Origin of the sequence: Terrabacter sp. 2TAF16 (genome assembly GCF_052115065.1) — a bacterium.
Taxonomy (GTDB): Bacteria; Actinomycetota; Actinomycetes; order Actinomycetales; family Dermatophilaceae; genus Terrabacter.
Genome location: NZ_JBFRFZ010000005.1, coordinates 111,414 through 167,205 on the forward strand (window position 1 = coordinate 111,414; position 55,792 = coordinate 167,205).

A 55,792-nucleotide genomic window follows, 5' to 3' on the forward strand; every position below is an offset into this window, starting at 1 on the left:
AGCCAGACGACGTCGAGCTCGCGCTCCTCGAGGATCCGCTCGGCGTTCTCGTGGATCTCGTCGACGGCGGCGCGGGCCACCTGGCGGGCGCCGTCGGCCTCCTGCCCGGGCGGTGGCTTGAGGTCGCTCTGGACGGTGCGGGCCGTGTCACGCACCCGGGCGAGCGCGAGGCCGACGGAGTCGGGGATGCCGAGCATCCGCCCCTCCTCGATCGGCTCGAGCGCCTGGGCGAGCATCTCCCCCGCCTCGTCCATGGCGGCGGTGTTCTCGGACATGCGGCCGGCCTTCTTCGCAGCCGTCATGACCATGGTGCCGGTCAGCTCGTCGGTGATCGTCGCGGTGACGCGGTCGACGAGCTCGTGGGCCTCGTCGACGACGAGCACGTCGTGCTCGGGCAGCATCTGTCGGCCCTCGAAGGAGTCGATGGCCATGAAGGAGTGGTTGGTGACGATGACGTCGACGTCCTTGGCGGCCTCGCGGGCGCGCTCGACGAAGCACTCGGCGACGAGCGGGCACTTGCCGCCCATGCACTCGTGCGCCGACACCGAGACCTGCCGCCACGCGCGCTCCGAGACGCCGGGCACGAGCTCGTCGCGGTCACCGGAGTCGGTCGTGCTCGCCCACTCGCGCAGCCGGACGACCTCCTGGCCGAGACGGCCGACGGCGGCGTCGACCTGCCCGACCGACAGCAGTCCGTCCTCGTCGTCGGGGAAGCCCCCCTCGAGCTTGTTGAGGCACACGTAGTTGCGCCGCCCCTTGACGAGGGCGTAGGTCGGTCGTCGCCCGAGCACGGGCGCGAGCGCATCGGCGACCCGCGGCATGTCGCGGTCGACGATCTGTGCCTGCAGCGCCAGGGTCGCGGTCGCGACGACCGCCGGTTTGCCCGCCTCGAAGGCGTGCGCGACGGCGGGCACGAGATAGGCGAGCGACTTGCCGGTGCCGGTCCCGGCCTGCACGAGCAGGTGCTCGCCGCCGTCGATGGCGTGGGCGACGGCCTTGGCCATCTCGACCTGACCGGGGCGCTCGACACCGCCGACCCCCGACACCGCGGCGTGGAGGAGGTCGTCGAGCGCGGGTCGCTGAGGCATTGGCTCAGCGTATGCCGCAGGGCCGACTCGCCGTGCCACCCGTCCCCCGCGTCGCGTGACCCGCGGTCGGGTCGCGCGCAGTGGCTGTGGCGCGGAGGCTCGGAGGCTCGGAGGCTCGGAGGCTCAGTGACTCCGTGCCCAGCGTTCGCCGAGCTCGGTGCCCGTCGGCGCGGTGGCGTCGAGCGTCGAGGGCTCCGGCGTGCACAACGCGTCGAGCTGCAGGCGGAGGTAGCGGCGCCGGAGGGCGACGGTCCGCGCGGGGTCGTCGACGCGTACGGCGGTCAGCTGCTCGAGCAGCATGGGGACGTCTGCCGCCTCGACGTCGCGGCGCAGCCGACCGGTGGACTGCGCCCGCCGCACGAGGGCGTCGACGAGGTCGCCGCCGCGGACGGCGAGGTCGCGCAGCTCGACCGTCGACCGGAACGTGCCGGCCAGCCGGACGGTCAGGGCGTGGACGTCGGCCTCGACCACGTCGGCGAGGAAGTCCTCGAAGGCTGACCACGCGTCACGGTCGTCGGCGAGCGCCCGCTCGGCCAGCTCGGCGAAACGGCGTAGCCCGTCGCCGCACACCCGCCGCAGCAGCTCGTCCCGGCCGGCATAGCGACGATAGAGACCACCGACACCGACTCCGGCCGCCTGCGCGACCGCGGCCATCGAGGCCTCCGGGTCGCGCAGCAGCACCTCCCGCGCCGCCTCGACGATGGCAGCGTCGTTGCGCGCCGCCTCCGCCTGGCGACCGCGCCGCGGTCGGTCCCGTGCGTCGTCGGCGGCGGGCTCCCCTGGCGTGCGGCTCGGCATGGACCGACCGTACCACTTGAACGGAACGCATCATTCCGTTAATGTCTATACGGAACGAACCATTCCGATAGAGAGGCACCCCGATGGACACGACGCAGACCGCTTGGACGATCCTCGACGCGGCGCACACCGCCCTGCGCGACACCGTGACCGCGGTGCGCACGGACGAGTGGGACGGCCCCACGCCGTGCTCCGACTGGACCGTGGCGCAGGTGCTCCAGCACGCGGCCGGCGACCAGCAGGCCTACGCGGCGATGCTCGGCGAGGGCGACTTCCCGGCATACGACCCCTTCTCCCCCACGGGCACCCTGGAGACGAGCGCGCTCGAGCTGCTCGACCCGCCGCTCAGGGCATCCCGCCTTGCCTTCTCGCGCGTCGGCGCGGACGACCCCGCGGTCGCCGTGCCGCTCCCGCAGGCACGGCTGGTCGCTCCGGTCGCCGTGGGCGCGGCCGCGCTGGACGCAGCGGTGCACGCCTGGGACATCGCGGTCGCGACCGGCCAGCCGTCCCCCATGGACGCCGGGCTCGCCGCGCAGCTGTACGCCGTGGCTGTCGAGATCGTCGAGCCCCTGCGCGGATTCGCCTATGCCGCAGCACTGCCCGGCGTCCAGGGTGATGCCGTCGACCGGCTGCTGCGCTACCTCGGACGAGACCCCAGCTGGTCCCCGACGCGCTGAGCCGCAGCCGTCCGTCTCCGACCGTCCGTCCGGACGTGCCGGCCTGGGACGGACGTCACGCCACCGACTGCGCCGATCTCGTTGTGCCGAGGCAGGTCCGGGGGTTGTATCGAGGTATGAGCGCACCCCTGCCCACCGACCTCGACATCGCGAACGCGGCGACCCTGCGTCCGCTCGCCGACGTCGCCGCCGACCTCGGCGTCACGTCCGACCACCTCGAGCCGTGGGGGCGTGACGTCGCGAAGATCGACCTCGCCGTCCTCGACGCGCCACCCCACCAGCCCGACGCGAAGTACGTCGTCGTCACCGCGATCACGCCGACGCCGCTCGGCGAGGGCAAGACGACGACCTCCGTCGGGCTCGCCCAGGCGCTGCAGCGGCTCGACAAGCGTGCCGTCGTCGCGCTGCGCCAGCCCTCGATGGGTCCGACGTTCGGGATCAAGGGCGGTGCGGCCGGCGGCGGCTACAGCCAGGTCGTCCCGATGGAGCGGCTCAACCTGCACCTGACGGGTGACTTCCACGCCGTCACGTCGGCCCACAACCTGCTCGCCGCGATGATCGACAACCACCTGCACCACGGCAACGCGCTCGGCCTCGACGTCCGCAACATCACGTGGCGCCGGGTGCTCGACGTCAACGACCGGGCCCTGCGCAACGTCGTCATCGGGCTCGGTGCACGTCAGGACGGCGTGGCCCGCGAGACGGGGTTCGACATCACGGCCGCGAGCGAGGTCATGGTGCTGCTCACCCTCGCGACCTCGCTGCGCGACCTGCGCGAGCGCCTCGGCCGGGTCGTCGTCGGCTACACGACCGAGGGGAAGGGCGTCAGCGCCGAGGACCTGCACGCCGCCGGGGCGATGACGGCGATCCTCGCGGACGCCCTCAAACCCAACCTGCTCCAGACGCTCGAGGGCGGGCCGGCCATCATCCACTGCGGGCCGTTCGGCAACATCGCGACGGGCACGTCGTCCGTCACGGCCGACCTCATCGCCATGCGCGGCAGCGACTACGCCATCACCGAGGCCGGCTTCGGGGCCGACATGGGAGCCGAGCGCTTCTTCGACGTCAAGTGCCGGGTCAGCGGGCTCAGGCCCGACGTCGCCGTGATCGTGGCGACGGTCCGCGCGCTCAAGACCCATTCGGGGAGGTATGCCGTCAAGGCCGGAAAGCCCCTGCCCGCGGGCCTGCTCAAGGAGAGTCCCAAGGACGTCGAGGCCGGGTTGGCCAACCTTCGCAAGCACGTCGAGATCGTGCGTCGCTTCGGCGTGCAGCCCGTCATCGCGATCAACGCCTTCCCCGACGACCACGACTCCGAGCACGCCGTCATCCGCCGCTTCTGCAACAGCCTCGGGGTCCGCTCAGCGGTGACCCGTCACGTCGCCGAGGGCGGGGCGGGAGCGCTGGAGCTCGCCCAGGTCGTCATCGAGGCCGCGCACGAGCCGACGAGCTTCGAGTTCCTCTATCCCCTCGACCTGCCGCTCGAGCAGAAGATCGAGGCCATCGCCACACAGATCTACGGCGCCGACGGGATCGACGTCAGCCCGGCGGCGGCCAGGGCGCTCAAGGACTACGAACGGCTCGGCTACGGCGGGCTGCCCGTGGTCATCGCCAAGACGCACCTGTCGATCTCGTCCGACCCCTCGCTGCGCGGAGCCCCGCGCGGGTGGCGGATGCCGGTGCGCGAGGTCCGGGCGGCGGTCGGGGCCGGCTACGTCTACGCGATCTGCGGAGACATGCGGACCATGCCGGGCCTGCCGACCTCCCCCAACGCCGAACGCATCGACATCGACGAGAACGGCTCCGTCACCGGCCTGTCCTGACGGTCGTCGCACCACGAACCGCCGGGCTGTAAGTGTGAGCGTGGATTCGCCCCGAATGCCGTGTGCGGCCACTAGCCTCAGCGTGGCCGGTGCCGGACCGGATCGATCACAGGGGAGCTCATATGACTGCAGCGGCGCGCGGCGCCCGGTCCTCGACCCGTCGCCGACGGCTCGTGGCCCTCGGCGCGGCACTGGCACTGTTGCCTGCGGCGCTCGCGGGCTCTCCCACGGCTAGCGCCGACGAGGTGCCTGACCTGCTCCATCCCACCGCAGAGGTCTTCGGGTCCTCCGAGTTGCTCTGGGTGCAGGCGCACTCACAGCTGTCCTGCGAGGCCTGGAGCGGGCCCGGATGGGTGCCCGGCACCACGATCGCGCGGCGGTGGCTCGACGACAACGGGACCGAGATCGTCACGTCGAGGTACCTGACCGTGTCGATCTCCGATCTCGGCACCTCCTTCACCTGCGAGGCGACGGCAACCACGCCAGCCGGAGACACCCAGACGGTTCGCAGCCTGCCGAAGCGGGTCACCCTCGGGTCCGGTACGGCCTACGTCGGCTACAGCGCCGACCGCACCTACTCTCCCGGCGGACCCGCTTTCCTGCTGTACGACGACCAGCGCCTCGCGACGTCCGTGGCGGCCAGGGCCGGGGAGATCCGCACGACGTACACGTGGCTGCGCGACGGCGTGGCCATCGCCGGCGGCGGTGGCGAGACGACCCGTCCATGGTCTCACCGCCTCACGGACGGCGACGCCGGACACCACCTGTCGCTGCGCATGTCGGTCGGCCAGGCCGCCACCGGGATCTCCGCGACCTACACGTCGGACCCGACACCCACCGTCGGCACGTGGTCCCTGACCGCGACCATCCCCGCGACCCCTCTGAAGGTCGACAACGCGCTCGCCGTCGAGGTTCGCCCCACCCAGGCCTACCCCGACGCCTTCTCGGACGACCTGTTCGGCCGGTTCACCACCACGCAGCAGTGGCTGCGCAACGGTGTCCCCATCTACGGCGCGACCCGGGACGCCTACACCCTCACCCGACTCGATGTCGGCAAGCGCCTGTCTGTTCGGGTGACCGTCCGCTCGCCCGGATATGTGACGCGCACGCTCACCACGGCCCAGACGGCCGTCATGCCGGGCACCTACCAGCCCGTGTCGCTCTCCGGTGACCGGTACCGCGACATCGCCGTGCGGGAACAGGGCTACCTGCTGACGCGCGACGGGTTCAACGGCGGCATCGACTGGGGCGGCGCACAGTCGGCCAAGGCCTCGTGGGGCAGCTGGGTCACGGCGTTGGCGGTGGGAGACATGTCCGGCGACGGGCAGGAGGACTTCGTCGTCCGTGACGCCCAGGGCTACCTCTGGGCCTACCGCACCGACCCGATCGAGTACTCCGCCAACCTCGGCCGCTTCCGTATCGGCAGCGGCTGGAACGGCATGGACCGCGTCCTGGCGGGCGCGGACTTCGACGGCGACCGCTACGGCGACGTCATGGCACGGCGCCGGTCGGACGGCGCGCTCCTCTTCTACGCCGGTCGCGGTCCCCTCGGTCTCGCCCCCGGCAAGGTCGTCGGCACGGGTTTCGGCAACCGCCGCATCGTCACGGTCGCAGGCGACATGAACCGGGACGGACGAGCGGACCTCTACTCGATGACGACCGCCGGGAACCTCTATTTCCACGCAGGGCTCGGCAACGGCCGGGTCGCGGCCGGAGTCCTCGTCGAACGCGGATGGCAGGGCTACACCGCGGTCCTGCGCGCCGGTGACCTCACCGGCGACGGTCGCGCCGACCTCCTCGCCCGTGACGCGTCCGGGTGGCTGTGGCTCTACCCCGGCGAGGGCAACGGGCACGTCGGTACCCAGAAGATCTCCAACCGCGTCCTCGACAACAACCGCGTCGCCTTCAAGGTCCCGAGCGCCATCTACTGACCGTGTCACGGGCACGGGCCGCTGCCCCCCACGCGCTCCTGAGCGGGAGACTGCGACAGCCCGTGGCGTCGCGGCCCTCCTGAAGGACCCTCCGCCCCCCGACTCCGAAACCAGCGGCGGAGCCCTGCCCCTCAGCCCTGGACCGATGCCGTGACCGCAGCGGCGAGCACGACGACGGCCATGGCGCAGCGCCAGTGGTCGACGCGGGACAGGCCGGCCGCGACACCGGCGTCGTAGCCGCGTCCGAGCCGTCCGTGCCGTGGCGCTGCGCCCACGGCGGTCAGCACGAGGATGACACCGAACCCCCCCTGCGGCGACCCCCACGCTGAGCGATGCCGGACCGCTGGACAGCACCCAGACCACTGACAGCAGCACGGCTCCGTAGGTGACGACGACGAGCGGCACGATCCGGCGGCCGTGCGCGGCGTGGCGCCGGGCCCAGTCATGGTCGTCGCCGAGCAGCGCCGGGTAGACGAGCGCCGTGACGGTGACCTGGAACCCGGCGTGGAGCGCAGCGGCAGCGGTGAGAGCGACGAGCGGGGCGCCGACGCTCACGACAGCGGAGTCCCGTCGACGCGCCGCGCCATCGTGACGTCGTCGCGGTAGTCGCTCGCGCTGAGGCGAAGGCCGCGTGGCACCCGACCGACCTCGGTCCAGCCCGCGCGGACGTAGAACTCCCCCAGACCGAGACCGTCGCGGTAGTCGAGGCGCAGCAGCTCGACCCAAGGCAGCTCGCGTCGGGCGATGCCGACCATGCCGCCGAGGAAGATGCGGCCGAGGTTGCGCCCCTGGGCGGCCGGGTCGACCATGAGCCGCTTCAGCCCGGCGACGTGGTCGTAGGGGAAGCCTCTCGAGTGCTCCCAGAAGCCGATGCCGAGCAAGGAACCGCCGGGCTCCCTGAGCACACAGAGCAGCGAGCGCCGCGCACGGACGTCGTCGAGGTGCCCGTCGAGCGCGGCCGCCACGTCGTGCCGGGTCGCCCCGGGCAGGAAGCCGACGGAGCCACCGGCGTCGTTGACGCGCACCCAGAGGTCCACGACGGCCTCCCGGAGCCCGGCGCCGACCGCCTCTCGAGGCACGGACGCGACCTTCGGCGCCTCGAAGTAGGGCATCGGCTCGCTCTCCGGCTCGCCCTTCATCCGCCGGGTGCCTACCTGGACGAGTCCCGCCGACACCGCCGTGCGCATCGACGCCGCGTTGACGGCGTCGACCATCGCCGTCACGAGCGCGTCCGGGCGGTGCTCGACGCCCCACGCGACGACCGCGCGCGCGATCTCCCTCCCGAGACCTGCACCCAGGCGGTCGTGCGCGAGTCGGTAGTAGAGGTTGAGGCTCGAGGCGTCGGAGTCCTTGTGCCGCAAGCCCGCCCACCCGACGACCTCACCGGTCGCGCGGTCGACGACGGCGGCATACCCCAGCTCGTCCCGCTCCCAGTCGGCGAGGTCGGCCTCGAGCCTCTCGCGGCACCGCTCGAGGCTGGGCATGCTCGAGGGCGAGTGGGCATACGTGCGCGGGTCGCTGTGGAGGCGCACGTAGTCGTCGAGGTCGTCGGCCCGCGGACGCCGCAGGACGAGCCGTTCGGTCGTCAGCCACACGGCCCCGCCGTCGGCGGGAGCGGTCACGGCGCCTGTCGCTCGGGCGCGCGCGTCTCACAGGCGGCCAGCGGCGCGCCGTCGCAGCAGGGCTCGATGTAGAGGCACTTCGGGCAGCGGTTGTGCGCCTGCTCGGCATACATCTGGGTGCCGCAGTAGGGGCACGGGATCTCGAGGGCCATGCTCCTCATCCTCCCCGACACCCCCGACGGCCGGGCACCGACATGCCGAAGGGCCCGGTGAGGGGCCCTTCGGCGGTGTCCGTCAGCTGGCGACGACGGCGTATGCCGCGAGGTCGGGCTCCATGCTCGGCGTGACCTTGGCGCGCAGCCGGGTCCCCTCGGCCACGTGCTCGCTCTGGAGGATCTCACCCTCCTCGTGGAGGCGCGAGATGAGATCACCGCGCTCGTAGGGCACGAGCACGTCCACCTCGATGTCGGGCTTCGGCAGCTCCTCGTCGATGAGGGCACGCAGCTCGTCGAGGCCGGCGCCGGTGCGCGCTGACACGGTGATGCAGTGCTTCTCGTGGCGGCGGAGCCGGTCGAGCACCTCCGGGTCGGCGATGTCGGCCTTGTTGACGACGATGATCTCCTTGATCTGGTCGCCACCGACCTCTGCGAGCACCTCGCGCACGGCCGAGATCTGGCCCTCGGGGTCGGGGTGCGATCCGTCGACGACGTGCAGGAGCAGGTCGGAGTCGCCCACCTCCTCGAGCGTCGAGCGGAACGCCTCGACGAGCTGGTGCGGAAGGCTGCGCACGAAGCCGACGGTGTCGGCGAGCGTGTAGACGCGGCCGTCCTCGGTCTCGGTGCGACGCACGGTCGGGTCAAGGGTCGCGAAGAGCTGGTTCTCGACGAGGACGCCGGCGCCGGTGAGGCGGTTGAGCAGCGAGCTCTTGCCGGCATTGGTGTAGCCGGCGATGGCCACCGACGGGACGCCGCCGGCCCGGCGCGAGTGGCGACGGGTGTCGCGGCTCGTCTTCATTCCCTTGATGTCGCGGCGCAGCTTGGCGATCTTCGTGTTGATGCGGCGACGGTCGAGCTCGATCTTCGTCTCACCGGGTCCACGCGAGCCGATGCCCTCACCGCCGGCGACCCGGCCACCGGCCTGACGGGACATCGACTCGCCCCAGCCACGCAGGCGCGGCAGGAGGTACTGGAGCTGGGCCAGCTCGACCTGAGCGCGGCCCTCACGGCTCTTGGCGTGCTGGGCGAAGATATCGAGGATGAGCGCGGTGCGGTCGATGACCTTGACCTTGACGACGTCCTCGAGCGCTCGGCGCTGGCTGGGGGCCAGCTCACCGTCGCAGATGACGGTGTCGGCGCCCTCCTCGACGACGATGTCGCGCAGCTCGATCGCCTTGCCCTTGCCGAGCCAGGTCGCCGGGTCGGGCTTCTGGCGGCGCTGGACGACGCCCTCGAGCACGGTCGAGCCGGCGGTCTCGGCGAGCGCCGCTAGCTCGCGGATGGAGTTCTCGGCGTCGTCGGCGGTGCCCTCGGTCCAGACACCGGCCAGCACGACGCGCTCGAGGCGCAGCTGGCGGTACTCGACCTCGGTGATGTCCTCGAGCTCGGTCGACAGGCCCTGGACGCGGCGGAGCGCGGCGCGCTCCTCGCGGTCGAGCTGGTCGCCGTCGTAGAGCGGGTATGCCGTCTCGTCGGTCTCGTGGAGCTCCTCGGCCAGCGCGTCGGCGCGGGTGGCGAAGAGGGTGCGCTCGCGCTGCACGGCGCGGTCGGTGTCGCTGGGGTGGTTCGTGTGGTTGCTCGTCATGTTCTCCCTATGGTCCCACCCGTAGAACGCCACGAGCCACTCGTTTGTGCCCGAACCGGCGTGCAGGGCACGGCGGGTAGGGTGCCGCGGTCGACGGGCCGGGGCCGATACGGTGACCGTGATGAGCGAGCCGACCGACCACTACTTCACCGCCGAGCCGGCCACCCCGGAGGAGCGACGCACCATCGAGGTCGTCCTCGACGGGCACCGGTACACGCTGACGACGGCCCGCGGCGTCTACTCCCCCGACCGCCTCGACCCGGGCACGGCCGTGCTGCTCCAGGGCGCTCCCGACCCGAGCCCGACCGGGGACCTGCTCGACATCGGCTGCGGCTGGGGCCCGATCTCGCTGACCCTCGCGCTCCGCTCCCCCGGCGCCAAGGTCTGGGGTGTCGACGTCAACCGCCGGTCGCTCGACCTGGCGCGGACCAACGCCGCGGCGGTGGGGGTCGACAACACGACCTTCTGCGAGCCGGACGAGGTGCCCGACGACGTGCGCTTCACGACGATCTGGTCCAACCCGCCGATCCACGTCGGCAAGCCCGCCCTCCACGCCCTGCTCGAGCGGTGGCTCCCACGCCTGGCCGACGACGGCGTCGCGCACCTCGTCGTCCAGAAGCACCTCGGCTCCGACTCGCTCCAGCGGTGGATCACCGAGCAGGACTGGGGGCTCAGGTGCACCCGCCTCTCGTCCGCCAAGGCGTTCCGCATCCTCGAGGTGCGCCGTGCCTGACATGGACGGGGCCGTCGACGACGCGCGGGCCCTCGTGGCCCGCTGGTTCCCCGAGGCGGGGGCTGCGTGGCTCGGCGGTAGCGTCGTCCTCGGCTCCGCCACCCCGGGCTCCGACCTCGACGTGACCGTGCTCCTGCCCGGGCCACCAGCGCCGTACCGCGATGCGCGGCGCTTCCGCGACTGGCCGGTCGAGCTCTTCGTGCACACCGAGACGTCGCTCGGCCACTACGTGCGGCGCGACGTCGCCGGCGGGCGGCCCACCATGGTGCGGCTCCTCGGACGCTCGGTCGTCCTCCTCGACAACGACGGGTCCGGTGCCCAGTGGCAGCGGACGGCGCAGCAGCTGCTCGCCGCGGGACCTCCCCGGCTCACCGGCGACGACCTCGCCACGATGAGGTATGCCGTCACCGACCTGCTCGACGACGTGACCCACGCGCACGACGCCCACGAGCGGCTCGTCTGCGCCGTGCTGCTCGCCGACGAGGCCGCTCACCTGCTCCTGCACGGATCGGGTCACTGGTGGGGCCGCGGCAAGTGGGTGGCGCGCGAGCTCGCCGACTTCGACGAGCGCGAGAACACCTCTTGGCGGGAGAGGCACGAGAAGGCACTCGTCACGGCGGCTGCCGGCGACGTGTCACTGCTGCTCGCCTTCGCCGACGACGTGCTGGCCCGCCATGGCGGTCCGCTGTTCGAGGGCTTCAGGCTCGCGGGCACCGACCCTGCTGCGCCACCGGATCCCGGTTCGGCCTGATCCCGAGCCCCGGGTGGCTGCCTCCACCACCCGAACGGGGCCGACGGTCGTCAGAGCGGGAAGTCCCCGTCGGCGACGAGGACCGCGGGTCCTGCGAGCTCGACCCGCTGGCCGGCCAGGGGCGTGACGGTGAGGCGCCCACCCGGCACGTCGACCGTCCACGGGCTGAGGTCCTCCACCCCGGACCAGAAGCGCGTCGCGAGGGCGGCCGCAGCAGCGCCCGTGCCGCACGACCGGGTCTCGCCGACCCCACGCTCGTGGACGCGCATGGCGATGTGACCGGGTCCGACTGCTCGGACGAACTCGACGTTGGACCCGTCGGCCGGCTCCGGATGCAGTTCGGGCGCCTCACCGAGGTCGAGGTTCTCGAGGGCGATGCCCTCGGGCAGCATGACGACCGCGTGCGGGTTGCCGAGGTCGAGGGTCAGTGCCGGCACGGGCTTGCCGTGGCGCGGCTTGACCATGACGTCGAAACCGTCGCGGCGGGCACCCTCCTCGTCGCCGAGACGCCACGGACCGAGGTCGACGGCATACCCCTGCTCGACGACGCGCACCGTCTTGACGCCGGCGCGGGTGGCGATGCTGAAGGTCGAGCCGAACGCCAGGCCCTCACGGCGGAGGTACTCGGCGAAGACGCGCGTGCCGTTGCCGCACATCTCGGCGAGCGAGCCGTCGGCGTTGCGGTAGTCCATGAACCACTCGGCCTCGCGCGACTGCGCTCGCACGTCCTCGTCGGTCGAGAGCGCCGCGCGCACGACCCTGATGACGCCGTCGGCCCCGAGTCCGGCGTGCCGGTCGGCGATGCGTTGCACCTGGGCGGGGGTGAGCTCGAGCGAGCCCTCGAGGTCGGGGACGAGGACGAAGTCGTTCTCGGTGCCGTGGCCCTTGGTGAAGCGCGTCATGTCAGTCATTCTCCGGTATGCCGTCGCGCACCCGCGCATCCGCCTCACGAACTGCCGTGAGGGCCCGGTCGAGCAGGTCCGGGCTCGTGGCGTCGAGCCACTCGATGCGGGGGTCGGGCCTGAACCACGACTCCTGCCGGCGGGCGTAGCGGCGAGTCGCCTGAGCCGTGTCGCTGCGCGCCGTGGCCTCGTCGAGGGCGCCGTCGACGACGGCGATGGCCTGGCTGTAGCCGATGGCCCGACTCGCGGTGACACCGTCGCGCAGACCTACGGCGAGGAGGGCCTCGGTCTCGCCACGCAGCCCCGCCTCCCACATGCGCTCGACACGCCGCTCGATGCGTTCCACGAGGACGTCACGGTCGACGCGGAGGCCCAGGACAACTGCCGGAGAGACGAACTCACGCGTGGGCATCGACGCACTGAACGGGCGGCCGGTGAGCTCGATGACCTCGAGGGCCCGGATCACCCGTCGGCGGTTGCCGGGCAGGATCGCGGCGGCAGCCCGTGGGTCGAGAGCGAGCAGCCGCGCGTGCATCGCGTCACCACCGACCACCTCGGCCTCGGCCTCGAGGCGCCCGCGCACGGCGGCGTCGGTGGGCGGGATCTCGAGCCGGTCGAGGGCGGCTCGGACGTAGAGGCCCGACCCGCCGACGAGGAGCGGCCGGTGGCCTCGCCCGCGGATCGCGGCGATGTCGGCGCGGGCTGCCGCCTGGTAGCCGGCGACGCTGGCCTCCTCGGTCACGTCGAAGACGTCGAGCTGGTGGTGGGCGATGCCGCGCCGCTCGGCGGCGGGCAGCTTGGCCGTGCCGATGTCCATGCCGCGGTAGAACTGCATGGCGTCGGCGTTGACGATCTCACCACCGAGCCGCGCGGCGAGGTCGAGGGCCAGGTCGGACTTGCCCGTCGCCGTCGGCCCGACGACGGCGACCACCGGAGCGGCGACCGTCGGCGCGCTGTCAGGCGTCACGACGGTCCGGACGCGAGCAGGTCGTGGCTGTCACGAGGCGAGGGCTCAGCCGATGAGGTCGTCGGCGTACTCGTCAACCTCGTCCTCGTCGTGACCGAACGGGTCCTTGTCGACGCCTGGATGCCACGAGCTGCCGGGCTTGCCCCAGCCGTTGCGCTTGACGGCCTTGCGGGCCTTCTTGGACTGGCGGTCGTCGAGACGGTCGACGTAGAGGGTGCCGTTGAGGTGGTCGTACTCGTGCTGCATGCACCGCGCGAACCATCCGGTCGCGTCGAACTCGACGCGGTTGCCGTCGACGTCGAAGCCGATGACGTGGGCGCGGTCGGCCCGCTTGAGGGGGAAGGCCTCACCGGGCACCGAGAGGCAGCCCTCGGTCTCCTCGTCGGGGTTCGGGCGCTCCTGCGGGATCTTCGAGGTGGTGACCGTCGGGTTGATGACGTGCCCCTGCTCGGGCACGCCGTCCTCGTTGGCCATCTTCCAGATGAACACCCGCAGCCCGACCCCGATCTGGGGTGCCGCGAGCCCGACGCCGTTGGCCGCGACGTTCGTCTCGTACATGTCCTCGACGAGGGTGCGGAGCTCGTCGTCGAAGTCCGTGACGAGGGCGGCGGCCCGGTGCAGGACGGGCTCACCGGTGATGACGATGGGGCGCACACTCATGCACCAAGTCAAGCACGTGGGGACGCGCTGACCCGAATCGGCTCAGACGACAGAGCAGCCCGACGCCACCGGGGTGATGGCCGGTCGACCGATGGACGGCATGCCGAGGCTCACGGCCGGCTTGCCGGTGCCTTGAGGCGCGTCCTGGAGCGCCGCCCAGGCGTCACCCCCGGGGGTGCGCCGGACGGCATACGTCCCGCCCTCGAGGCCCGAGTCGGCCACGAGGTGGTGCGGCGCGCCGTACGTGACCTTCACGGTGACCATGTCGCCGGGGCGGGGCACCTCCGCGCCCTCGGGAACGGCGAAGTGGACGAGCCGGTTGTCGCGGGCCCGCCCTGACAGCCGCTTCGTCTCGACGTCCTTGCGACCCTCCGACGGCGCGACGAGCACCTCGACCTCACGGCCCTCGACGGCGCGGTTGCCGGCCCAGCTGACCTCCTCCTGCACGGCGATGAGTCGCTCGAAGCGCTCCTGCACGACGGCCTTGGGGACCTGGTCGTCCATCGTCGCAGCGGGGGTGCCGGGCCGGATGGAGTACTGGAAGGTGAAGGCGCTGGAGAAGCGCGACTCGCGGACGACGTCGAGCGTGCCCTGGAAGTCCTCCTCGGTCTCGCCGGGGAAGCCGACGATGATGTCGGTCGTGATCGCCGCGTCCGGGATGTGCCGGCGGACGTTCTCGATGATCCGGAGGAACTTCGTGCTCCGGTAGGAGCGGCGCATGTCCTTGAGCACCTTGTCCGAGCCGGACTGGAGGGGCATGTGCAGGCTGGGCATCACGTTGGGAGTCTCGGCCATCGCGAGGATGACGTCCTCGGTGAAGGCGGCCGGGTGCGGGCTCGTGAAGCGGACGCGCTCGAGGCCCTCGATCTCGCCGCAGGCGCGCAGCAGCTTGCCGAAGGCGAGGCGGTCGCCGAACTCCACGCCGTAGGTGTTGACGTTCTGGCCGAGCAGGGTCACCTCGACGACGCCCTGGGCCACGAGCGCCTCGATCTCGGCGAGGATCTCGCCGGGACGACGGTCCTGCTCCTTGCCGCGCAGGCTCGGCACGATGCAGAAGGTGCACGTGTTGTTGCAGCCGACCGAGATGGAGACCCAGGCGCTGTAGGCCGAGTCGCGACGGGTCGGCAGGGTCGAGGGGAAGACCTCGAGGCTCTCGAGGATCTCGACCTCGGCGCGCTTGTTGTGGGCCGCCCGGTCGAGCAGGGCGGGCAACGAGCCGATGTTGTGGGTGCCGAAGACGACGTCGACCCACGGCGCGCGTTGGACGATGGTGCCGCGGTCCTTCTGGGCCATGCAGCCGCCGACGGCGATCTGCATGTCGGGGTTCTTCTGCTTCGCCGGGCGCAGCTGTCCGAGGTTGCCGTACAGCTTGTTGTCGGCGTTCTCTCGCACGGCGCACGTGTTGAACACGACGACGTCGGCGACCTCCGGCCGCTCCCCGGTCGGCAGGCTCGCGAGGTCGACGTAGCCCGCCGTCTCGAGCAGCCCGGCGAGTCGCTCGCTGTCGTGGACGTTCATCTGGCACCCATGGGTGCGGACGTCGTAGGTGCGGGGCGAGCCGGCGGGCGCGGTGGTGGCGGCCTCGGGCGTGGGCGCGAAGTTCTGCGTTGTCATGGCACCGACAAGGGTACGTCGTGCAGCGCGCTCCCACGGCCGGGCGCGGTCGATGCTCCGGTCCGGCCTCGATCCCAGCGCGCGAGACGAAGGAATAGGGGTGATGGTGGACCTGTTGACCCCATTGCTTGACAGTTCAACGACTTGAGTGCATCATAGTTGTTGAAGATTCAATAACCTACTCCGAAGGACACATCATGGGCCTGTTCACCCGCACCAAGGACGAGACCGTCTCCGAGACCCCCTCGGTCGCTGTCGAGAACATCTCCGGCGACTACACCATCGACCCGAGCCACACGCGCATCGGCTTCTCCGCACGCCACGCGATGGTCACGAAGGTCCGCGGCCACTTCGACGAGTTCGAGGGCTCGGCCCACGTCGACACCGTGACGCCGGCGAACTCCTCGGTGACCGTGACGATCCAGGCCGCCAGCGTCACCACGGGCAACGAGCAGCGCGACGGTCACCTCAAGACCCCCGACTTCTTCGACATCGCCACCTACCCGCAGATCACGTTCGTCTCGACGAACGTCGAGCGCGACGGCGCCGAGTGGGACATCACCGGCGACCTGACCATCAACGGTGTCACCAAGTCCGTCACGATCCCCTTCGAGGAGACCGGCTCGGCCAAGGACCCGTTCGGCAACACGCGCGTCGGCTTCGAGGGTGACGTCACCATCGACCGCACCGAGTGGAACCTCTCTTTCAACGCGGCCCTCGAGACCGGTGGCGTCCTCGTCAGCGAGAAGGTCAAGCTCGAGTTCGACGTCTCCGCGATCGCCAACGTGCCCGCCGAGGTCTGAGCAGCACCGCACCACAGCACACCCAAGGGGGTGGGGACCACACGGTCCTCACCCCCTCGTGGTGTCCGGAGGGCATGCCGTGAGCACCGCGACGCTCCTCAGTCACGACCGTGTTCGGGCAGCCCGTCGACCGCGTCGCGGATGATCGGCCACGCGACCTCCCCCGAGTAGCCCTTGCGAGCGAGCAGCCCGGCCAGACGTCGGGTCTGGACCTCGGGAGCCAACCCGCGCATCGAGCGCAGCTTCTTGGCCACCAGCTGCTCAGCCCGGAGCCTCTCGTCCCCGGCACCCACCTGACCGAGCGCCTCGTCGGCGATCTCCTGGTCGATGCCCTGCTTGCGCAGCTCGTGCGCGAGCGCGCGCCGGGCCAGGCCCTTGTCCGACTGCTTCGAGCGGACGAGCATCTGGGCGTACGCCTCGTCGTCGATGAGACCGACCTCGGTCATCCGGTCGAGGACCTTCGCCGCCACGTCGTCCTCGCAGCCGCGCTGGCGCAGCTTCTTCTCGAGCTGGGCACGGCTGCGCGGCGCCATGCTCAGCTGTCGCAGGACGATCGCGCGTGCCACCGACTCGGCATCGGCCTCGGGCACGGCCGTCTCGACGTCCTCCGGCGGGGGCGCCCAGTCGGGTCGCTCCCCCACCTCATCGGAACCCCAGCCCGAGCGCGGCTTGGCAGACCGGCGCCCCCGACGGCCGGAGCCGCCGGCACCGCCCGACCGGCCCGGACGCCCGCCGCCGCGGGACCCTCCCGACGAGCCCGACGGGCTCGACCCGTCGGACCGGGTCATGCGTGTGCTCGCGGGCCGCCCGCTCTCATGCCCGGTCGGCTCGGCGCGGACGGGCACGGACCACGGCAGTCCGGACCGGCTCGCACCGGCCTCGGACGCCGACTCCCCCCAACCTGCATCCGAGCCTTCACCCGACGCACCGCCGGCTCGCACCCCGGCCACCCCCTCGGCCTCAGCCAGGGCGGCCGCGGCGCGAGCCAGACGGTCCCGTGCGGTCTCCTCTTCGGAGAGACCCATGGTCAGAAGTCGACAGGCACGTCCGACACCTCGGCGGGCTGGTCGACGCGCGGCCCGACGCCGAGCTTCTCCTTGACCTTCTTCTCGATCTCGTCGGCGAGGTCGGGGTTGTCCTTGAGGAAGTTGCGAGCGTTCTCCTTGCCCTGGCCGAGCTGGTCGCCGTCGTAGGTGTACCAGGCACCGGCCTTGCGGACGAAGCCGTGCTCGACGCCCATGTCGATGAGGCCGCCCTCACGCGAGATGCCGTGGCCGTAGAGGATGTCGAACTCGGCCTGCTTGAACGGCGGGGAGACCTTGTTCTTGACGACCTTGACGCGGGTGCGGTTGCCGACCGGCTCGGTGCCGTCCTTGAGGGTCTCGATGCGACGCACGTCGAGGCGGACCGAGGCGTAGAACTTCAGCGCCTTGCCACCGGTCGTCGTCTCGGGCGAGCCGAACATGACGCCGATCTTCTCGCGGAGCTGGTTGATGAAGATCGCCGTGGTGCCGGTGTTGTTGAGGGCGCCGGTGAGCTTGCGCAGCGCCTGGCTCATGAGTCGTGCCTGCAGGCCCACGTGGCTGTCGCCCATCTCACCCTCGATCTCGGCGCGCGGCACGAGGGCCGCCACGGAGTCGATGACGATGATGTCGATGGCACCCGAGCGGATCAGCATGTCGGCGATCTCGAGCGCCTGCTCGCCCGTGTCGGGCTGCGACACGAGCAGGGCGTCGGTGTCGACACCGAGCTTCTTCGCGTAGTCCGGGTCGAGCGCGTGCTCGGCGTCGATGAACGCCGCGATGCCACCGGCCTTCTGCGCGTTGGCGACCGCGTGGAGCGCGACGGTCGTCTTGCCCGAGGACTCCGGGCCGTAGATCTCGACGACGCGTCCGCGCGGCAGACCGCCGATGCCGAGAGCGACGTCGAGGGCGATCGATCCGGTGGGGATCACCTCGATGGGCGGACGGATGTCGTCGCCGAGGCGCATCACCGCACCCTTGCCGTAGCTCTTCTCGATCTGGCCCATCACCGAGGAGAGGGCCTTGTCCTTGTCCTTTTCCTGCACCGAAGCCATGTCGGTCACCTATCTGCCGTCTGCGTTGCGGTCGTCTACCTTCGACCCGGGCCACGGCCTCGTGCTGCGAGGTCCGCTGTCGGGTCAGACGCTAGGTGCCGGCGCCGACATCGGGAGGATCCACGAGACGGCCTGTGGACGATGCGGGTGGTGGCGCAGGACCTGTGGAGAACACTACCGAACAGGTGTTCGAAGTCCGCACGACACGCCGATCCCGGGTCAGCGTGTCGCTCTCAGCCGCGTCAGCGCCCGGTCGAACGCGGCGTACGCCGGGTCGGAGAAGAGCCAGAACCGCGCCTCGCGCACCCCGACGTGCACCGTGAGCGCTGCCGCCAGCGCCTCGAGCGACACCCCCGCCGCCGCGTCGAGCGGGTAGCCGTAGACCCCGCACGAGACGGCGGGGAAGGCGAGCACCGCGCAGCCGGCGGCGTCGGCGACCTCGACCGACCGCACGTAGCAGCTCGCCAGGAGCTCCGGCTCACCGTCACCTCCCCCTCGCCAGACCGGGCCGACCGTGTGGATGACGTGCCGCACGGGCAGCCGACCGGCGCCGGTGATCTTCGCGTCGCCGGTGTCGCACCCGCCGAGCAGCCGGCACTCGGCGAGCAGAGCCGGCCCCGCTGCCCGGTGGATCGCCCCGTCGACACCGCCGCCGCCCAGCAGGGACCGGTTCGCGGCATTGACGATGGCGTCGGCCGAGGCGTCGCTCGTGATGTCGCCGTGCCGCAGCGTGATCCGCGACAGACCGGGGTCGAGCGACGCCGGCATCAGCGACCAGCCTGACCGCCCTGGGCCCCCCGAGCGACACGGGTGTCACGTCCGAGACGTCGCTCCGGTGGCACGTCCATGTCGACGCACAGCGCTTCCCACACCGCACGCGGCGCCTCGCCGTCGGCGAGGGCCTGAACGACGGTGCGGTTGCCGAGCGCACCCAGCACGTGGTCACGGGCGAGCGACCCGGCATACGCCGCGCCGAACTCGTCGTCCATCAAGGTCCAGAAGTGGCTGATCCGCACCACTGCAGTGTGCCACCCGTGGCACCGGAACCGTTCCACGCGAATCCGTCGTCGGAGCGTTATCGCAACCGGCCGCGGACGTCCGGCGCTGCCGGTATCGTCCTCTCGTCCCGCGCGCAACCGCAGGACGCACCGAACTCTTCAGGGGAGCACACCATGACCGAGCCCACCGAGCCCACCGGGCCCACCGAGCCCACCGAGCCCACCGAGCCCACGCACGGGGCGAGCCAGCCCTACACCTACCCGACGCCCGCCGGAGCGGCCGAGACCGTTCCCGGCGAGGTCACGCTCTCCGACGACCCGCAGCCGCCCACGTCCGGGGGCCGCAAGCGCACGGGTCTGCTCGTCGGTGGCGTCGTCACCGCCCTCATCCTCGGTGGCGCCGGCGCCTTCGCCTTCCAGACGCTGAGCGGCGGCGGTTCGCAGCCCGCCGACGTGCTGCCCGGCGACGCCTACGCCTACCTCCGTCTCGACATCGACCCGTCCGCCGGCCAGAAGATCGCCGCCGTGCGCTTCCTGGGCAAGCTGCCCCAGGTCAAGGACACGCTCGGCGCCGACGACCCCCGCAAGCAGCTGTGGCAGCTCGCCTCGAAGGACGCGAGCAACGACTGCGTCGCCAGGTTCAGCTACGACACGGACATCGCGCCCTGGCTCGGTGACCGGGTCGGCGCCGCGATCCGTCCCGGTGGCACCGCGGACGCGCCCAACGTCGCCATCGCGATCCAGGTCAAGGACGAGTCCGCGGCCAAGGACACCCTGACCAAGCTGTTCGCCTGCGACAAGGGCGGGTCCGACACCGAGCTGCGGATGAAGGACGGCTACGCCATCGTCACGCCGCCCGGCGTGGGCGACGCCACCCTCGCGGCTGCCGCCAAGGGCACGCTCGCGCAGAACGCCGACTTCACCTCCGACATGGCGGCCCTCGGCGAGCAGGGCATCCTGTCGGCCTGGTTCGACATGGGCGCGGGCCTGAAGGAGATCCAGAAGTTCAGCGGCACGACCGGCATGGACGCGACGGCCCTGGCCTCGGCGAAGGGACGCTTCGCGACGGCGGTCCGCTTCGACGCAGACTACGTCGAGATGGCCGGCGTCGTGCGCGGCGCCGACGCGACGAAGTCCGTCAAGGGCGACGGCAGCGAGGTGGCCTCGCTGCCGGCCAACACGATGGCTGCCGTCAACGTCTCCGGCGCCGACCAGATGCTCGACTCGGCGTGGCCCCAGCTGAAGAAGCAGATCGAGAGCCTCGCCGCCGCCGACGGTGAGTCCGACCCGATCGGCATGGTCGAGCAGCAGCTCGGCATCAAGCTGCCCGACGACCTCAAGGTGCTGCTCGGCCGCTCCTTCACCCTGGCCATGCCCGAGCAGGACCTCAAGAGCGACGTGCCGGTCCTCGGGGCCAAGGTCGTCTCGAGCGACGCCAAGCGCGCCGACGAGCTCGTGGGTCGACTCATGGAGTCGGCCGGCGTCGGCGGCGACGTGCTGACCCACAAGGTCGAGGGCGACAAGGTCTTCGTGGCGACGACGCCCGACTACGCCGACGACCTCAAGTCGGGCGGCAAGCTCGGCGACAGCGACACCTTCAAGGTCGCGGTCGGTGACGTCAGCAACGCGACGGCGACGCTCTTTGTCGACCTCGACAAGGTCGACGCCCTCGTCAAGGGCGACGTCCACGGCGAGGCCAAGTCCTTCCTCGAGTCGCTGCGTGCCGTGGGCTTCACCGCCACCAACACCGGCAACGGTGAAGGCTCGTTCACGTTGCGCGTCCTGGGCGACTGACACCACCTGCAACGCTCGAAGGGCCCCGCTCCGGCGGGGCCCTTCGTGCGTGCGGTGGGTCAGTCGTGGTGGACGAACCCGCTGATCCCGAGACCGTCGGTCATCGGCACACGGATCTGGTTGCCCGAGTAGGCGATTCCACCCACGACGGGTGACGTGACCGACCACCATGCGGCGTCGAGGTCACTCACCTCGGTCGTGGGTTCGGCAGCCACGAGCGCTGCCGCGGCCCCGACCCCGACGTGGCTCTCCATCATCGAGCCCACGATGGTGCGCAGGCCGGCGTCGTGGGCGCGGCGCAGCATGTCGCGGCCCACGGTGAGCGATCCGCACTTGGCGAGCTTGACGTTGACGAGGTCCGCCGCGCCGAGCCGGATGATCCGTTCGAGGTCGTAGGGCCCGTAGCACGACTCGTCGGCCATGACCGGCAGCCCGACCCGCTCCCGCACCCAGGCCAGGCCCTCGACGTCGTCGGCCACGACCGGCTGCTCGACGAACTCGACCCCGAGGTCGGCGACCTCGAGTGCGCGGATGACCTGGACGGCCTCCTCGCGCGTCCACCCCTGGTTGGCGTCGAGCCGGATGCCGACGTCGGGTCCGACGGCGTCGCGCACCGCCGCGACACGCTGCACATCGGTGCTCGCGTCGGTGCCCACCTTCATCTTCAGGGTGCGGAAGCCGTCGGAGACGCGCGCACGCGCCGTGTCGGCGAGGGCGTCAGCCGCACCTGCCGACAGGGTGACGTCGGTCGTGAGCACCTCGCGTATGCCGTCCGGCCGGGTCGCGAGCAGCGCCGCCACCGACGTGCCCTCCGCCTGGGCGACGAGGTCGTGCAGGGCCGCGTCGACCGCTGCCTTGGCACCGAAGTTGCGGGCGACGGCCCGCTGGACGACGGCAGCAGCAGCGGCGAGGTCGCTGCGGTCGTCGAGCCGGTGGCCCGTGACGGCAGGCGCGAGCATCTGCTCGATGCACGCCGTGGCGCTCGCGAGCGACTCCCCCGTCACCTGCCACACCTGGGGCGCCTCTCCCCAACCCGTGCGGCCGTCGCTGTCGGTGACCGTCACGACGACGGTGTCGGTGGTCTCGGTGCGGCGCAGGGCCGTGACGAACGGCGTGTGGAGCCGCACGGACGAGGTCGTCGTCGTGACCCGCGCGACGGTCGTCATGCCCGCTCCCCCTCGGCCCCCGGCTGGGCCGCGAGGTCGGTCAGGGGCTCGGTCAGGGGCTCGGTCAGGGGCTCGGTCACGGTCCCCGGGTCGTCGGTCGGGTCGTCGGTCGGGTGCTCGGCACGCCAGACGTCCCGGGCGATGCCGGCGACGAAGACGGCGGCCTCCGTCTCGTCGAGGTCGATCGTCGTGCAGACGGCGATGACGAACGGCTCCTCGCCCACCGGCCGCACGAGCGCGACGTCGTGGGAGACGCCCGGGATCCAGCCCGACTTGCTCGCGGTCGGGGTGCCCGGCGGCAGGCCCGCCGGCACCTGGTCGACGTGCTCCTGCCGGGCCAGCATCTCCTCGACGGGCGCCAGCACCTCGTCGCCACCGAGGGCGGGCTCGCGGCGCCCGACCGCGGCCATGACGAGCCCGAGATCGGCGGCGGTCACCGTGTTGGTGATGCCGGCTCGACGGGCCACGGCGTCCTCGATGCCGCGCCCGACCACGGTGGCCGGCGAGCAGCCGACGATGCGGAGCACCTCGGCCACCTCGTCGAGGCCGACGACGTCGACGAGCAGGTTGGTCGCGATGTTGCTCGAGTGGGTGATGGCCTGCTCCGCCAGCTCTCCCAGCGTGCGGGTGCCGCCGAGCGCCGCCCAGGTCTGCGGGTCCTGGTCCTCGGCCTCGTCGAGGTCGAACGGGGATCCGTCGAGCACGGAGGCGAAGGTGCCGGTCACCGCGACCGGCGCGTCGAGGTCGAGTTCGCCGCGCACGACGCGGCGGAAGGCCGCGATGACGAGCGGGAGCTTCATCGTGGACGCGGCGTAGTGCGGCGCGAACGCGTCGTGCTCGTAGCGGGGCCGGCCGTCGAGGTCTCCCAGCCACACCGACACCGCCGCGTCAGGGTCCGAGGGGTCCGAGGCCGAGACGGCCCGGTCCAGGCGTGAGTCGAGGTCCGAGAAGGGGCTGGGCACCCCAGCACGGTAGACGATCAGGCAGCGGAGGCGGACACCACGTCGCCCGACGGGACGGGCAGCGAGACGGTCGGGGCGAGGCCTTCGCTCTCGGCCATCCGGTTGGACACGTCGATGAGGACCTGCGACAACGGCAGGGCCAGCGCCCCGCAGATTGAGGCGAGCAGCTCGGACGAGGCTTCCTTCTCGCCGCGCTCGACCTCGCTGAGGTAGCCGAGGGAGACAGAGGCCGTCGCAGAGACCTCACGGAGGGTGCGGCCCTGGGCGCGCCGGCGCTCACGGAGGACGTCGCCGAGCTCGCGCCGCAGCAGTGTCGTCATGTCGTCCTCCTTCAGGTCGCTGGTGTCGTGCGTTCGGGTGCCGTGCCGTCGTCGGGGTGACCCGACAGCCCTACCGTACCCCGAGGGTCCCACGGCGGCGCAGGTGTTTGGCGCGTGGCGCCCGTCTCCTCCACCGCGAGCCGGAGCACCGCGTCCACGGTGGCCGACCGGATCTCGGCCCTGGTCCCGTTCAACTCCAGGGCACGCGTCACTGTTCCCGACGGACCGGAGACAGCCACGTGGACGGTGCCCGCCGGCTTGCCCTCCGACGGTCCCGGACCGGCCACACCGGTCGTGGCGAGGCCCCACGTGGAGCCGAGCCGACGGCGTACGCCCTCGGCCATGAGCGCGGCCACCTCGGGGTCGACGGTGCCCACCCGTGCGATGAGCTCGTCGGGCACGTCGAGCAGCGCCGTCTTCACCTCGGCGGCATACGCGACGACCCCACCGAGCAGCACCACGGACGCGCCAGGGGTGTCGGCCACGGTGGCGGCGACGAGCCCCGCGGTCAGCGACTCGGCACAGGCCACGGTCTGGCGTGCCTCGGTCAGCCGGGCCACGAGACATGACCCCGGCGCCTCGGACACGTCTTCCACGTCAGTCCCGCTTCGCGGTCCGGGGTGGCGCCGGGTCGCCGGTGGACCCGTCCGGCGTCTCGGACCTCGCCTCCCGGGCGGCGGCGCGGGCGGCCCGCCGGGCCAGCGTGCGCTCACTCGTCTCGCGCAGCCGTGCCGCCTTGAAGACGTAGTCGATGCCGCTGACCACGGTCATGACGAGCGCCGCGCCGAGCACGACGTAGGCCACGAGCAACCATGCGCTGCCGAACGGGAGCACCCAGAGCGGGAAGGTCAGGGCCCCGAGCGACAGCGTCTGGAGCATCGTCTTGAGCTTGCCGCCACGGCCGGCCGGCATGACGCCGTGCCGGATGACGACGAAGCGCAGCACGGTGATGCCGATCTCGCGGACGAGGATGACGACGGTCACCCACCACCACACGACCCCGAGCAGCGACAGCCCGATGAAGGCCGTGCCGGTCAGCGCCTTGTCGGCGATGGGGTCGGCGACCTTGCCGAAGTTGGTGATCTCACCGCGCTGCCGCGCGATCTTGCCGTCGATGCCGTCAGTGACCGCGGCGAGGACGAAGACCGCCCACGCCCAGAAGCGCCACCACGGCTCGTTGCCGCCGTCCTGGAAGAGCAGCGCGGCGTAGACCGGGACGAGCAGGAAGCGCAGGACCGTCAGGGCGTTGGGCAGGTTCCAGTCGGTCGGTCGGGGCGCCGGCCCCTCCCCCCGGTGGAAGGTCTGTGGCGTCATCGCGGCTCCGCGACGAGGTCGATCCCCTCGGTGCCGACGACGACAGCCGGCACGAGGTCGCCGACCTGTGGGGCCGGGGCACCCTGGGGGACGTGCACGATGGTGACGCCGTCGACGTCGGGCCCCTGGAAGTCGGCGCGCCCGACGACGGTGCCCTCCTCGTCGTCGATCTCCTCGACGAGGACGAGGACCCGCTCGCCGACGCGCTCCTCGGCCCGCTGGGCGTTCAGCTCCTCGACGAGGCGGGTGAAGCGGTCGAGACGCTCGGCGACGACCTCGGGAGCCAGCTTGCCGGCGTAACCCTCGGCCTCGGTGCCGTCCTCGTCGGAGTAGCCGAAGACGCCGACGACGTCGAGACGGGCCTCCGTGAGGAAGGCCTCGAGCTCGTCGAGGTCGGCCTCGGTCTCGCCCGGGAAGCCGACGATGACGTTGCAGCGGATGCCGGCCTCGGGAGCGTCGGCACGCACCCGCCCGAGGAGCTCGAGGAAGGCCTCGCGCGAGCCGAACCGGCGCATCGAGCGCAGGAGCGGCTCGGACGCGTGCTGGAAGGAGATGTCGTAGTAGGGCACGACGCCGGGGGTGTCGGCCATGGCGCGCAGCAGGCCGGGCCGGATCTCGGCCGGTTGGAGGTAGGAGACGCGGACGCGCTCGATGCCCTCGATCGCGGTCAGCTCGGGCAGCAGCTTCTCGAGCAGGGCGAGGTCGCCGAGGTCCTTGCCGTAGCTCGTGGAGTTCTCGGAGACGAGGAAGAGCTCCTTGACGCCCTGCTCGGCGAGCCAGCGGCCCTCGGCGACGACGTCGGCGGGACGGCGCGACAGGAACGCGCCACGGAACATCGGGATGGCGCAGAACGAGCAGCGACGGTCACAGCCCGAGGCGATCTTGAGCGGCGCCCACGGACGACCGTCGAGGCGCGCGCGGATGACCCGGGGACCGGAGGCGGGGGTCGGCACGTCGTCGTCGGCGAGGTCTGGGCGTGGGTCACCGTGGCCCGGCAGCGCGACGGACGCGGAGCCCTGCTGGCGCTCGACCGGGGTCAGCGGGAGCAACGTGCGACGGTCGCCCGGCGTGTGGCTCTCGACGTGGCCGCCCGCGAGGATCGTCTGCAGGTGCGTGCTCATGTCGCGGTAGGAGTCGAAGCCGAGCACGGCGTCGGCCTCGGGCAGCTGGTCGGCGAGCTCCTTGCCGTAGCGCTCGGCGAGGCAGCCGACGGCGACGACCTTCTGCGTGCGGCTGCCCTCGCCCTTGAGGTCGGAGGCCTCGAGCAGCGCGTCGATGGAGTCCTTCTTGGCCTGCTCGACGAAGCCGCACGTGTTGACGACGGCGACATCGGCCTCGGACGCGTCGTCGACGAGACGCCATCCCTCCGCGAGCAGCCGACCGGCCAGCTCCTCCGAGTCGACCTCGTTGCGCGTGCACCCGAGGGTGACGAGTGCGACGCTCTTGTCGGCGCTCGGGTGGGGAGGGGTCATGCGTCCACTCTAGATGCCGGGGTGTTCAATGGCCGACATGCTCGGAACCGCCGCCCACGGCCACGACGACCTGCTCACGAGGGCCCGCGACCTGCTGCGGGCGCACCCCCTCGTCGACGGCCACAACGACCTCCCGTGGGAGGCCCGCGAGCAGACCGGCTACGACTTCGAGGCCCTCGACATCTCCGGCCGCCTCACGACGACGCAGACCGACCTGCCCCGCCTCACCGAGGGCGGGGTCGGCGCGCAGTTCTGGTCGGTCTTCGTGCCGAGCACCCTCCAGGGCGACTCGGCCGTCACGGCGACGCTCGAGCAGGTCGACGGCGTGCACCGGATGATCGGGTCGTATGCCGACCGGCTGGCGCTCGCCCGCACCGCGGACGAGGTGGAGGCTGCCACCGCGACGGGCCGCGTCGCGTCGCTCCTCGGCGCCGAGGGCGGTCACTCCATCGACTGCTCGCTCGGGACCCTGCGGATGCTCCACGTCCTCGGCGTGCGCTACCTGACGCTGACGCACAACGACAACACGCCCTGGGCCGACTCGGCCACCGACGTGCCCGTCGTCGGCGGCCTCAGCGAGTTCGGCCGCGAGGTCGTGCGCGAGATGAACCGCCTCGGGATGATGGTCGACCTCAGCCACGTCGCCGGGACGACGATGCGGGACGCGCTCGGGACCACCGACGCACCGGTCATCTTCAGCCACTCCTCGGCGCTGGCCCTGTGCGACACCCCCCGCAACGTGCCCGACGACGTGCTCGGCGCGCTGCCCGCCAACGGCGGCGTGTGCATGGTGACCTTCGTCCCCGAGTTCGTCTCGCCCGCGACCGCCGCCTGGCGCGTCGAGGCCGCCGCCGCCGCGGCGGAGGTGGGCGTGGAGGCGCGCGACTGGGAGGCGTTCGGCCGGTTTACCGCCGGGTGGCAGCGTGATCGCCCCAAGCCGGACGCGACGATCGAGCAGGTCGTCGCCCACCTCGAGCACGTGCGCGAGGTGGCCGGCATCGACCACATCGGGATCGGCGGCGACTACGACGGCACCGACACCTTCCCGGTCGGGCTCGAGGACGTCAGCGGCTACCCGCGGCTCGTCGCCGCCCTGCTCGAGCGGTCGTGGTCCGAGGCCGACGTCGCGCAGCTCGTCCGCGGCAACACGCTCCGCGTCATGCGCGACGTCGAAGCCGTGGCCCGCGACCTCCAGACGACCCGCACCCCGAGCCTCAGGACCTTCGCCGAGCTCGACGGCACCCGCTGAGCGCTGCCTGCCCGACCCGGGCACACGGCATACGCCCTCGGTGGGCGCAGCCCGCTACTGACGGAAACGAGCGATGGTGAGCCCGACGAGGCGGGCGACGACGAGCGCGACGTAGAGCATGCCGGCGATCTGCTGGAGCAGCACGAACGAGCGGGCGTGCGGGGTCACGGCGTAGATGTCGGAGAGGCCGGTCGAGGTCATCGTCGTGATCGAGAGGTAGAGCAGCTCGTACCAGGTGCGTACCCCCGGCAGGGTCTCGCCGTAGATGGTGAACGAGTTCGGCCAGATGAACTGCACGGCGACGTAGAGGTAGGCGAAGCCCCAGGCGACGACGGTGAACGTCGCGCCCGTGGCGTAGAGCTCGTCACGGGTCACCCAGTTGTCGGCGAACATGTACCGCAGCAGGCCGTAGCCCGTGTAGAAGTAGAAGAGCGCGTGCAGCAGGGCGCTCCAGAAGGCGATCGGGCTGTTGTCGGGCCACACGGCCTCGGCCACGGTGAGCAGGACCACCGGCCCGCCCAGCACGACGGCGACCCACGTCAGCGCCGGGGTCGCCCGCACCGCGCGCACGGCGAGGAAGAGCACGAGCAGGCCGATGAGGCCGAAGACCGCGCGTCCCGCCTCGCGGTAGTCACCGAGGGTCGCGGTCTCGACGAAGGGGTAGGCCAACAGCGCACCCAGCTGGACGAAGAGGAGCAGGGCGCATGGCAGCTCGTTGACCTTGCGCCGCAGCTGGTCGAGCCGTGACGGCGGCCCGGCGCGACGGGGCGATGACGGCCAGAGCTCCAGCGACGCACTCACGACTCGGACTCTAGTGGCGGGCCCGTCAAGAACGCGTCAAGAGCCGTCAGCGCGCGGTCAACGGCTGCAGGGCGCCCGGCGGGCGACCCTAGGAAGGAGTCATGTTCACCTCCATCCTCCTCCTCGTGGTCGGCGTCGCCGTGCTGGTGTACCTCGTCCACGTCCTGCTCCACGCGGACCGGTTCTGATGAGCGACACCGTCAGCGGGCTGCTCACGATCGCCGTCCTCGTCGCCGCGCTCGCCGCCGTCCACGTGCCACTCGGGTCGTGGATGGCACGCGTCTTCACCGACACCCGGGACTGGCGCGTGGAGCGCCTCGTCTACCGCCTGTGCCGCGTCGACCCCGCGTCCGAGCAGCGCTGGAGCACGTATGCCGTCGCTGTCCTCGGCTTCTCCGTCGTCGGCGTCGTCCTGCTCTTCGCGCTCATCGCCCTGCAGGGCTTCCTGCCGTTCGCCCGCGGTGCGTCGATGAACCTCGACACCGCTCTCAACACGGCCGTCTCGTTCGTGACGAACACCAACTGGCAGTCGTATGCCGGGGAGTCCGGCACGTCGCCGCTCGTCCAGACGCTCGGGCTGACCGTCCAGAACTTCGTCTCGCCGGCGGTGGGGCTGGCGGTGGCCGTGGCGCTCGTGCGCGGCCTCGCCCGTTCGAGCGGGGCCGAGATCGGCAACTTCTGGGTCGACCTCGTGCGTGGGTCGCTGCGTGTCCTGCTGCCCCTCGCCGTCGTCGGGGCCGTCGTCCTGCTGCTCGGCGGCGTCATCCAGAACCTCACGGCGCCGACGGAGGTCACGACGCTCTCCGGCGGGTCGCAGGTCGTCCAGGGCGGCCTCGTCGCGTCGCAGGAGGCGATCAAGGAGCTCGGCACGAACGGCGGCGGCTACTTCAACGCCAACTCCGCCCACCCCTTCGAGAACCCGAACGCCATCACGAACCTCGTCGAGATCTTCCTGCTGCTCGTCATCCCGTTCTCCCTGCCGCGGACCTACGGCATCCTCGTCGGCGACCGGCGGCAGGGCTGGGCAGTGCTCGGCTTCATGGCGACGCTCTGGGGCCTCATGGTCGCGGCCGTGACGTGGGCCGAGGTGAGCGCGGCGAGCGGCCCGCTCGGCGGCCTCGAGGGCAAGGAGGTGCGTTTCGGCGTCTGGCCGTCCGCCCTCTTCGCGGCGAGCACCACCGGCACCTCGACCGGCGCCGTCAACTCGATGCACGAGAGCTACAGCCCTCTCGGTGGAGGCGGTGCGCTCGTCCACATGCTCCTCGGCGAGGTCTCCCCCGGCGGTGTCGGGTCGGGACTCTACGGCGCCTTGCTCCTCGCGATGCTGACCGTCTTCATCTCCGGGCTCATGGTCGGGCGCACGCCCGAGCTGCTCGGCAAGCAGATCGGTCGGCGCGAGATCACGCTGGTCGCGCTGGCCCTGCTCGTCATGCCGGCCCTCGTGCTCGTCTTCACGGGGATCGGCATGGTGGCGCCCCTGGTGTCGTCGCAGATGCTCGCGAGCGGCCCGCACGGGCTCACTGAGGTGATGTACGCCTACGCCTCGGCCGCCAACAACAACGGCAGCGCGTTCGCCGGCTTCTCGGCCGACACGCCGTACACGAACCTCACCCTCGCCCTGTGCATGTTCCTCGGCCGCTTCGTGCCGATCGTCCTCGTGCTGGCCCTTGCCGGTTCCCTGGTGGCGCAACGACGTCGGCCAGCCAACGCTGGCACCCTTCCCACCCACACACCCACGTTCGCGGGCCTCTTCGTCGGGGTGGCGATCATCGTCACCGGACTCACGTTCTTCCCTGCCCTGGCCCTCGGTCCCCTCGCGGAGGCACTGTCATGACCCCGTCCCCGACGACGACCCCGTCGTCCCCCGACACCACCGACCCGCGCGGCCCCGGCGCCCACGGCGGCTCGGCCCACCGGCGCGGCGGCTCCGGCAGCGAGATGCCTCTCATCAGGGCGGGGAAGGCCCCGCTGTCGCTCGGCACGCTCGCGCGCCAGCTGGTCGCGACCTTCCCCGAGGCCGTGCGCAAGCTCGACCCGCGTCACGTGTGGCACAGTCCCGTCGTCTTCGTCGTGTGGATCGGCTCGCTCCTGACCACCGTCGTCGCCATCGTCGACCCCTCGTGGTTCGCGTGGAGCATCACCCTGTGGCTGTGGGCCACCGTCCTCTTCGCCAACATGGCCGAGGCCGTCGCCGAGGGCCGCGGCAAGGCGCAGGCGGCCACGCTGCGCGCCACCCGGACCACGACGACGGCGCAGCGCCGGAGCGCCGACGGCTCCGTCGAGACCGTGGCTGCCTCCGACCTCACGATCGGCGACGTCGTCGTCGTGCGTCCCGGCCAGGTCATCCCCGGTGACGGGGACGTCGTCGAGGGCATGGCCACCGTGGACGAGTCGGCGATCACCGGCGAGTCCGCTCCCGTCATCCGTGAGTCCGGTGGTGACCGGTGCGCCGTCACGGGCGGCACGACCGTGCTCTCCGACGGCATCACGGTGCGCATCACGACCAAGCCCGGTGAGACCTTCATCGACCGGATGATCGCCCTCGTCGAGGGCGCGGCACGGCAGAAGACGCCCAACGAGATCGCGCTGACCATCCTGCTCACCACGCTGACGATCATCTTCGTCCTCGCCGTCATGGCGATCCAGCCGCTCGCCGTCTACTCCGGCCAGGAGCAGTCTGTCGTCGTGCTCGTGGCCCTGCTCGTCTGCCTCATCCCCACGACGATCGGGGCGCTGCTCTCCGCGATCGGCATCGCCGGCATGGACCGGCTCGTGCAGCACAACGTCCTCGCGATGTCGGGCCGTGCCGTCGAGGCAGCGGGCGACGTGTCGACGCTGCTGCTCGACAAGACCGGCACCATCACGTTCGGCAACCGCCGAGCAACCGAGCTGCTCGCGGCCCCCGGCCTTCCGGACGTGGAGGTCACCGAGGCGGCCTACCTCTCCTCACTGGCCGACGAGACGCCCGAGGGGCGCTCGATCGTCGAGCTGTCCGCGCGGGGCCTCGCCGACGAGACGCGTACGCGCTTCGACGGAGTCCGGCGCGAGGGTGCCACGTTCGTGGAGTTCACCGCGCAGACCCGCATGTCGGGGATCGACCTGCCCGACGGCACGGCCGTGCGCAAGGGCGCGTCCGATGCCGTGTGCCGCTGGGCTTCCGACCACGGAGGTGGCGTTCCGTCCGGGGTGCTCACCGAGGTCGCCGGGATCGCCAGCTCCGGCGGGACCCCTCTGGTCGTCGCGTCGAAGCAGCCGGGCGGGCCGGCCCGGGTGCTCGGCGTCATCCACCTCAAGGACGTCGTCAAGCCCGGCATGAAGGAGCGCTTCGCCCAGCTGCGCGCGATGGGCATCCGCACCGTCATGATCACGGGCGACAACCCGCTCACGGCGAAGTCCATCGCGGAGGAGGCCGGGGTCGACGACTTCCTCGCCGAGGCCACACCCGAGGACAAGATGGCCCTGATCCGGAAGGAGCAGCAGGGCGGCCGTCTCGTGGCGATGACTGGCGACGGCACGAACGACGCCCCCGCCCTGGCCCAGTCGGACGTCGGCGTGGCGATGAACACCGGAACCTCGGCGGCCAAGGAGGCGGCCAACATGGTCGACCTCGACTCCGACCCGACGAAGCTCATCGACATCGTCTCCATCGGCAAGCAGCTGCTCATCACCCGAGGAGCGTTGACGACCTTCTCGATCGCCAACGACATCGCGAAGTACTTCGCGATCATCCCGGCGATGTTCGTCGTGCTCTTCCCCGGCCTCGAGGCCCTCAACATCATGGGCCTCTCGACCCCGAAGTCGGCAATGCTCTCGGCCGTGATCTTCAACGCCCTCGTCATCGTCGCGCTGATCCCCTTGTCGCTGAGGGGGGTTCGCTACCGGCCCTCCGGAAGCACTGCCCTGCTGCGGCGCAACATCCTCATCTACGGAGTCGGCGGCGTCATCGCCCCGTTCATCGGCATCAAGCTGATCGACCTCGTCGTGAGCCACCTCCCCGGAATGATGTGAGACACGTGGACAACGTCATCAAGCAGTCCCTCGCGGGCCTTCGGGCCATGCTCGTCCTCACCGTGCTGTTCGGCGTGCTCTACCCCGCCGCGGTGTGGGGCGTCGGCCAGGTCGCCGGACGCGACCAGGCGGCCGGCTCGCTCGTCTCGTCCGGAACCAGGGTCGTCGGCTCGAGCCTCATCGGCCAGCAGTGGCAGGGCGACGAGTGGTTCCACGGTCGCCCCTCGGCCAGCGACTACGCCGGCGATACGAGCGGTGGAACCAACCTCGGGCCCGGTGCTGACCTCGAGGCCGAGGTCGCCAAGCGCGCGGGGGCAGCGGGTCTCGACCCTTCGACCGCTCCCGCCGACGCGCTCACCGCATCGGGCAGCGGGCTGGACCCCCACATCACGCCGGCGTATGCCGTCGCCCAGGTCGAGCGCGTCGCCGCAGCCCGAGGTCTCGACGTCACCCGGGTCCGGGCGCTCGTCGAGGAGCATTCACAGGACCGCATTGCCGGCTTCCTGGGCCAGCCGCGGGTCGACGTCCTCGAGCTCAACCTCGCCCTCGCGCGTCTCTCGGCGCCGAGCGCCGGGTGACCTGAGAGGATCAGCGCATGGGTCGAGGGTCGCTTCGGATCTACCTCGGGGCCGCGCCCGGAGTCGGCAAGACGGTCGCGATGCTCGACGAGGCGCACCGGCGCCTCTCGCGGGGCACGGACGTCGTCGTCGGCTACGTCGAGACGCACGGGCGGTCCCACACGGCGGCCATGCTCGAGGGCCTCGAGGTCCTCCCTCGTCGCACGGTCGAGTACCGCGGCAACCGGCTCACCGAGCTCGACGTCGCCGCGGTCCTCGCCCGACACCCTCACGTGGTCCTCGTCGACGAGCTCGCCCACACCAACGTCCCCGGCTCGGGCGCCCCGTCGGGCGGCGGGGCCGGGGACGCGTCGCGTGACGGGCACGAGAAGCGCTGGCAGGACGTCGAGGAGATCCTCGAGGCCGGCATCGACGTCATCTCGACCGTCAACATCCAGCACCTCGAGTCGCTCAACGACGTCGTCGAGTCGATCACGGGCATCCGACAGCAGGAGACCGTCCCCGACGAGGTCGTACGCCGGGCCGACCAGGTGGAGCTCGTGGACATGTCACCCGAGGCGCTGCGCCGTCGGATGGCGCACGGAAACATCTACGGACCCGACAAGGTCGATGCCGCCCTCGCCAACTACTTCCGGACGGGGAACCTCTCCGCGTTGCGCGAGATCGCGCTGCTGTGGCTCGCGGACCGGGTCGACGAGGCGCTCGAACGCTACCGGGCCGACCAGGGCATCAGCGAGCAGTGGCCCACTCGCGAGCGCGTCGTCGTGGCCCTGACCGGCGGCGCCGGCAGCGAGACGCTGCTCCGGCGAGGTGCCCGCCTCGCCACCCGCGCGGCCGGCGGTGACCTCATCGCCTGTCACGTCCGGTCGTCCGAGGGCCTCACGTCGACCGACCCTGCCGTGCTGGTTCGGCTGCGGCAACTGGCTCGCGACCTCGGGGCGGAGTTCCAGGACGTCTCCGGCCAGGACGTCGCAGAGGCGATCCTCGACCACGCCCGCGGCGTCAACGCGACGCAGATCGTCGTCGGCGTCAGCCGGCGAGGCCGGTGGCAGCAGATCCTGCGTCCGAGCATCGCCTCCGAGGTGGCCGACGGCTCGGGCGACATCGACGTCCACCTGGTCCCTCACGAGGGGTCGAAGGTCGCCAGCCGTCGCCGGAACGCCACTGGCCTGCCCGCCCGCCGGGTCGTCGGCGGGATGCTGTTCGCCGTCGTCGCCCTCGTCGGGCTGACCGCCGTGCTCGTCGCCACCCGGGAGGGGCACACGCTCTCGCTCGACCTGCTCCTCTACCTCGCGCTGACCGTCGTGTGCGCCCTCGTGGGTGGCATCTGGCCGGCGCTCTTCTGCGCCGTCGTCGGCTCGCTCGTCGTCAACTGGTTCTTCACCGAGCCACGGGGCACGCTCACCATCAGTGACCCACCCAACGCCTTGGCTCTCGCCGTCTTCGTGCTCGTGGCCATGGCGGTCTCGTCGGTCGTCAACGTCGCAGCCCGGCGCACCGAGCAGGCGGTCTCGGCCGAGCGCGAGTCGTCGGCGCTCGCCGCGATGAGCCGCGACCTGCTCGCCGAGCCGCGACCCCTGCCGGCCCTGCTCGACCGGGCGCGCGACGACCTCGGCATGCGCGCTGCCGTGCTCACCGAGTCGCACCCGGACCAGCCGTCGACCGTCGTCGCCTCGACCGACCCCCACCTGCCCGCAGGCACCGTGCTCCCGGCCGGCGCCGTGTGGGCTCTGGACATCACCGTCGACGACGGTGTCCACCTGCTGCTCGACGGACCGCCCGTGGCGGCCGAGGACCAGCGCGTCGTCAACGCGTACGCCACCCACGCCGCGATCCTGCACGGACGCGAGCAGCTCGTCCGGGCCGCGCGCGAGGCCGCCGGGCTCGCCCGCGACAACGCCGCGCGCACGACTCTGCTCGCCGCCGTCTCGCACGATCTGCGCACGCCCCTCGCGAGCATCAAGGCGGGGGTCTCCACGCTGCGCCAGTCCGGTCTCGACCTGACGGCCGACGACGAGGCAGAGCTGCTCGAGTCGATCGAGGAGAGCGCGGACCGCCTCGACGCCCTCATCGGCAACCTCCTCGACCTGTCCCGGCTCGAGACCGGTGCCGTGCGCGCGCACCACCACTCGATCGACCTGCTCGACGCCGTCGTGTCGACGGTGCGCACCACCTCCGCCCCCCAGCGCGTCGACGTCGACCTCGAGCCGGACCTCCCCCTCGTGCGGACCGACCTGGGACTGCTCGACCGCGTGCTCGCCAACGTCGTCGAGAACGCCCTGAGGCACAGCGGCGACGCAGAGGTGCGCCTCACGGCAGGCCGGATCGGAGCCACCGTGCAGCTGCGGGTCATCGACCGCGGACCGGGCGTGTCCGATGCCGACAAGGAGCGCATCTTCGCTGCGTTCCAGCGGGCCGGGGACGCCCCGCAGGGCGACGGCCTCGGCCTCGGCCTGGCTGTGGCTCGGGGACTGATGACCGTGCTGGGCGGCTCGCTCGTGCCGGAGGACACCCCGGGCGGTGGCCTCACGATGGTCGTCGAGCTGCCGCTCACCCCGCCGGTCCCCTCGGGTCGAGGTGATGGCGGCACCGACGTGGCTGACAGCATCACCTCGACCGAGGCTGCTGGGCCTGCCGGGCCTGCCGGGCCTGCCGAGACGAAGGAGGACGCGTGACCCGAGTGCTCGTCGTCGACGACGACCCGCGGCTTCAGCGCACCCTGACGATCGCGCTGCGGGCCCACGGCAACGAGGTCGTCACGGCCGCCGACGGTCGCACCGCGGTCCAGTCGGTGCTCGAGGACGCACCCGACGTCGTCATCCTCGACCTCGGACTGCCCGACCTCGACGGCACCGAGGTGCTGCGCCGCATCCGCGCCGCGTCGGTCGTCCCGGTCATCGTCCTGTCGGCACGTCACGAGTCCGACGACAAGATCGAGGCGCTCGACCTCGGCGCGGACGACTACGTCACGAAGCCCTTCGGTGTCGAGGAGCTGCTCGCTCGGGTGCGCGCGGCCGTGCGCCGCGGCGGCGACCTCGGCCGGCACCTCGGGCCGGTCGCGACCGACCACTTCGTCCTCGACTTCGCCGAGCGGAGGGCGACCGTCGAGGGCGAGGACGTCCGTCTCACGCCGACCGAGTGGCGGGTGCTCGAGGCGCTGTGCCGCGAGCCCGGTCACCTCGTCCAGCAGCAGGACCTGCTCAGAGCCGTCTGGGGCCCTTCGTACGGGCGCGAGTCGAACTACCTGCGCGTCTACGCCAACCAGCTGCGCCGCAAGCTCGAGCCCGACCCGGCGAACCCGCGCCACCTCGTCACCGAACCCGGTCTCGGCTACCGCTTCAACCCCTGAACCGCGGTGGGGTCGGGGCTCTCGGCCTCAGGGTGTCGGGCCCTCGGGGGTCAGTAGCGCTCTCGACCGCCGCGGTCGGTGAGGTTCCAGGCATCCTCGGACTCCTCGTCGTCCTCGTCGACCGTGCGCGTCATGTCGCCGGGCGTCCACCGCGCCGTCGGGACCGCGGTCGTCTCGTCCTCGTGGGCACGCTGCTCACCGCGCTCGGCGACGAGCGAGGCCGTGCGCTGCGGCGCGACCTCATCGTCGGGCTCCTCGGCGTAGCCGGCCGACACGTCCGGGGGCTCCACGTCGACGGGCGGGGCGGCGTACGGCTCGGCGGGCTCGACGATGTCGGCGAAGTCGTCGTCGACGGGCTCGTTGGGGTGCGGCACGTCCTCGCCGCGCAGCAGCGCGAGCGTCTGCTCGAGGTCGTCCGGGCGCACGAGCACGTCGCGGGCCTTGGAGCCCTCGCTCGGGCCGACGACGCCGCGCGACTCGAGCAGGTCCATGAGCCGTCCGGCCTTGGCGAAGCCGACGCGCAGCTTGCGCTGGAGCATCGACGTCGAGCCGAACTGGGTCGTGACGACGAGCTCGGTGGCCTGGAGCAGCACGTCGAGGTCGTCGCCGATGTCGTCGTCGATCTGCTTCTTGGGCGCCGCGACGGTGACGTTCTCGACGTAGTTGGGCTTGAGCTGGGTCGTGACGAACTTGACGACCTCGTGGATCTCGGACTCGTTGACCCACGCGCCCTGGACACGCATCGGCTTGCTCGCGCCCATCGGCAGGAAGAGCGCGTCACCCTGGCCGATGAGCTTCTCGGCGCCGGGCTGGTCGAGCACGACGCGGGAGTCCGCGAGCGAGGACGTCGCGAACGCCATGCGCGAGGGGACGTTGGCCTTGATGAGGCCCGTGACGACGTCGACCGACGGACGCTGCGTCGCGAGGACGAGGTGGATGCCGGCGGCACGGGCGAGCTGGGTGATGCGCACGACCGACTCCTCGACGTCGCGCGGGGCGACCATCATGAGGTCGGCGAGCTCGTCGACGACGACGAGGAGGTAGGGGTAGGTCGTGATCTGGCGCTCCGAGCCTGGCAGCGGCTTGACCTTGCCGGCGCGGACCGCCTTGTTGAAGTCGTCGACGTGCTTGAAGCCGAACGCCGCGAGGTCGTCGTAGCGCTGGTCCATCTCCTTGACGACCCACGCGAGGGCCTCGGCGGCCTTCTTGGGGTTGGTGATGATCGGCGTGATGAGGTGCGGGATGCCTTCGTAGGCCGTCAGCTCGACGCGCTTCGGGTCGACGAGGATCATCCGGACCTCCTCGGGCGTCGAGCGCATGAGGATCGAGGTGATCATCGAGTTGACGAAGCTCGACTTGCCCGAGCCGGTGGCGCCCGCGACGAGCAGGTGCGGCATCTTCGCGAGGTTGGCGATGACGTAGGCGCCCTCGACGTCCTTGCCGACACCCATGACCATCGGGTGCTCGTTGGTGCGGGCCGTGTTGCTGCGCAGCACGTCGCCGAGGGACACGTTCTCGCGGTCGAGGTTCGGGATCTCGATGCCGATCGCGGACTTGCCCGGGATGGGGCTGAGGATGCGCACGTCGGCCGAGGCGACGGCATACGCGATGTTCTTGGAGAGGGCGGTGACGCGCTCGACCTTGGTGCCCGAGCCGAGCTCGACCTCGTAGCGCGTGACCGTCGGGCCGCGGGTGAACCCCGTGACGGCGGCGTCGATGTCGAACTGGTCGAAGACGTTGGTCAGCGACTCGACGACGCGGTCGTTGGTCTCGCTGCGCGTCTTGTGCGGCGGCCCCGGCGTCAGCATCGCGTGGTCGGGCAGCTGGTAGGTGATGTCGCCGCCGAGACTGAGCTGCTCGACGCGAGCCGGCAGGTCGGACATGGGCGGCGGGATGAGCTCGGCCTTGGGTCCGACCTTGCTCGTGTCGGGCGCCCCGAGCGTCTTGGGGTCGGTGGCGTCGATGACCTTCTCGACCCCCTTCTCGCCGCCGGGACGCGGGGCGAGCAGACCGGGAGGGGTCGGGCGCTTCTCGCCCGGTCGCAGCTGCGTGGTCGCCTCGTCCTCGAGGGCCTTCTGCGCGGCCTGGCGGAACGCCTCGTCGCCGTCGCGGTCGGCGAGGTCGACGGCCTTGCGGCGCGCGCGCTTCACCGCTGCGGCAGGGGCGTCGAGAGCCTCGTCGGGCTGCTCGTCGACGTGGTCGCGGTCGATGACGAGGGCGCGCAGCTGGCGCAGGCGGGTCGGGATCATGTTGACCGGCGTCGCCGTGATGACGAGCAGGCCGAAGAGACCGAGCAGGACGAGCAGGACGAGCGCCCCGTAGGTCGAGACGGCCGCCGCGAGCGGGCTCGAGGCGAGGAAGCCGAGGATGCCGCCGGCGGCACGCATGCCGTCGGCGCCGTCGGGCGGGTTGGGGATGCCGTCGGCAAGGTGCGACAGACCGCACGCGGCGAAGGTCAGGGCGATGGTGCCGACGACGACGCGGTTGGTCGCGGCGTCGTCCTGGGGGGCGCGCAGCATGCGCAGGCCGAGGGCGAGCAGCACGAGCGGGACGGCGTAGGCGACGCGGCCGAAGGTGCCGGCGAAGACGGCGTGCACCACCTGGCCGAAGGTGCCGGAGACGCCCCACCACTCACGGGCGGCGACGACGACGGCGAGCGCGATGAGCGCGAAGCCGATGCCGTCGCGGCGGTGCTCCGGCTCGAGGTCGGCGGCACTGTGGCCGACGCGGCGCACCGCTCCCCCCGCCATGTGCGAGACGCCCATCCACGTGTTGCGCATCGCGCCGAGCGGGAAGGGGAGGCCTCCGCCCCGCGTCTTGGACGCGGTCTTGGCGGCGGGCTTGCGGGCCGCGGGCTTGCGCTGCGCGGGCCGGCCGCCCCGGGCTGCCGGAGGGCGTGACGAGGCGCTGCCCGCGGACCCCTTGGCACGGGTGGCCGCGGCGGAGCTCGAGCGCTGGTTGGTGGACGGACGTGACGCCATGCTCGCACCGTACGTCAACGCACCGCTGAACTCACGCGTCACACGCGCAACAGGGCTGACCAGTCGGACGCGGCCGCCGTATGCCGTGGCCGCGCCCGCCGTCGTCCCGCGAGGGCCCCGGCGGGGTCGGCGTCTCAGATCGCGACACCCGGGGACCGGGCGGTGGACAGCCGGCGACCGACCCCTTTATCGTCGGGCGCAGGTCATGAGTGCCAGTGACAAGCCCCGGCTCGCTGGCCAGCAACCCTCCTCCGCGGTGGGGTGCTCCGGGTGACGACCAGGCCATCCTCGGTCTGAACGTGTGATCGAGGTCGGCAAGCGCGGACCTGCACCGGGTGGGTCCCATGACCCAGGAGCACTCCCATGTCGGTCCTTCCCTCGACGCACCCAGCGGCCTCCCTCTGTGGCGGCTCCCCCGCACCCGTCGTGCGCACCCGCGCCCTGCACGTCGTGCCCGAGGCGCGCACGCTGCCCACCGTCGTCGGCGCGGGACTGCGCGTGCCCACGCTCCACGGCGACACGGCATACGCCAACCTCGACCACGCGGCCTCGACGCCGGCGCTCGAGACGGTCCAGGCCGCGGTCGACCGCGCGCTCGAGACCTACTCGTCCGTGCACCGCGGCGCCGGGTTCGCCTCGCGGCTGACGAGCGCGTGGTACGAGCAGGCCCGCGCCGAGGTCGCCGCCTTCGTCGGCGCGCGTGAGGGCGACTCCGTCATCTTCACCCGGACGACGACCGACTCGTGGGCCCTGCTGAGCAAGGCGCTGCCGAGCCGCACGACGGTCTTCGTCTTCGGCACCGAGCACCACTCGACCTTGCTGCCCTGGGGCCGCTTCCGCACCGTGCGCCTCCCCGTCCCGCAGACCGTCGAGGACGCGCACGCCCTGCTCGAGGAGGCGCTGACCGACCACCCGTCGCGCCACCGCCTCGTCGTCGTCGCGGCCGCCTCGAACGTGACGGGAGAGGTCTGGCCGGTCGAGCGCTTCGCCACCCTGGCGCACGAGCACGGCGCCCGGATCGCCGTCGACGCGGCCCAGCTCTCGGCGCACCGCACCATCGACCTCGCCGCGTGGGACGCCGACTACGTCGCGTTCTCGGGGCACAAGACGTACGCCCCCTACGGCGCGGGCGTCCTCGCCGGGCGCTCCGACTGGCTCGACGCCGGCAACCCCTACCTGCTCGGTGGCGGCGCGACGCGCTCGGTGACCGAGGACGGCACCACGTGGGCGACCGGGCCGGCGCGCCACGAGGGCGGCAGCCCCAACGTCATCGGCGCCATCGCCCTCGCCGCGGCCTGCTCGACGATCCGCCGGCACCGCGAGGCCATCGAGGAGCACGAGACCCGCCTCCTCGAGCGGCTCCGCGCCGGACTCGACGACGTCGCGGGCGTCGAGGTCCTGTCGATCTTCGGTGACGACAGCGACCGGGTCGGCGTCGTCGCCTTCACCATGGACGGCTGGGACTCCTCGCTCGTCTCGCAGGTCCTCTCCGTCGAGCACGGCATCGGCGTGCGGGACGGCAAGTTCTGCGCCCACCTGCTCGTCGACGAGCTCCTCGAGGACCCGTGGGGCGAGCGTTCCGCCACCGCGGTCCGCGCCAGCATCGGCCTCGGCAGCACGCTCGAGGGCGTCGAGCGTCTCGTCGCGGCCGTCGCGGGGCTCGTCGAGCACGGCACCGACGCGGAGTGGACGCTCACCGAGACCGGATGGGCGCTCGAGGGCACCGACCCGCGCGACGTCGAGGTCGAGCGACCCTGGTGAGCGCGGGCGTACGCCGCTGAGCAGGTCCGTGCGCCGGTGCGCCGGCGCGGTCGGTGCGCTCGAACGCTCAGGGTCGGGTCAGCGCGCCGGCAGGGCGTAGCTCGCCCAGACCGCGGCGTGGTCGGCCCGGTTGAGAGCCACCTGCCCGGCCTCGACGACCGTGAGGCCGCGGCTCAGCAGGTGGTCGAGCTGGACGAAGGCCGGAAGCCGGTTGCCCGCGAAGGGCCAGGTGCGCACCCAGCCCTGCCCGTCGGTGCGCTGCGCGTCGTCGAGGCCCGCGGCGAGGTCGCGGAAGCCGGGGTGGCCGAAGCCGGCGTTGAAGTCGCCGGCCATGACGAGGAGCTCGTCGCCGTCGAGACGCTGCTTCCACGACTGGAGCGCCCGCAGGCCCGCGCGCCACTCGACGGTGTCACCGCGCAAGGGCGCCGTGGGATGGGCGACCTTGAGACGCACCGTGCCGTTGGGCACGGTCACGTCGACCTCGGGCTGGACGCTCCGGGTGCCCTCGAGCGCCGGGTCGGTGCCGAGGCTGCGCACCGAGAGCGGGTAGCGCGACAGGACCATCGTCCCCGTGTAGGTGCTGGCCCGGGCGACGCCCTCCCGCTGGCTGAAGTAGTCGGCTGCCCCTTCGGCGTCGAGTCGCCGCAGGATCGCGGGTGTCGCCTCGGTGAGCACGAGGACGTCGACGGAGTGGAAGCGCACGGCATCCATGAGCTGGCCGGCGTTGGCCGCCCCGATCCAGACGTTGGCCGACATGACCGTGAGGTCTCGGTCGGCCGTCGGCGAGGAGGTGGCTCGGAAGGCCGGCGCGGCGACCGTCGCCGCCACGACGAGCGCGGCGACGACGGGGACGAGCATCCACCACCGCCGCAGCACGAGCGTCGCCACGGCGAGCAGGCCCAGGCCGATGACGACGAAGGGCCCTGCCGTCTGGAGCACGACGACGACGTATGCCGTCGAGTCGTACCAGCGCAGCGCCCCGACGGCGACGAGCCCGAGCAGGACGACGCCGATGACGACGTCGACCCAGCGCCCGCGGGGACGACGTCCGGCCGGCTCCCACGTCGACGACTCGGCGGGCTCCCCCGGAGGACCGGAGGGACCGTCGTGGCCGTCGTCGCTGTCGAGGTGCCCCCGGGCGGCCTCCTGCACCGTCACGTCAGGCCTGCAGCACGACCGGGATGATCATCGGCCGGCGGCGGATCTTGCCACCGACCCACGAGCCGACCGCGCGCCGGATGACCTGCTGGAGCTGCTGGTCGTCGCGGACACCCTTGGCGACGGCCTCCTCGATGGCCCGCTCGACCTTGGGGATGACCTGCTGGAAGATCTCGTCGTCCTCGACGAACCCGCGGGCCGTGATCTCCGGGCCGCTCGCGATCTTGCCGGTGGCCGCGTCGAGCACGACGACGCAGGTGATGAAACCCTCGTCGCGCAGGATCCGCCGGTCCTTGAGCAGCGCCTCGTCGGCGCCGCCCACGCTGCTGCCGTCGACGTAGACGTAGCCGCACTCGACGACACCGGTCACCTCGGCGACCCCGTTGACGAGATCGACGACGACGCCGTCCTCGGCGAGCACGACGTTGTCCTCGTGGACGCCGGAGGCGATGGCGAGCTGGGCGTTGGCATACATGTGCCGCCACTCGCCGTGCACGGGAAGGACGTTGCGCGGCTTGACGATGTTGTAGCAGTAGAGCAGCTCGCCCGCGCTGGCGTGGCCCGAGACGTGCACCTTGGCATTGCCCTTGTGCACGACGTTGGCGCCGAGGCGCATGAGGCCGTTGATGATGCGGTAGACGGCGTTCTCGTTGCCGGGGATGAGGCTGCTCGCGAGCAGCACCGTGTCGCCGGGGCCGACGTCGATGCGGTGCTCGCGGTTCGCCATCCGCGAGAGGGCCGCCATCGGCTCACCCTGGGAGCCGGTGCAGATGAGGACGAGCTCGTCGTCACGCAGGCTGTCGATCTTCTTGATGTCGATGAGGATGCCGTCGGGCACCCGGAGGTAGCCGAGCTCGGCGGCGATGCCCATGTTGCGCACCATCGAGCGCCCCACCATGGCGACCTTGCGGCCGGCCTTCTCCGCGGCGTCGAGCACCTGCTGCACGCGGTGCACGTGGCTGCTGAAGCAGGCGACGATGACGCGGCGCTGGGCGTGGCGGAAGACCTTGTCGATGGCCGGAGCGATCTCGAGCTCGGGCGTCGTGAAGCCGGGGACGTCGGCGTTCGTCGAGTCGGTGAGGAAGAGGTCGACGCCCTCCTCGCCGAGCCGGGCGAAGGCACGCAGGTCGGTGAGGCGGCCGTCGAGCGGCAGCTGGTCCATCTTGAAGTCGCCGGTGTGCAGCAGCGTGCCGGCCTCGGTGCGCACGAAGACGGCGAGCGCGTCGGGGATCGAGTGGTTGACCGCGACGAACTCGAGGTCGAAGACGCCGAGCTTCTCGCGCTGGCCCTCCTTGACGGCCATGGAGTACGGACGGATCCGGTGCTCCTTGAGCTTGGCCTCGACGAGCGCCAGGGTCAGGGTCGAGCCGATGATCGGGATGTCGCCCTTGAGCTTGAGCAGGTACGGCACGGCGCCGATGTGGTCCTCGTGGCCGTGCGTGAGGACGATGGCCTCGATGTCGTCGAGCCGGTCGGCGATGTAGGTGAAGTCCGGCAGGATGAGGTCGACTCCGGGGTGGTGGTCCTCGGGGAAGAGCACGCCGCAGTCGATGACGAGCAGCTTGCCCTTCGTCTCCAGCACGGCCATGTTGCGGCCGACCTCGCCGAGCCCTCCGAGCGCGACGACCCTCAGGCCGTTGTCGGGGAGGGCGGGCGGCATGGTCAGCTCGGGGTGGGGGTGGCTCACAGGTGTCCTGTCATTCGGTGGTGCTACCGGGCCGTCGGGGGCTCCGGTCGGAGGTCAGCGGGGCGGTCATCCGACCGCCGGGTGGGCCGCGGTGGCGGCGAGAGCGGCGAGAGCGGCCCGGACGAGGGCGGTCTGCGCCTCGTCGGCGGGCACGAGCGGCAGCCGCACGGCCGTCGACTCGATGATGCCCTGCTCGGCGAGGCCGGCCTTGGCCATGATGGCGCCCTGGGTGACGTTCATGACGGCGTTGACGATCGGGGTGAGGCGTCGGTGCACGGCTCGGGCGTCGTCCCAGCGCCCGTCGACGACGGCGTCGGCCATCTCCCGGTAGGCCGCCGGGGCCACCTGGGACGTGACGCCGACGAAGCCGACGGCGCCGTTGACGAAGTGGCCGAGGTTCATGGCGTCGTCGCCGGAGTACCAGTCGAGGCCCGTCTCCTGCATCATCTCGCTCGCGAACCAGAGGTCGCCGCGGGCATCCTTCACGGCGGCGATGCGGTCGTGCTCGGCGATGCGCAGGTAGGTCTCGCGCGCGATGGCGATGCCCGAGCGGCCGGGGATGTCGTAGACCATGACGGGCAGGTCGCTCGCGTCGGCGAGGGCCGTGAAGTGGGCGACGAGTCCCGCCTGCGGGGGCTTGTTGTAGTACGGCGTCACGGCGAGCACGGCGTCGGCGCCGGCCTTCTGCGCGTGGCGCACCGCCTCGACGCTCTTGGCGGTGTCGTTGCTGCCGGCGCCCGCGATGACGACGCAGCGGTCGCCGACGGCCTCGATGACGGCGCGGAGCAGCTCGTCCTTCTCGTCGGACGAGGTGGTGGGCGACTCGCCGGTCGTGCCCGAGACGACGAGGCCGTCGTGACCGGCGTCGACGAGGTGGGCCGCGACCCGCTGCGCGGCGTCGAGGTCGATCGAGCCATCGGGCCGCATGGGCGTGACCATCGCCGAGAGAACACGTCCGAGGGCGGGTGCGTCAGCCATGAGGCCAAGGTTAGCGCCCGGGCCCTCGCTCACGACGCCACGCCCACCCGCGCGCCCGCCACCGCACTCGGATGTTTCGCGCGCTCCGGCTGCGAGCGCGCGATCGTCGCGTCCAGCGCGCCAGGTTTCACGCGCCGCGGCGGCAAATCGCGCGCTCAAGGCACGAGCGCGCGAAACATGGACCGGGGGACGCAGAAGGCGAGGCACTACTCGCTCGGGGGTCCGAGTAGTGCCTCGCCACCTCCTATATCGGCGCGTTCGCCCGGGCGTTACAGCCCGATCCGGGCTTTCTTTCCGAGAGATCGCGTATGCCGTGTCAGCCCCGCCGCTCGTAGGTGACCCAGGCGAAGCCGGGTTGCTCGTCGCGGGCGGTCTCGGTCCAGACGGCCGGGTCGATGGCCGGGAAGGTGACCGAGCCCTCCGGGGACTGGTCGACGTCCGTCACGAGGAGGCGGACGGCATACGCCATCGCCTGTCGGTAGATCTCTCCCCCGCCGACGACGAAGACCTGCTCGGCCTCGGCCACGAGCGCGAGCGCCTCGGGGAGGGAGTGCGCGACCTCGACGCCGGGTGCGCTCCAGTCGCGCTGGCGGGTGACGACGACGCTGCGCCGGCCGGGGAGCGCGCCCATCGAGTCGAACGTGCGGCGACCCATGACCATCGGGTGGCCCATCGTCGTGCGCTTGAAGAACTTGAGGTCCTCGGACAGGTGCCACGGCATCGTCAGCCCGTCACCGATGACGCCGTTGCGTCCGACGGCGGCGATCATCGTCACGTTCGGCAGCGCGGTGGTCATGGCGCCAAGGCTCCCAGACTCGGGCCGCTCAGACGGCGATGGGGGCCCTGATGCCCGGATCGGCGACGTAGTCGACGAGCTCGAAGTCGTCGAGGTCGAAGTCGTCGATGGTCGTCTTGCCCGGCGTGATGTGCATCGTCGGGAGCGGGTGCGGAGTGCGGGTCAGCTGCAGGCGGGCCTGGTCGAGGTGGTTGAGGTAGAGATGTGCGTCGCCGAGCGTGTGCACGAACTCCCCCGGCTCGAGGTCGGTCAGCTGGGCGACCATCTGCGTCAGCAGGGCGTAGCTCGCGATGTTGAACGGCACGCCGAGGAAGATGTCGGCGCTGCGCTGGTAGAGCTGGCACGAGAGGCGCCGGCGGCCGTCGGGTCCGGGCGGCGAGACGTAGAACTGGAACATCGTGTGGCACGGCGGCAGGGCCATGTCGTCGACGTCGGCGACGTTCCAGGCCGAGACGATGAGGCGGCGGCTGTCGGGGTTGGTGCGGATCTGCTCGATGACCTTGGCGATCTGGTCGACGCGGCGGCCGTCGGGCGTGGGCCACGACCGCCACTGGTAGCCGTAGATCGGGCCGAGGTCGCCCGTCGCGGGGTCGGCCCACTCGTCCCAGATCGAGATCCCGCGCTCCTGGAGCCAGCGCACGTTGGTGTCGCCGCGCAGGAACCACAGCAGCTCGCCGATGATCGAGCGCAGGTGTAGCTTCTTCGTCGTCATGGCCGGGAAGCCGTCGGCGAGGTCGAAGCGCATCTGGTGGCCGAACACGCTGAGCGTGCCCGTGCCCGTCCGGTCGGACTTCTCCTGACCGTGGGTCAGGACGTGGTCGAGGAGATCGAGGTACTGCCGCACGATCCGCAGCCTAACCCGCAGGCCCTGCAGCGGCCGGACGCCGTGCCGCCGGCCGCTGTCCGAGCGCGCTCGTGTGCAGGAGGCGCCCCGCGCAGGGCGGCCGGCGCACACGAAGCCGTTGCCTGTGGGGCGTCGGCTGAGGCTGTGGATGGGCTACCCGCCGGAGGCTCCTGCGCCGACAGGCTCTTGTCATGGATCCTCTGCTCGCGGCGCGCATCCGGGGACAGTCGGGCCTCGTGACGCGCGAACAGGCTCTGGCGGCGGGACTGACCGAGAAGGCGATCCGCTGGCGGGTCAGCTCGGGTCGGTGGACCGTGGTTCACCCGCGCGTGTTCCTCACCGAGCCAGGCCGGTCTGGTTGGGACCTGAGGGCCGTCGCCGCCCTGCTGCACGTGGGTCGGCCGGCGGCGCTGCACGGCCCCAGCGCGGGCCATGCCTGGACGATGCTCAACCGCCCGGACGACCCGATCGAGGTCGTCGTGCCGCTCGGGCGGTCGGGACGCGCGCGCGACGGGATCACGATCGTGCGGAGCCGCCACTTCGACGAACGTCTGGACCCCACTGCGTGGCCCCATCGGGTCACGGCCGCGCACACCGTCTTCGACCTCTGCGCCGGCCAGACTCTCGATCGTTCGGTGGCCGTGATGGCCAAGGCGCAACAGCTGCGCCTCTGCACACCGGAGCAGCTCCTCCGTGCCCTAGCGGCACGGCCACGGCAGCCGCGGCGGAGGATGTTGCTCGAGGCCCTGGGTGAGGTCCGAGACGGCGTCGAGAGTGCAGCGGAGTATCGCTACGTCCGCGATGTCGAGCGTGCGCACCGGCTCCCCGTCGGACGGCGGCAGGCACCCGCTCCCGGACAACGACACCGGGACAGCGCCTACGACGAGGTAAAGGTCGTCGTGGAGGTGGACGGCCGGCTCGGGCACGAGGGCTGGGCCGCCCAGTCCGTCGACCGGCGGCGCGACCTCGACGGCGCGGTCGCGGGCTGGCTGACCGTGCGGCCCACTTGGCTTGAGGTCGCTCACGCACCGTGCGGGCTCGCAGCCGACCTCGACGCGATCTTCAGGGACAGGGGGTGGGCCGGCAGGGCCGAGCCCTGCCACCTCCCAGCCTGCCTCGTCATCCGGCAGAGGGTCAGATGACGGTCGCCAGCCGGACTCCGTGTGCAGATGCAGCCCCCAGGGGGCATCGAATGCACACGGACCTGCGCCGGCAGGCGACCCCGCCGCGGTCAGGCGTCGTAGTCGAGGCTGACCTCGTCGGTGACCGGGTGGCTCTGGCAGGCGAGCACGATGCCGGCTGCCACCTCCTCGGGTTCGAGCGCGTAGTTGCGGTCCATCCAGACCTCGCCCGAGACCAGACGGGCACGACAGGTGCCGCACACGCCGCCCGTGCACGAGTAGGGCGCGTCGGGCCGGGCGCGCAGGGTCGCGTCGAGGATCGTCTCCTCGCGGCTCGGCATCGGGATGACCGTCGTGCGGCCGTCGAGGTTCACCGTGACCGTGGCCTCGGGCGGTGCGCCGGCGTCGACGACGACCTTGCGCCTCGGCTCCGTGCCGTCGTCGACGTGGAAGATCTCGTGGTGGATGTGCCGCGGGTCGACGCCGCGCCCGGTGAGCAGCCCCTCGGCGCCGGTGACCATGCCGAACGGACCGCAGAGGTACCACTCGTCGACGGACCCGACCGGCAACAGCGTGCCGAAGATCGCCTCGAGCCGCTCGCTGTCGAGCCGCCCGTGGAAGAGCTCGACGTCCTGGGCCTCCCGGGACAGGACGTTGACGAGGTGGAAGCGCCCCGGGAAGCGGTTCTTGAGGTCCTCGAGCTCCTCGAGGAACATGATCGAGCTGGTGCGCCGGTTGCCGAAGAGCAGCGTCGCGCGCGACCCGGGCTCCTCCTCCAGCGCCGTGGTCAGCAGCGAGATGACGGGCGTGATGCCCGAGCCGGCCGCGATCGCGACGTGATGGCGTATGCCGTCCGGCCGGGTCGGGCAGGTGAACGACCCCTGCGGGGTCATGACCTCGACGACGGCGCCGCGCGAGACGCCGTCGTTGAGCCAGTTCGACATGCGACCCTCGGGCACGCGCGCGGCCGCGACCCGCAGGCTGCGTCCGGCCGGGTCGGCCCGGCGTGACTGGCAGATCGAGTAGGACTGGCGCACGTCCTCACCGCGGATCTCGGCGCGGAGCGTCAGGTGCTGGCCGGGCTCGAAGACGAACTCGTCGACGAGGTCCTCGGGCACGGCGAAGGTGACCGCGACGGCCTCGTCGGTGAGGCGCTCGACCGACGAGACGGTCAGTGGGTGGAAGCGCGCGCGGTGTCGGGCGCTCGTGGCCTGGACAGGGGCCGTGTCCGCGGCGGGATCGGCTGCGGTCGGGGTGGAGACGTCGGTCATTCAGATGGCCTTGAACTCGTCGAAGGGCTCGAGGCACGCGTTGCAGCGGCGCAAGGCCTTGCACGCGGTCGAGCCGAAGTGGGCGATCTCGGTCGTGTCGGCGGAGCCGCAGCGGGGGCAGGCGACGACGTGGCGGCTCAGGGTCACGGACACGGGACCGTGCGGCTCCGCCACCGGCACCGCGCCGGGGGGCGCGATCCCGAAGCGCAGCAGTGCCGCTCGCCCTTCGTCGCTCATCCAGTCGGTCGTCCACGCCGGCGACAGCTGCGTGCGGACGTCGGCGGCATACCCCTGACGTGCGGCCTCGAAGACGATGCGTGACGCGATCGCCTCCATGGCGGGGCACCCGCTGTAGGTCGGGGTGATCGTCACGGCGACGGTGTGCGCCTGCTCGTCGACGTCGACGTCTCGCAGGATGCCGAGGTCGGCGATGCTGATGACGGGCACCTCGGGGTCCGGGATGCGCGAGATCGCCTCTGCGACAGCGGACTCCACGGCCACGGCGGTCACCACGTCGCGCCGGGATGCGACCGTGCGATGTGTTGCATCTCGGCCAGGAGCGAGCCCATGGGACGCGAGTGGATGCCGGCGCGACCTCCGCGCGAGCGCCACCGCGAGCCGTCGGGCAGCGTCAGGGTCCCCTGCTCGACGACGCGCGCGACCCGGGCCACGACGGCGTCATGGAGGGTCGAGGGCAGCACGCCGACCTCGAGGTCGGCCGCGAGCACCGAGGCCTCGTCGTCGTCGAAGAGCTCGGCGAGGTGCGGCAGCACGCGCTCGAGCGCCGCCTGCATGCGTCGGTGGGACTCTGCGGTGCCGTCGCCGAGGCGCACGACCCAGAGCGAGGCGTGGTCGAGGTGGTAGCGCACCTCCTTGAGGGCCTTGCCCGCGACGCCCGCCACGACGTCGTCGCCCGAGCCGGTCAGGGCCGTGTGCAGCTCGACCTGGTAGGCGGAGAACCAGAGCAGCCGGGCCATCTCGTCGGCGAAGTCACCACGCTCCTGCTCGACGAGGTGGACGTTGTGCCACTCCCGCTCGTCGCGCTGCATGGCGTAGTCGTCCTCGCCGCGACCGGTGCCGTCGATGGAGCCGATGTAGGGGTAGAGCCCACGCGCCTGGCCGAGGAGGTCGAGCGCGATGTTCCCGAGCGCCATGTCCTCCTCGATCTGCGGCGCGTTCGTCATCCACTCGCCGAGGCGCTGGGCGTAGACCATGGCGTCGTCGGCGAGCCCGAGGAGGTAGGCGGCATACGGCTTGGCCCCGGGGGCGGCGCCGGTGTTCTCGGCGGCGCCGGGCAGGGACTCACGCTGCGCGGACTCCGAGGCAGAGGTCGCGGCGCCGGTGACCGGCTCGGTGACCGGCTCGGTGACCGGCTCGGTGACCGGCGTGGTGCCGGTGTCGGTCGAGGGCGAGCTGGCTGAGGTGCTCACAGGTACTCGACATCCTCGGGCACGTCGTAGAAGGTCGGGTGCCGGTAGATCTTGTCGCCGGCCGGGTCGAAGAAGGAGTCCTTCTCGGACGGGCTGCTCGCGGTGACGTCGTCGGCCTTGACGACCCAGATCGAGACACCCTCCTGGCGGCGCGTGTAGACGTCGCGGGCGTTGCGCAGCGCGAGCTCGGCGTCGGGCGCGTGGAGCGAGCCGACGTGCACGTGCGACAGTCCGCGCTTGCCGCGCACGAACACCTCCCAGAGGGGCCAGCTGCGCTCCCCCTGGGCAGGCTCGGACGGGGCCCCGGCACCGGTGGTCGGGGTGGTGGCTCCGCTCACGCGGCACTCTCCTTCTGCTGCTGCTCCCGCTCGCGGGCGGCCTGCTTGGTGGCGTACGCGTTGGCGGCCTCGCGCACCCAGGCGCCCTCGTCGTGGGCCCGGCGGCGGTGCTCGATGCGCTCGGCGTTGCACGGGCCGTCGCCGCGCAGCACCTGCCAGAACTCGTCCCAGTCGATCTCGCCGAAGTCCCAGTGGCCGCGCTCCTCGTTCCAGCGCAGGTCGGGGTCGGGCAGGGTGAGGCCGAGCTTTTGGGCCTGCGGGACGGTCATGTCGACGAACTTCTGGCGGAGGTCGTCGTTGCTGAACCGCTTGATGCCCCAGGCCATCGACTGCTCGGTGTGGCCACCCTTCGCAGCCTCACCGGTGTCGGGCGGACCGAACATCGCGAGCGCCGGCCACCACCAGCGGTCGGCGGCGTCCTGGGCCATCGCCTTCTGGGACTCGGTGCCGCGCATGAGGTTCCAGAGGATCTCGAAGCCCTGCCGCTGGTGGAAGGACTCCTCCTTGCACACGCGGATCATGGCGCGGGCGTACGGGCCGTAGGAGCACCGGCACAGCGGCACCTGGTTCATGATCGCCGCACCGTCGACGAGCCAGCCGATGGCGCCGCAGTCGGCCCACGTCAGCGTCGGGTAGTTGAAGATCGAGGAGTACTTCTGCTTGCCGTCGTGGAGCCGCTCGAGCAGCTCCTGCCGGTCGATGCCGAGCGTCTCGGCCGCGGAGTAGAGGTAGAGCCCGTGGCCGGCCTCGTCCTGGACCTTGGCGATGAGGATGGCCTTGCGGCGCAGCGACGGGGCGCGCGTGATCCAGTTGCCCTCGGGCTGCATGCCGATGATCTCGGAGTGCGCGTGCTGGGCGATCTGGCGGATCAGCGTCTCGCGGTACTCGTCGGGCATGGCGTCGCGCGGCTCGATGCGCTGGTCGGCGGCGAGCAGGGCGTCGAAGTCGTCACCGACCGCGTCCCGACCGTCCCGCTGGTCGTCGTGCTCGGCCGCCGCGTCGTAGGCGGCGGTCTCGGCCGCGTTCAGCGGTTCGTTCGGGTCGATGACGTCATTGCCATACATGAGTCCAGTATGCGAGATGCAACCGAGGGCGTCCAAAGCCGGGGTGCACCGGGGTGGACAACGGGCGCGTCCACGCCTGAGAGGATGCCGGGGTGGCACACGAGGACGCGAACGCACATCAGCACGGGCACGACCACGGACCCGACGACGGACACGACCACGGACCCGACGACGGACACGACCACCCGCACGACCACGCGCACGACCGCGGACCCGTCGCCGACGCGTCGGTCCGGGTCGCTCGCGGCTCCGACGCCCCTGCGGTGGGCCTCGTGCAGGCCGTCGTGTTCCGGGAGGCGTATGCCGCCGCGCTCGCTCCCGAGGTGCTCGCCACCTTCGAGCCCCGGGCGTTCGCGAACGCCTGGCGTGCCACGCTCGAGGGCGAGCGGTCCGGGGACGGCGTGCTGCTCGTGGCGTGTGCGGGCGAGCAGGTCGTCGGCTTCGCCGCCGTCGGCGCGTCCGACGACGCCGACACCGATGCCGGCACCGCCGAGCTGATCGTGCTCGGGGTCCACCCCGACGCACGTCGTCAGGGGCACGGCTCGCGCCTGCTGCACGCGGTCGTCGACACGGCTCGCGCTCGTGGCCGCTCCGCGCTCGCCGCGTGGCTGCTCGCCTCGGACGACGCGACCCGCGGGTTCCTCACCGCTGCCGGGATGGTGGCCGACGGGGCGCACCGCCAGCGCGTCGTCTCACCGGACGGCGACACGGCCGGTGAGGTCCGCCTGTCCGCGCTCCTCGCCGACGACTCCGACGCCGCCGACGCCTCCGACGCCGCCGACGCCGCCCCCCCGACCGCCGAGGACTCCGCAGCAACCGCCGCCGACGACACCGCACCGGCCGCCGACGACGGCAGGGCCACGGAGGGCCCGTGACCGCGACGGCCGACCCGGGCGCACGACGGGACGTCGTGCGCCAGAGCCTGTCGGTCGGGGTCGCCACCGGCGCCTACGGCATCAGCTTCGGCGCCCTCGCCGTCGCGGCCGGACTCGACACGTGGCAGGCGATGGCGCTCTCCCTGCTGATGTTCACCGGCGGCTCACAGTTCGCCTTCGTCGGCATCATCGCGAACGGTCTCCACGCCGCACCCGCGGCGATTGCTGCCTCGTCGATGCTCGGCATCCGCAACGGCCTCTACGCCCTCGAGCTGACGCACCTGCTCGGTGTCCGTGGCACCCGCCGGGTGGCGGCCGCGCACCTGACCATCGACGAGTCGACCGCGGTCGCCGTCGCCCAGGACGACGAACGCACGTCGCGGTTGGGCTTCTGGCTCACCGGCCTCACCGTCTTCGCCCTCTGGAACCTCAGCACGTTCGCCGGGGCACTCGTCGGCGGGCGGGTCGGCGACCCACGCACGTACGGCCTCGACGCCGCCGCTTGTGCCGCCTTCACCGCCCTGCTCTGGCCGCGGCTGCGGGACCGCGACGCGGTCGCCATCGCGGTCGTCGGCGCCGTCGTGGCGGTGCTGCTGTCGCCGACGGTGCCACCCGGCATACCCGTCGTGGCGGCAGCCGCGGCCTCGCTGCTGGCGTGGCGCACCCCGAGGAGGGAGCAGGCGTGAGCCTCTGGACCGCCGTCCTCGTCGCGGCCGCGATCGCCTTCGGGCTCAAGCTCGCCGGGCACCTCGTGCCCGCGCACCTGCTCGACGCGCCGCGGGTCCGGCGGATCACGGCCGCCCTGCCGATCGCGCTGCTCGCCGCCCTCGTCGCGACGCAGGCGTTCACCCGTTCCGACGGGTCGTTCGTCCTCGATGCACGTGCGGCCGCCGTGGGGATCGCCGTCGTCGCGCTCCTGCTGCGCGCGCCGTTCATCGTCGTCGTCGTGCTCGGCGCCGCCACCGCCGCCCTCCTGCGCGCCCTCGGCTGGGCCTGACCCGTGGCCGACGCGGACGACGTACGACGACTGGCCCTCGCGCTGCCCGGCGTCGAGGAGATCGCCAGCTCGGGCTTCGACTTCCGGGTGGGCGGGCACGGCTTCGTCTGGTCCTATCCCGAGCGCGTCCCCGGACAGCGTCGCGTCATCCGCACCGACGTCGCCGTGCTCTACGTCGGCGACGAGGCCGAGAAGCAGGCCCTCGCCCTCGGCGAGCCGGACCTCTTCTTCACGACGCCCGCCTACGACGGCTCTCCGCTCGTCATGGTCCGGCTTGAGCGCGTGGACACCGATCGGCTCGACGAGCTCGTGACGGACGCGTGGCGCATGCGAGCACCCTCGGACCTGGTCGCCGAGGCCGACCTCGGCACTGACGACACGGGCCAGCAGAACGCCTGATCCGCGGCCGGGCGCAGCAGCCCCCGCACGGCGGTGCCGGGACCGGCCGGGGTGGTGTGTGTCCCGCGGGACGCTCAGGCGTGCGCGTCGCAGACCGGCTGGAGCGGACGACCCGGCAGGTCCTCGCGGTTGTGCATCCGGCTCGTCGGCGTCCCGCAGACGTGGCACGCGGCGAGGTGGACGGCCTCATCGCTGAACCCGACGCTCATCCGCTCGTCGAAGACGTAGAGGTGGCCCTCCCAGAGCCCGCGGTCACCGCGCTCCTCGCCGTAGCGCACGATCCCGCCGTCGAGCTGGTAGACCTCCTCGAACCCCCGCGAGCGCATGAGGCTCGTCAGCACCTCGCAGCGGATGCCGCCCGTGCAGTAGGTGACGACCGGGCGGCCCTTGAGCTCGTCCCACCGGCCGGCGTCGAGCTCGCGCACGAAGTCGCTCGTGTGGCGGATGTCGGGCACGACGGCTCCACGGAAGCGACCCACCTCTGCCTCCACGGCGTTGCGCCCGTCGAAGAGCACGACCTCGTCGCCGCGCTCGGCCACGAGGGCGTCGAGCTCGGCCGGGCGCAGCCGAGTGCCTCCCCCGACGACGCCCTGCTCGTCGACGACGACGTCGTCGGGCACGCCGAACGACACGATCTCATCGCGCGCCTTGACGACGAGCCGCGGGAAGTCGAGGCTGCGGCCCTCGGCATCGAGCCCCGTGCCGTCGCTCCACCGGACGTCGACGTCGTGGAAGGGCGCGTACTCCCTCGTCTTGCGGACGTACGTCTTGAGCACGGTGACGTCGCCCCCCACCGTCGCGTTGATCCCGTGGCGCGAGAGCAGGATCCGCCCGCGCAGGCCGAGTCCCTCGCAGAGGTCGCGCTGCCAGAGGCGGAGCGCGTCGGGGTCGGCGAGCGGCCGGAACGCGTAGAAGAGGACGACCTTGGGAATGGCCACGTCGGTCTCGTCGGCTGCGCGGCGGCTCAGTCGAGACCGAGGTAGTGCTCGAGCCCGACCGTCAGGCCGGGGTGGTCGGCGACCGCGCGCACCGCTGCGATGACGCCCGGCATGAAGCTGCCGCGGTCGAAGGAGTCGTGTCGCAGCGTCAGCATCTCCCCCGCGTTGCCGAGCAGCACCTCCTGGTGCGCCGTGAGACCGCGCAGCCGCACGGAGTGCACGGGTATGCCGTCCACCCGGGCGCCGCGGGCACCGTCGGGATCATGGGTCGTCGCGTCGGGCACCGGCGAGCAGCCGGCCTCGGACCGCGCCCGACCGATCATCGCTGCGGTGCGCGCGGCGGTGCCGGACGGCGCATCGACCTTCGCCGGGTGGTGCAGCTCGATGACCTCGACGGACTCGAAGAAGGGAGCAGCCTTGGCGGCGAACGACATCATGAGCAGCGCGCCGATGGCGAAGTTCGGCGCGATGAGGACGCCGACCCCGGCACCCGACGATGCCGGGGGTGCGTCGGCGAGCTGGCCGCGGAGCGCCTCGAGACGTGCCTCGTCCCAGCCGGTCGTGCCGACGACGACGTGGACGCCTCGCTCGACGCAGTGGGCGACGTTGGCGGGTGAGGCCGCCGGGACGGTCAGCTCGATGGCGACCTCGGCCCCACCGAGGTCACCGAGGTCGTCACCCGAGCCGTAGGCACCGACGAGGGTCAGACCGGCGGCGCCCTCGACGGCACGCACCGCCTCCGACCCCATCCGGCCGCCCGCACCGATGACGGCGACCTTGGTGTCGCGGGACGGCTGGCCTGTCGTGTCGCTCACGCGGCCAGCCTAACGAGCCCACGGAGGCGCGCGACGCGGCACACGGCATACGGACTCGTGCGTCACGAAGCCGTGCTGGGAGTCGGCTGTGCGGCGCACACTGGAAGGGATCGAGGAAGTGGTCGCATGTCCGTCCGTCCGCGCA

The 55,792-nt window shown here is 71.9% G+C and carries 55 protein-coding genes and 1 riboswitch (2 of these 56 only partly in view); of the genes, 21 read left to right on the forward strand and 34 right to left on the reverse strand.

Annotated elements, in window-relative coordinates; genetic code table 11:
* Together AB4Z14_RS07750 and AB4Z14_RS07755 are read right to left on the reverse strand one after the other, a co-directional pair.
* A protein-coding gene (locus AB4Z14_RS07750) for an ATP-dependent DNA helicase (RefSeq protein WP_442274704.1) crosses the window boundary here: on the reverse strand, positions 1 to 1,088 show its 5' end (the start). The gene continues 1,153 nt to the left of window position 1, outside the view; the window shows 1,088 of its 2,241 coding nt (coding positions 1-1,088); it begins with the start codon at positions 1,086 to 1,088; the stop codon falls past the left edge of the window.
* 123 nt (positions 1,089 to 1,211) lie between these two features.
* A complete protein-coding gene (locus AB4Z14_RS07755) occupies positions 1,212 to 1,886 on the reverse strand; it encodes a TetR family transcriptional regulator (protein WP_442274705.1) in 675 nt (224 codons plus the stop codon).
* An 83-nt stretch (positions 1,887 to 1,969) separates the two neighbouring features.
* Here AB4Z14_RS07755 and AB4Z14_RS07760 point away from each other — a divergent pair, with 83 nt between their 5' ends.
* From AB4Z14_RS07760 to AB4Z14_RS07770, 3 genes are all read left to right on the forward strand, one after another.
* The gene (locus tag AB4Z14_RS07760) at positions 1,970 to 2,563 is read left to right on the forward strand and encodes a TIGR03086 family metal-binding protein (protein WP_442274706.1); all 594 of its coding nucleotides are present in this window, start codon (positions 1,970 to 1,972) and stop codon (positions 2,561 to 2,563) included.
* A gap of 116 nt (positions 2,564 to 2,679) precedes the next feature.
* Positions 2,680 to 4,383 (forward strand): formate--tetrahydrofolate ligase, encoded by a 1,704-nt coding sequence (locus AB4Z14_RS07765; protein ID WP_442274707.1) that lies wholly within the window; start codon positions 2,680 to 2,682, stop codon positions 4,381 to 4,383.
* A 122-nt stretch (positions 4,384 to 4,505) separates the two neighbouring features.
* Positions 4,506 to 6,314 (forward strand): FG-GAP repeat domain-containing protein, encoded by a 1,809-nt coding sequence (locus tag AB4Z14_RS07770; RefSeq protein WP_442274708.1) that lies wholly within the window; start codon positions 4,506 to 4,508, stop codon positions 6,312 to 6,314.
* A gap of 131 nt (positions 6,315 to 6,445) precedes the next feature.
* On the opposite strand, the gene AB4Z14_RS07775 is transcribed toward AB4Z14_RS07770, so the two are convergent.
* The 4 genes from AB4Z14_RS07775 to hflX form a co-directional block, all read right to left on the reverse strand.
* Complete coding sequence (locus AB4Z14_RS07775) at positions 6,446 to 6,601, reverse strand: hypothetical protein (protein WP_442274709.1); 156 nt, start codon at positions 6,599 to 6,601, stop codon at positions 6,446 to 6,448.
* A 264-nt stretch (positions 6,602 to 6,865) separates the two neighbouring features.
* Positions 6,866 to 7,936: a GNAT family N-acetyltransferase gene (locus AB4Z14_RS07780; protein ID WP_442274710.1), complete on the reverse strand. Its 1,071-nt coding sequence runs from the start codon at positions 7,934 to 7,936 to the stop codon at positions 6,866 to 6,868.
* Positions 7,933 to 8,088, reverse strand: a complete 156-nt coding sequence (locus AB4Z14_RS07785) for a hypothetical protein (protein ID WP_020142601.1) — start codon at positions 8,086 to 8,088, stop codon at positions 7,933 to 7,935. The genes AB4Z14_RS07780 and AB4Z14_RS07785 overlap by 4 nt, the downstream gene beginning before the upstream one ends.
* Positions 8,089 to 8,170: 82 nt before the next feature.
* The gene (gene hflX, locus AB4Z14_RS07790) at positions 8,171 to 9,676 is read right to left on the reverse strand and encodes a GTPase HflX (protein WP_442274711.1); all 1,506 of its coding nucleotides are present in this window, start codon (positions 9,674 to 9,676) and stop codon (positions 8,171 to 8,173) included.
* A 121-nt stretch (positions 9,677 to 9,797) separates the two neighbouring features.
* Here hflX and AB4Z14_RS07795 point away from each other — a divergent pair, with 121 nt between their 5' ends.
* Complete coding sequence (locus tag AB4Z14_RS07795; protein ID WP_442274712.1) at positions 9,798 to 10,409, forward strand: class I SAM-dependent methyltransferase; 612 nt, start codon at positions 9,798 to 9,800, stop codon at positions 10,407 to 10,409.
* 1 nt (position 10,410) lies between these two features.
* Positions 10,411 to 11,160, forward strand: coding sequence for a nucleotidyltransferase domain-containing protein (locus tag AB4Z14_RS07800; protein WP_442274878.1), 750 nt, complete (start codon positions 10,411 to 10,413; stop codon positions 11,158 to 11,160).
* A 50-nt stretch (positions 11,161 to 11,210) separates the two neighbouring features.
* Here the strand turns inward: AB4Z14_RS07800 and dapF are convergent, their stop codons facing one another.
* Genes dapF through miaB form a run of 4 tightly spaced genes read right to left on the reverse strand, consistent with a single transcriptional unit; the run spans position 11,211 to position 15,303 of the window.
* Positions 11,211 to 12,062 carry a diaminopimelate epimerase gene (gene dapF / locus AB4Z14_RS07805; RefSeq protein ID WP_442274713.1) on the reverse strand — a complete coding sequence of 284 codons (852 nt, stop codon included), beginning with the start codon at positions 12,060 to 12,062 and terminating at the stop codon, positions 11,211 to 11,213.
* 1 nt (position 12,063) lies between these two features.
* Positions 12,064 to 13,029, reverse strand: a complete 966-nt coding sequence (gene miaA, locus AB4Z14_RS07810; RefSeq protein ID WP_442274714.1) for a tRNA (adenosine(37)-N6)-dimethylallyltransferase MiaA — start codon at positions 13,027 to 13,029, stop codon at positions 12,064 to 12,066.
* Between the two features lie 45 nt (positions 13,030 to 13,074).
* A complete protein-coding gene (gene def / locus AB4Z14_RS07815) occupies positions 13,075 to 13,689 on the reverse strand; it encodes a peptide deformylase (protein ID WP_442274715.1) in 615 nt (204 codons plus the stop codon).
* Positions 13,690 to 13,731: 42 nt separating this feature from the next.
* A complete protein-coding gene (gene miaB / locus AB4Z14_RS07820) occupies positions 13,732 to 15,303 on the reverse strand; it encodes a tRNA (N6-isopentenyl adenosine(37)-C2)-methylthiotransferase MiaB (protein ID WP_442274716.1) in 1,572 nt (523 codons plus the stop codon).
* A gap of 197 nt (positions 15,304 to 15,500) precedes the next feature.
* Here miaB and AB4Z14_RS07825 point away from each other — a divergent pair, with 197 nt between their 5' ends.
* Positions 15,501 to 16,106 (forward strand): YceI family protein, encoded by a 606-nt coding sequence (locus AB4Z14_RS07825; protein WP_442274717.1) that lies wholly within the window; start codon positions 15,501 to 15,503, stop codon positions 16,104 to 16,106.
* A gap of 98 nt (positions 16,107 to 16,204) precedes the next feature.
* On the opposite strand, the gene AB4Z14_RS07830 is transcribed toward AB4Z14_RS07825, so the two are convergent.
* From AB4Z14_RS07830 to AB4Z14_RS07845, 4 genes are all read right to left on the reverse strand, one after another.
* Entirely contained in the window at positions 16,205 to 16,747 is a 543-nt protein-coding gene (locus AB4Z14_RS07830) for a regulatory protein RecX (RefSeq protein ID WP_442274718.1), read from the reverse strand.
* Between the two features lie 386 nt (positions 16,748 to 17,133).
* Positions 17,134 to 18,183 carry a recombinase RecA gene (gene recA, locus AB4Z14_RS07835; protein WP_028785358.1) on the reverse strand — a complete coding sequence of 350 codons (1,050 nt, stop codon included), beginning with the start codon at positions 18,181 to 18,183 and terminating at the stop codon, positions 17,134 to 17,136.
* 219 nt (positions 18,184 to 18,402) lie between these two features.
* Positions 18,403 to 18,951: an O-acetyl-ADP-ribose deacetylase gene (locus tag AB4Z14_RS07840; protein WP_442274719.1), complete on the reverse strand. Its 549-nt coding sequence runs from the start codon at positions 18,949 to 18,951 to the stop codon at positions 18,403 to 18,405.
* Positions 18,951 to 19,199, reverse strand: coding sequence for a DUF3046 domain-containing protein (locus AB4Z14_RS07845; RefSeq protein ID WP_082620036.1), 249 nt, complete (start codon positions 19,197 to 19,199; stop codon positions 18,951 to 18,953). Before AB4Z14_RS07845 ends, AB4Z14_RS07840 begins: the two co-directional genes overlap by 1 nt.
* A 156-nt stretch (positions 19,200 to 19,355) precedes the next feature.
* On the opposite strand from AB4Z14_RS07845, the gene AB4Z14_RS07850 reads away from it, so the two are divergent.
* Positions 19,356 to 20,975 carry a DUF3352 domain-containing protein gene (locus AB4Z14_RS07850; protein WP_442274720.1) on the forward strand — a complete coding sequence of 540 codons (1,620 nt, stop codon included), beginning with the start codon at positions 19,356 to 19,358 and terminating at the stop codon, positions 20,973 to 20,975.
* 59 nt (positions 20,976 to 21,034) lie between these two features.
* On the opposite strand, the gene AB4Z14_RS07855 is transcribed toward AB4Z14_RS07850, so the two are convergent.
* Genes AB4Z14_RS07855 through rimO form a run of 6 tightly spaced genes read right to left on the reverse strand, consistent with a single transcriptional unit; the run spans position 21,035 to position 26,209 of the window.
* Positions 21,035 to 22,141, reverse strand: coding sequence for a dipeptide epimerase (locus AB4Z14_RS07855; RefSeq protein ID WP_442274721.1), 1,107 nt, complete (start codon positions 22,139 to 22,141; stop codon positions 21,035 to 21,037).
* Positions 22,138 to 23,103 carry a serine hydrolase gene (locus AB4Z14_RS07860; RefSeq protein WP_442274722.1) on the reverse strand — a complete coding sequence of 322 codons (966 nt, stop codon included), beginning with the start codon at positions 23,101 to 23,103 and terminating at the stop codon, positions 22,138 to 22,140. The genes AB4Z14_RS07855 and AB4Z14_RS07860 overlap by 4 nt, the downstream gene beginning before the upstream one ends.
* Positions 23,104 to 23,120: 17 nt before the next feature.
* On the reverse strand, positions 23,121 to 23,423 hold the full coding sequence (locus AB4Z14_RS07865; RefSeq protein ID WP_056780226.1) for a helix-turn-helix domain-containing protein: 303 nt from the start codon (positions 23,421 to 23,423) through the stop codon (positions 23,121 to 23,123).
* An 11-nt stretch (positions 23,424 to 23,434) separates the two neighbouring features.
* On the reverse strand, positions 23,435 to 24,019 hold the full coding sequence (locus AB4Z14_RS07870) for a CinA family protein (RefSeq protein ID WP_442274723.1): 585 nt from the start codon (positions 24,017 to 24,019) through the stop codon (positions 23,435 to 23,437).
* A gap of 1 nt (position 24,020) precedes the next feature.
* Positions 24,021 to 24,737: a CDP-diacylglycerol--glycerol-3-phosphate 3-phosphatidyltransferase gene (pgsA, locus tag AB4Z14_RS07875; protein ID WP_442274724.1), complete on the reverse strand. Its 717-nt coding sequence runs from the start codon at positions 24,735 to 24,737 to the stop codon at positions 24,021 to 24,023.
* Positions 24,734 to 26,209: a 30S ribosomal protein S12 methylthiotransferase RimO gene (rimO, locus tag AB4Z14_RS07880; RefSeq protein WP_442274725.1), complete on the reverse strand. Its 1,476-nt coding sequence runs from the start codon at positions 26,207 to 26,209 to the stop codon at positions 24,734 to 24,736. The genes pgsA and rimO overlap by 4 nt, the downstream gene beginning before the upstream one ends.
* A 28-nt stretch (positions 26,210 to 26,237) precedes the next feature.
* Between rimO and AB4Z14_RS07885 the strand changes: the two genes are divergently transcribed.
* Entirely contained in the window at positions 26,238 to 27,458 is a 1,221-nt protein-coding gene (locus AB4Z14_RS07885) for a dipeptidase (protein WP_442274726.1), read from the forward strand.
* A 54-nt stretch (positions 27,459 to 27,512) separates the two neighbouring features.
* Here AB4Z14_RS07885 and AB4Z14_RS07890 read toward each other — a convergent pair whose 3' ends face one another.
* The gene (locus tag AB4Z14_RS07890) at positions 27,513 to 28,259 is read right to left on the reverse strand and encodes an ion channel (protein ID WP_056780235.1); all 747 of its coding nucleotides are present in this window, start codon (positions 28,257 to 28,259) and stop codon (positions 27,513 to 27,515) included.
* Between the two features lie 101 nt (positions 28,260 to 28,360).
* Between AB4Z14_RS07890 and AB4Z14_RS07895 the strand changes: the two genes are divergently transcribed.
* From AB4Z14_RS07895 to AB4Z14_RS07920, 6 genes are all read left to right on the forward strand, one after another.
* Entirely contained in the window at positions 28,361 to 28,447 is an 87-nt protein-coding gene (locus AB4Z14_RS07895) for a potassium-transporting ATPase subunit F (RefSeq protein WP_082588788.1), read from the forward strand.
* Positions 28,447 to 30,093, forward strand: a complete 1,647-nt coding sequence (kdpA, locus tag AB4Z14_RS07900; RefSeq protein WP_056780238.1) for a potassium-transporting ATPase subunit KdpA — start codon at positions 28,447 to 28,449, stop codon at positions 30,091 to 30,093. The genes AB4Z14_RS07895 and kdpA overlap by 1 nt, the downstream gene beginning before the upstream one ends.
* Positions 30,094 to 30,197: 104 nt before the next feature.
* Complete coding sequence (gene kdpB / locus AB4Z14_RS07905) at positions 30,198 to 32,267, forward strand: potassium-transporting ATPase subunit KdpB (protein WP_056825683.1); 2,070 nt, start codon at positions 30,198 to 30,200, stop codon at positions 32,265 to 32,267.
* Positions 32,268 to 32,272: 5 nt separating this feature from the next.
* Complete coding sequence (kdpC, locus tag AB4Z14_RS07910; protein WP_442274727.1) at positions 32,273 to 32,845, forward strand: potassium-transporting ATPase subunit KdpC; 573 nt, start codon at positions 32,273 to 32,275, stop codon at positions 32,843 to 32,845.
* Between the two features lie 17 nt (positions 32,846 to 32,862).
* Positions 32,863 to 35,520: a DUF4118 domain-containing protein gene (locus AB4Z14_RS07915; RefSeq protein ID WP_442274728.1), complete on the forward strand. Its 2,658-nt coding sequence runs from the start codon at positions 32,863 to 32,865 to the stop codon at positions 35,518 to 35,520.
* A complete protein-coding gene (locus tag AB4Z14_RS07920) occupies positions 35,517 to 36,194 on the forward strand; it encodes a response regulator transcription factor (RefSeq protein ID WP_442274729.1) in 678 nt (225 codons plus the stop codon). The genes AB4Z14_RS07915 and AB4Z14_RS07920 overlap by 4 nt, the downstream gene beginning before the upstream one ends.
* Positions 36,195 to 36,244: 50 nt before the next feature.
* Here the strand turns inward: AB4Z14_RS07920 and AB4Z14_RS07925 are convergent, their stop codons facing one another.
* Positions 36,245 to 39,175, reverse strand: coding sequence for a DNA translocase FtsK 4TM domain-containing protein (locus AB4Z14_RS07925; RefSeq protein ID WP_442274730.1), 2,931 nt, complete (start codon positions 39,173 to 39,175; stop codon positions 36,245 to 36,247).
* A 201-nt stretch (positions 39,176 to 39,376) separates the two neighbouring features.
* Positions 39,377 to 39,502: riboswitch (SAM riboswitch) on the forward strand.
* A gap of 36 nt (positions 39,503 to 39,538) precedes the next feature.
* Here AB4Z14_RS07925 and AB4Z14_RS07930 point away from each other — a divergent pair.
* Positions 39,539 to 40,936, forward strand: a complete 1,398-nt coding sequence (locus tag AB4Z14_RS07930; RefSeq protein ID WP_442274731.1) for an aminotransferase class V-fold PLP-dependent enzyme — start codon at positions 39,539 to 39,541, stop codon at positions 40,934 to 40,936.
* Positions 40,937 to 41,014: 78 nt separating this feature from the next.
* On the opposite strand, the gene AB4Z14_RS07935 is transcribed toward AB4Z14_RS07930, so the two are convergent.
* The 5 genes from AB4Z14_RS07935 to AB4Z14_RS07955 form a co-directional block, all read right to left on the reverse strand.
* Positions 41,015 to 42,094, reverse strand: a complete 1,080-nt coding sequence (locus AB4Z14_RS07935) for an endonuclease/exonuclease/phosphatase family protein (protein ID WP_442274732.1) — start codon at positions 42,092 to 42,094, stop codon at positions 41,015 to 41,017.
* Position 42,095: 1 nt separating this feature from the next.
* Positions 42,096 to 43,781 carry a ribonuclease J gene (locus AB4Z14_RS07940; protein ID WP_442274733.1) on the reverse strand — a complete coding sequence of 562 codons (1,686 nt, stop codon included), beginning with the start codon at positions 43,779 to 43,781 and terminating at the stop codon, positions 42,096 to 42,098.
* A gap of 66 nt (positions 43,782 to 43,847) precedes the next feature.
* Entirely contained in the window at positions 43,848 to 44,759 is a 912-nt protein-coding gene (dapA, locus tag AB4Z14_RS07945; RefSeq protein ID WP_442274734.1) for a 4-hydroxy-tetrahydrodipicolinate synthase, read from the reverse strand.
* A gap of 316 nt (positions 44,760 to 45,075) precedes the next feature.
* Positions 45,076 to 45,555 (reverse strand): dihydrofolate reductase, encoded by a 480-nt coding sequence (locus AB4Z14_RS07950; protein WP_442274735.1) that lies wholly within the window; start codon positions 45,553 to 45,555, stop codon positions 45,076 to 45,078.
* A 28-nt stretch (positions 45,556 to 45,583) separates the two neighbouring features.
* A complete protein-coding gene (locus AB4Z14_RS07955) occupies positions 45,584 to 46,399 on the reverse strand; it encodes a thymidylate synthase (protein ID WP_442274736.1) in 816 nt (271 codons plus the stop codon).
* Between the two features lie 191 nt (positions 46,400 to 46,590).
* On the opposite strand from AB4Z14_RS07955, the gene AB4Z14_RS07960 reads away from it, so the two are divergent.
* Entirely contained in the window at positions 46,591 to 47,541 is a 951-nt protein-coding gene (locus tag AB4Z14_RS07960) for a type IV toxin-antitoxin system AbiEi family antitoxin domain-containing protein (RefSeq protein ID WP_442274737.1), read from the forward strand.
* Between the two features lie 89 nt (positions 47,542 to 47,630).
* On the opposite strand, the gene paaE is transcribed toward AB4Z14_RS07960, so the two are convergent.
* From paaE to paaA, 5 genes are read right to left on the reverse strand one after another with little or no spacing between them, the layout of a single operon-like run.
* Positions 47,631 to 48,791, reverse strand: coding sequence for a 1,2-phenylacetyl-CoA epoxidase subunit PaaE (paaE, locus tag AB4Z14_RS07965; protein ID WP_442274738.1), 1,161 nt, complete (start codon positions 48,789 to 48,791; stop codon positions 47,631 to 47,633).
* Positions 48,792 to 49,301, reverse strand: coding sequence for a 1,2-phenylacetyl-CoA epoxidase subunit PaaD (paaD, locus tag AB4Z14_RS07970; RefSeq protein WP_442274879.1), 510 nt, complete (start codon positions 49,299 to 49,301; stop codon positions 48,792 to 48,794).
* Positions 49,298 to 50,221, reverse strand: coding sequence for a 1,2-phenylacetyl-CoA epoxidase subunit PaaC (gene paaC / locus AB4Z14_RS07975; RefSeq protein ID WP_442274739.1), 924 nt, complete (start codon positions 50,219 to 50,221; stop codon positions 49,298 to 49,300). Before paaC ends, paaD begins: the two co-directional genes overlap by 4 nt.
* A complete protein-coding gene (gene paaB, locus AB4Z14_RS07980) occupies positions 50,218 to 50,559 on the reverse strand; it encodes a 1,2-phenylacetyl-CoA epoxidase subunit PaaB (RefSeq protein WP_056780265.1) in 342 nt (113 codons plus the stop codon). Before paaB ends, paaC begins: the two co-directional genes overlap by 4 nt.
* Positions 50,556 to 51,623, reverse strand: a complete 1,068-nt coding sequence (paaA, locus tag AB4Z14_RS07985) for a 1,2-phenylacetyl-CoA epoxidase subunit PaaA (RefSeq protein WP_442274740.1) — start codon at positions 51,621 to 51,623, stop codon at positions 50,556 to 50,558. The genes paaB and paaA overlap by 4 nt, the downstream gene beginning before the upstream one ends.
* Positions 51,624 to 51,715: 92 nt before the next feature.
* On the opposite strand from paaA, the gene AB4Z14_RS07990 reads away from it, so the two are divergent.
* The 4 genes from AB4Z14_RS07990 to AB4Z14_RS08005 are packed head-to-tail and all read left to right on the forward strand — an operon-like array spanning position 51,716 to position 53,894.
* On the forward strand, positions 51,716 to 52,498 hold the full coding sequence (locus AB4Z14_RS07990; protein ID WP_442274741.1) for a GNAT family N-acetyltransferase: 783 nt from the start codon (positions 51,716 to 51,718) through the stop codon (positions 52,496 to 52,498).
* On the forward strand, positions 52,495 to 53,184 hold the full coding sequence (locus AB4Z14_RS07995) for an AzlC family ABC transporter permease (RefSeq protein ID WP_442274742.1): 690 nt from the start codon (positions 52,495 to 52,497) through the stop codon (positions 53,182 to 53,184). The genes AB4Z14_RS07990 and AB4Z14_RS07995 overlap by 4 nt, the downstream gene beginning before the upstream one ends.
* Positions 53,181 to 53,495 (forward strand): AzlD domain-containing protein, encoded by a 315-nt coding sequence (locus AB4Z14_RS08000; RefSeq protein ID WP_442274743.1) that lies wholly within the window; start codon positions 53,181 to 53,183, stop codon positions 53,493 to 53,495. The genes AB4Z14_RS07995 and AB4Z14_RS08000 overlap by 4 nt, the downstream gene beginning before the upstream one ends.
* Positions 53,496 to 53,498: 3 nt before the next feature.
* Positions 53,499 to 53,894 (forward strand): MmcQ/YjbR family DNA-binding protein, encoded by a 396-nt coding sequence (locus AB4Z14_RS08005; RefSeq protein ID WP_442274744.1) that lies wholly within the window; start codon positions 53,499 to 53,501, stop codon positions 53,892 to 53,894.
* A gap of 74 nt (positions 53,895 to 53,968) precedes the next feature.
* Here the strand turns inward: AB4Z14_RS08005 and trhO are convergent, their stop codons facing one another.
* Both trhO and dapB read right to left on the reverse strand, forming a co-directional pair.
* Positions 53,969 to 54,832, reverse strand: a complete 864-nt coding sequence (trhO, locus tag AB4Z14_RS08010; RefSeq protein WP_442274745.1) for an oxygen-dependent tRNA uridine(34) hydroxylase TrhO — start codon at positions 54,830 to 54,832, stop codon at positions 53,969 to 53,971.
* 26 nt (positions 54,833 to 54,858) lie between these two features.
* The gene (gene dapB, locus AB4Z14_RS08015) at positions 54,859 to 55,647 is read right to left on the reverse strand and encodes a 4-hydroxy-tetrahydrodipicolinate reductase (RefSeq protein WP_442274746.1); all 789 of its coding nucleotides are present in this window, start codon (positions 55,645 to 55,647) and stop codon (positions 54,859 to 54,861) included.
* Positions 55,648 to 55,773: 126 nt separating this feature from the next.
* Between dapB and AB4Z14_RS08020 the strand changes: the two genes are divergently transcribed.
* Positions 55,774 to 55,792 carry the start of an FG-GAP-like repeat-containing protein gene (locus tag AB4Z14_RS08020; RefSeq protein WP_442274747.1) on the forward strand. Its footprint extends 1,577 nt past the window's final position, so the window shows 19 of its 1,596 coding nt (coding positions 1-19); the start codon lies at positions 55,774 to 55,776; its stop codon lies off the right edge, out of view.

Excerpts from the sequence above, each read along its gene's own strand:
- AB4Z14_RS07825 (WP_442274717.1), top strand. The coding sequence starts at position 15,501 with ATGGGCCTGTTCACCCGCACCAAGGACGAGACCGTCTCCGAGACCCCC.
- def (WP_442274715.1), bottom strand. The coding sequence starts at position 13,689 with ATGAGTGTGCGCCCCATCGTCATCACCGGTGAGCCCGTCCTGCACCGG.
- recA (WP_028785358.1), bottom strand. The coding sequence starts at position 18,183 with ATGGCTTCGGTGCAGGAAAAGGACAAGGACAAGGCCCTCTCCTCGGTG.
- AB4Z14_RS07760 (WP_442274706.1), top strand. The coding sequence starts at position 1,970 with ATGGACACGACGCAGACCGCTTGGACGATCCTCGACGCGGCGCACACC.
- miaB (WP_442274716.1), bottom strand. The coding sequence starts at position 15,303 with ATGACAACGCAGAACTTCGCGCCCACGCCCGAGGCCGCCACCACCGCG.
- AB4Z14_RS07850 (WP_442274720.1), top strand. The coding sequence starts at position 19,356 with ATGACCGAGCCCACCGAGCCCACCGGGCCCACCGAGCCCACCGAGCCC.
- kdpB (WP_056825683.1), top strand. The coding sequence starts at position 30,198 with ATGCCTCTCATCAGGGCGGGGAAGGCCCCGCTGTCGCTCGGCACGCTC.
- AB4Z14_RS07915 (WP_442274728.1), top strand. The coding sequence starts at position 32,863 with ATGGGTCGAGGGTCGCTTCGGATCTACCTCGGGGCCGCGCCCGGAGTC.
- hflX (WP_442274711.1), bottom strand. The coding sequence starts at position 9,676 with ATGACGAGCAACCACACGAACCACCCCAGCGACACCGACCGCGCCGTG.
- AB4Z14_RS07800 (WP_442274878.1), top strand. The coding sequence starts at position 10,411 with ATGGACGGGGCCGTCGACGACGCGCGGGCCCTCGTGGCCCGCTGGTTC.
- AB4Z14_RS07930 (WP_442274731.1), top strand. The coding sequence starts at position 39,539 with ATGTCGGTCCTTCCCTCGACGCACCCAGCGGCCTCCCTCTGTGGCGGC.
- AB4Z14_RS07960 (WP_442274737.1), top strand. The coding sequence starts at position 46,591 with ATGGATCCTCTGCTCGCGGCGCGCATCCGGGGACAGTCGGGCCTCGTG.
- kdpA (WP_056780238.1), top strand. The coding sequence starts at position 28,447 with ATGAGCGACACCGTCAGCGGGCTGCTCACGATCGCCGTCCTCGTCGCC.
- paaA (WP_442274740.1), bottom strand. The coding sequence starts at position 51,623 with ATGTATGGCAATGACGTCATCGACCCGAACGAACCGCTGAACGCGGCC.
- AB4Z14_RS07840 (WP_442274719.1), bottom strand. The coding sequence starts at position 18,951 with ATGCCGGCGTCGCTCGACCCCGGTCTGTCGCGGATCACGCTGCGGCAC.
- paaE (WP_442274738.1), bottom strand. The coding sequence starts at position 48,791 with ATGACCGACGTCTCCACCCCGACCGCAGCCGATCCCGCCGCGGACACG.
- AB4Z14_RS07770 (WP_442274708.1), top strand. The coding sequence starts at position 4,506 with ATGACTGCAGCGGCGCGCGGCGCCCGGTCCTCGACCCGTCGCCGACGG.
- AB4Z14_RS07765 (WP_442274707.1), top strand. The coding sequence starts at position 2,680 with ATGAGCGCACCCCTGCCCACCGACCTCGACATCGCGAACGCGGCGACC.
- AB4Z14_RS07785 (WP_020142601.1), bottom strand. The coding sequence starts at position 8,088 with ATGGCCCTCGAGATCCCGTGCCCCTACTGCGGCACCCAGATGTATGCC.
- dapA (WP_442274734.1), bottom strand. The coding sequence starts at position 44,759 with ATGGCTGACGCACCCGCCCTCGGACGTGTTCTCTCGGCGATGGTCACG.
- AB4Z14_RS07895 (WP_082588788.1), top strand. The coding sequence starts at position 28,361 with ATGTTCACCTCCATCCTCCTCCTCGTGGTCGGCGTCGCCGTGCTGGTG.
- AB4Z14_RS07950 (WP_442274735.1), bottom strand. The coding sequence starts at position 45,555 with ATGACCACCGCGCTGCCGAACGTGACGATGATCGCCGCCGTCGGACGC.
- rimO (WP_442274725.1), bottom strand. The coding sequence starts at position 26,209 with ATGACCCCTCCCCACCCGAGCGCCGACAAGAGCGTCGCACTCGTCACC.
- AB4Z14_RS07865 (WP_056780226.1), bottom strand. The coding sequence starts at position 23,423 with ATGACGACACTGCTGCGGCGCGAGCTCGGCGACGTCCTCCGTGAGCGC.
- dapF (WP_442274713.1), bottom strand. The coding sequence starts at position 12,062 with ATGACGCGCTTCACCAAGGGCCACGGCACCGAGAACGACTTCGTCCTC.
- AB4Z14_RS07755 (WP_442274705.1), bottom strand. The coding sequence starts at position 1,886 with ATGCCGAGCCGCACGCCAGGGGAGCCCGCCGCCGACGACGCACGGGAC.
- pgsA (WP_442274724.1), bottom strand. The coding sequence starts at position 24,737 with ATGACGCCACAGACCTTCCACCGGGGGGAGGGGCCGGCGCCCCGACCG.
- AB4Z14_RS07795 (WP_442274712.1), top strand. The coding sequence starts at position 9,798 with ATGAGCGAGCCGACCGACCACTACTTCACCGCCGAGCCGGCCACCCCG.
- AB4Z14_RS07925 (WP_442274730.1), bottom strand. The coding sequence starts at position 39,175 with ATGGCGTCACGTCCGTCCACCAACCAGCGCTCGAGCTCCGCCGCGGCC.
- AB4Z14_RS07855 (WP_442274721.1), bottom strand. The coding sequence starts at position 22,141 with ATGACGACCGTCGCGCGGGTCACGACGACGACCTCGTCCGTGCGGCTC.
- AB4Z14_RS07885 (WP_442274726.1), top strand. The coding sequence starts at position 26,238 with ATGGCCGACATGCTCGGAACCGCCGCCCACGGCCACGACGACCTGCTC.